The 56,840-nt window shown below is 70.8% G+C and carries 54 protein-coding genes (2 of these 54 running past the window's edge); 37 read left to right on the forward strand and 17 right to left on the reverse strand.

Features of this window, described 5'->3' with window-relative positions:
- The 4 genes from MTQ01_RS15725 to ligD form a co-directional block, all read left to right on the forward strand.
- Positions 1 to 342: the end of an aromatic acid exporter family protein gene (locus tag MTQ01_RS15725; protein ID WP_247490885.1), read on the forward strand. Its footprint begins 1,032 nt before the window's first position; 342 of the gene's 1,374 nt are visible here — the last part of the coding sequence; its start codon lies beyond the left edge, outside the window; it ends in the stop codon at positions 340 to 342.
- A 178-nt stretch (positions 343 to 520) separates the two neighbouring features.
- A complete protein-coding gene (locus tag MTQ01_RS15730; protein WP_247490887.1) occupies positions 521 to 1,537 on the forward strand; it encodes a Ku protein in 1,017 nt (338 codons plus the stop codon).
- A 136-nt stretch (positions 1,538 to 1,673) separates the two neighbouring features.
- Complete coding sequence (locus MTQ01_RS15735) at positions 1,674 to 2,357, forward strand: DNA polymerase ligase N-terminal domain-containing protein (protein ID WP_247490889.1); 684 nt, start codon at positions 1,674 to 1,676, stop codon at positions 2,355 to 2,357.
- Entirely contained in the window at positions 2,350 to 3,477 is a 1,128-nt protein-coding gene (ligD, locus tag MTQ01_RS15740) for a non-homologous end-joining DNA ligase (RefSeq protein WP_374207759.1), read from the forward strand. The genes MTQ01_RS15735 and ligD overlap by 8 nt, the downstream gene beginning before the upstream one ends.
- A 101-nt stretch (positions 3,478 to 3,578) precedes the next feature.
- On the opposite strand, the gene MTQ01_RS15745 is transcribed toward ligD, so the two are convergent.
- Positions 3,579 to 4,274 carry an endonuclease gene (locus MTQ01_RS15745; protein WP_247490891.1) on the reverse strand — a complete coding sequence of 232 codons (696 nt, stop codon included), beginning with the start codon at positions 4,272 to 4,274 and terminating at the stop codon, positions 3,579 to 3,581.
- A 239-nt stretch (positions 4,275 to 4,513) separates the two neighbouring features.
- Here MTQ01_RS15745 and MTQ01_RS15750 point away from each other — a divergent pair, with 239 nt between their 5' ends.
- The 4 genes from MTQ01_RS15750 (at position 4,514) to MTQ01_RS15765 (ending at position 6,821) form a co-directional block, all read left to right on the forward strand.
- Complete coding sequence (locus MTQ01_RS15750) at positions 4,514 to 4,861, forward strand: hypothetical protein (protein ID WP_247490893.1); 348 nt, start codon at positions 4,514 to 4,516, stop codon at positions 4,859 to 4,861.
- A gap of 160 nt (positions 4,862 to 5,021) precedes the next feature.
- Positions 5,022 to 5,348, forward strand: coding sequence for a plasmid stabilization protein (locus MTQ01_RS15755; protein ID WP_247490895.1), 327 nt, complete (start codon positions 5,022 to 5,024; stop codon positions 5,346 to 5,348).
- Positions 5,349 to 5,369: 21 nt separating this feature from the next.
- Positions 5,370 to 5,600 carry a DUF6480 family protein gene (locus MTQ01_RS15760; protein ID WP_247490897.1) on the forward strand — a complete coding sequence of 77 codons (231 nt, stop codon included), beginning with the start codon at positions 5,370 to 5,372 and terminating at the stop codon, positions 5,598 to 5,600.
- A 333-nt stretch (positions 5,601 to 5,933) separates the two neighbouring features.
- Complete coding sequence (locus tag MTQ01_RS15765; RefSeq protein ID WP_247490899.1) at positions 5,934 to 6,821, forward strand: glutamate ABC transporter substrate-binding protein; 888 nt, start codon at positions 5,934 to 5,936, stop codon at positions 6,819 to 6,821.
- Positions 6,822 to 7,026: 205 nt separating this feature from the next.
- On the opposite strand, the gene MTQ01_RS15770 is transcribed toward MTQ01_RS15765, so the two are convergent.
- The 5 genes from MTQ01_RS15770 to MTQ01_RS15790 form a co-directional block, all read right to left on the reverse strand.
- A complete protein-coding gene (locus MTQ01_RS15770; protein ID WP_247490900.1) occupies positions 7,027 to 8,109 on the reverse strand; it encodes an ABC transporter permease in 1,083 nt (360 codons plus the stop codon).
- Positions 8,106 to 9,101: an ABC transporter permease gene (locus tag MTQ01_RS15775; RefSeq protein WP_374207761.1), complete on the reverse strand. Its 996-nt coding sequence runs from the start codon at positions 9,099 to 9,101 to the stop codon at positions 8,106 to 8,108. Before MTQ01_RS15775 ends, MTQ01_RS15770 begins: the two co-directional genes overlap by 4 nt.
- On the reverse strand, positions 9,098 to 10,852 hold the full coding sequence (locus MTQ01_RS15780) for a sugar ABC transporter ATP-binding protein (RefSeq protein ID WP_374207772.1): 1,755 nt from the start codon (positions 10,850 to 10,852) through the stop codon (positions 9,098 to 9,100). The genes MTQ01_RS15775 and MTQ01_RS15780 overlap by 4 nt, the downstream gene beginning before the upstream one ends.
- Before the next feature lie 349 nt (positions 10,853 to 11,201).
- Positions 11,202 to 12,356, reverse strand: a complete 1,155-nt coding sequence (locus tag MTQ01_RS15785; protein ID WP_247490902.1) for an ABC transporter substrate-binding protein — start codon at positions 12,354 to 12,356, stop codon at positions 11,202 to 11,204.
- Between the two features lie 305 nt (positions 12,357 to 12,661).
- Complete coding sequence (locus MTQ01_RS15790; protein WP_247490904.1) at positions 12,662 to 13,759, reverse strand: LacI family DNA-binding transcriptional regulator; 1,098 nt, start codon at positions 13,757 to 13,759, stop codon at positions 12,662 to 12,664.
- Positions 13,760 to 13,933: 174 nt separating this feature from the next.
- Here MTQ01_RS15790 and MTQ01_RS15795 point away from each other — a divergent pair, with 174 nt between their 5' ends.
- Positions 13,934 to 16,585 (forward strand): PA14 domain-containing protein, encoded by a 2,652-nt coding sequence (locus tag MTQ01_RS15795; RefSeq protein ID WP_247490905.1) that lies wholly within the window; start codon positions 13,934 to 13,936, stop codon positions 16,583 to 16,585.
- Between the two features lie 235 nt (positions 16,586 to 16,820).
- Here the strand turns inward: MTQ01_RS15795 and MTQ01_RS15800 are convergent, their stop codons facing one another.
- A complete protein-coding gene (locus MTQ01_RS15800; RefSeq protein ID WP_247490907.1) occupies positions 16,821 to 18,455 on the reverse strand; it encodes a PTS ascorbate transporter subunit IIC in 1,635 nt (544 codons plus the stop codon).
- A 260-nt stretch (positions 18,456 to 18,715) separates the two neighbouring features.
- Complete coding sequence (locus MTQ01_RS15805; RefSeq protein WP_247490909.1) at positions 18,716 to 19,645, reverse strand: PTS sugar transporter subunit IIA; 930 nt, start codon at positions 19,643 to 19,645, stop codon at positions 18,716 to 18,718.
- A 343-nt stretch (positions 19,646 to 19,988) separates the two neighbouring features.
- Between MTQ01_RS15805 and MTQ01_RS15810 the strand changes: the two genes are divergently transcribed.
- Both MTQ01_RS15810 and MTQ01_RS15815 read left to right on the forward strand, forming a co-directional pair.
- Positions 19,989 to 20,807 (forward strand): trypsin-like serine protease, encoded by an 819-nt coding sequence (locus tag MTQ01_RS15810; RefSeq protein ID WP_374207762.1) that lies wholly within the window; start codon positions 19,989 to 19,991, stop codon positions 20,805 to 20,807.
- Positions 20,808 to 20,970: 163 nt separating this feature from the next.
- A complete protein-coding gene (locus MTQ01_RS15815) occupies positions 20,971 to 21,582 on the forward strand; it encodes a DUF4274 domain-containing protein (protein WP_247490913.1) in 612 nt (203 codons plus the stop codon).
- 208 nt (positions 21,583 to 21,790) lie between these two features.
- On the opposite strand, the gene MTQ01_RS15820 is transcribed toward MTQ01_RS15815, so the two are convergent.
- From MTQ01_RS15820 to MTQ01_RS15840, 5 genes are all read right to left on the reverse strand, one after another.
- Positions 21,791 to 22,177, reverse strand: a complete 387-nt coding sequence (locus tag MTQ01_RS15820) for a hypothetical protein (protein WP_247490914.1) — start codon at positions 22,175 to 22,177, stop codon at positions 21,791 to 21,793.
- 49 nt (positions 22,178 to 22,226) lie between these two features.
- Positions 22,227 to 22,655 (reverse strand): hypothetical protein, encoded by a 429-nt coding sequence (locus tag MTQ01_RS15825; RefSeq protein ID WP_247490916.1) that lies wholly within the window; start codon positions 22,653 to 22,655, stop codon positions 22,227 to 22,229.
- 190 nt (positions 22,656 to 22,845) lie between these two features.
- Positions 22,846 to 23,829, reverse strand: coding sequence for a serine hydrolase (locus MTQ01_RS15830; RefSeq protein WP_247490918.1), 984 nt, complete (start codon positions 23,827 to 23,829; stop codon positions 22,846 to 22,848).
- A 317-nt stretch (positions 23,830 to 24,146) separates the two neighbouring features.
- A complete protein-coding gene (locus MTQ01_RS15835; RefSeq protein WP_247491320.1) occupies positions 24,147 to 24,521 on the reverse strand; it encodes a hypothetical protein in 375 nt (124 codons plus the stop codon).
- The gene (locus MTQ01_RS15840; protein WP_247490920.1) at positions 24,518 to 24,808 is read right to left on the reverse strand and encodes a hypothetical protein; all 291 of its coding nucleotides are present in this window, start codon (positions 24,806 to 24,808) and stop codon (positions 24,518 to 24,520) included. The genes MTQ01_RS15835 and MTQ01_RS15840 overlap by 4 nt, the downstream gene beginning before the upstream one ends.
- Positions 24,809 to 25,022: 214 nt before the next feature.
- On the opposite strand from MTQ01_RS15840, the gene MTQ01_RS15845 reads away from it, so the two are divergent.
- From MTQ01_RS15845 to MTQ01_RS15855, 3 genes are all read left to right on the forward strand, one after another.
- Complete coding sequence (locus MTQ01_RS15845; RefSeq protein WP_247490922.1) at positions 25,023 to 25,865, forward strand: helix-turn-helix transcriptional regulator; 843 nt, start codon at positions 25,023 to 25,025, stop codon at positions 25,863 to 25,865.
- Positions 25,847 to 26,044: a DUF397 domain-containing protein gene (locus MTQ01_RS15850; protein WP_247490924.1), complete on the forward strand. Its 198-nt coding sequence runs from the start codon at positions 25,847 to 25,849 to the stop codon at positions 26,042 to 26,044. Before MTQ01_RS15845 ends, MTQ01_RS15850 begins: the two co-directional genes overlap by 19 nt.
- A gap of 110 nt (positions 26,045 to 26,154) precedes the next feature.
- Entirely contained in the window at positions 26,155 to 26,352 is a 198-nt protein-coding gene (locus MTQ01_RS15855; protein WP_247490926.1) for a DUF397 domain-containing protein, read from the forward strand.
- Positions 26,353 to 26,546: 194 nt separating this feature from the next.
- On the opposite strand, the gene MTQ01_RS15860 is transcribed toward MTQ01_RS15855, so the two are convergent.
- The 3 genes from MTQ01_RS15860 to MTQ01_RS15870 form a co-directional block, all read right to left on the reverse strand.
- Complete coding sequence (locus MTQ01_RS15860) at positions 26,547 to 26,804, reverse strand: hypothetical protein (protein ID WP_247490929.1); 258 nt, start codon at positions 26,802 to 26,804, stop codon at positions 26,547 to 26,549.
- A gap of 96 nt (positions 26,805 to 26,900) precedes the next feature.
- Positions 26,901 to 28,916 (reverse strand): ABC transporter ATP-binding protein, encoded by a 2,016-nt coding sequence (locus MTQ01_RS15865; RefSeq protein ID WP_247490931.1) that lies wholly within the window; start codon positions 28,914 to 28,916, stop codon positions 26,901 to 26,903.
- Between the two features lie 293 nt (positions 28,917 to 29,209).
- On the reverse strand, positions 29,210 to 30,154 hold the full coding sequence (locus MTQ01_RS15870; RefSeq protein WP_247490933.1) for a D-alanyl-D-alanine carboxypeptidase family protein: 945 nt from the start codon (positions 30,152 to 30,154) through the stop codon (positions 29,210 to 29,212).
- A gap of 289 nt (positions 30,155 to 30,443) precedes the next feature.
- Between MTQ01_RS15870 and MTQ01_RS15875 the strand changes: the two genes are divergently transcribed.
- A complete protein-coding gene (locus MTQ01_RS15875; protein ID WP_247490935.1) occupies positions 30,444 to 30,842 on the forward strand; it encodes a hypothetical protein in 399 nt (132 codons plus the stop codon).
- Between the two features lie 121 nt (positions 30,843 to 30,963).
- On the opposite strand, the gene MTQ01_RS15880 is transcribed toward MTQ01_RS15875, so the two are convergent.
- Entirely contained in the window at positions 30,964 to 32,961 is a 1,998-nt protein-coding gene (locus MTQ01_RS15880; protein WP_247490936.1) for a neutral/alkaline ceramidase, read from the reverse strand.
- Between the two features lie 373 nt (positions 32,962 to 33,334).
- On the opposite strand from MTQ01_RS15880, the gene MTQ01_RS15885 reads away from it, so the two are divergent.
- From MTQ01_RS15885 to atpA, 22 genes are all read left to right on the forward strand, one after another.
- The gene (locus MTQ01_RS15885) at positions 33,335 to 34,147 is read left to right on the forward strand and encodes a M23 family metallopeptidase (protein ID WP_247490938.1); all 813 of its coding nucleotides are present in this window, start codon (positions 33,335 to 33,337) and stop codon (positions 34,145 to 34,147) included.
- A gap of 434 nt (positions 34,148 to 34,581) precedes the next feature.
- Positions 34,582 to 35,367: a sialidase family protein gene (locus tag MTQ01_RS15890; RefSeq protein ID WP_247490940.1), complete on the forward strand. Its 786-nt coding sequence runs from the start codon at positions 34,582 to 34,584 to the stop codon at positions 35,365 to 35,367.
- Positions 35,368 to 36,138: 771 nt separating this feature from the next.
- Complete coding sequence (locus MTQ01_RS15895; protein WP_247490942.1) at positions 36,139 to 37,353, forward strand: cation:proton antiporter; 1,215 nt, start codon at positions 36,139 to 36,141, stop codon at positions 37,351 to 37,353.
- 281 nt (positions 37,354 to 37,634) lie between these two features.
- Positions 37,635 to 38,060, forward strand: coding sequence for a response regulator (locus tag MTQ01_RS15900; protein ID WP_247490944.1), 426 nt, complete (start codon positions 37,635 to 37,637; stop codon positions 38,058 to 38,060).
- A gap of 49 nt (positions 38,061 to 38,109) precedes the next feature.
- The gene (locus tag MTQ01_RS15905; RefSeq protein WP_247490946.1) at positions 38,110 to 39,114 is read left to right on the forward strand and encodes a DALR anticodon-binding domain-containing protein; all 1,005 of its coding nucleotides are present in this window, start codon (positions 38,110 to 38,112) and stop codon (positions 39,112 to 39,114) included.
- 22 nt (positions 39,115 to 39,136) lie between these two features.
- Positions 39,137 to 40,528 (forward strand): diaminopimelate decarboxylase, encoded by a 1,392-nt coding sequence (gene lysA / locus MTQ01_RS15910; protein WP_247490948.1) that lies wholly within the window; start codon positions 39,137 to 39,139, stop codon positions 40,526 to 40,528.
- Between the two features lie 177 nt (positions 40,529 to 40,705).
- Entirely contained in the window at positions 40,706 to 42,028 is a 1,323-nt protein-coding gene (locus MTQ01_RS15915; RefSeq protein WP_247491290.1) for a homoserine dehydrogenase, read from the forward strand.
- Positions 42,029 to 42,033: 5 nt separating this feature from the next.
- Entirely contained in the window at positions 42,034 to 43,125 is a 1,092-nt protein-coding gene (gene thrC, locus MTQ01_RS15920) for a threonine synthase (protein ID WP_374207763.1), read from the forward strand.
- A gap of 386 nt (positions 43,126 to 43,511) precedes the next feature.
- Positions 43,512 to 44,444, forward strand: a complete 933-nt coding sequence (gene thrB, locus MTQ01_RS15925; RefSeq protein WP_247490950.1) for a homoserine kinase — start codon at positions 43,512 to 43,514, stop codon at positions 44,442 to 44,444.
- 367 nt (positions 44,445 to 44,811) lie between these two features.
- Positions 44,812 to 46,815, forward strand: coding sequence for a transcription termination factor Rho (gene rho, locus MTQ01_RS15930; RefSeq protein ID WP_247490951.1), 2,004 nt, complete (start codon positions 44,812 to 44,814; stop codon positions 46,813 to 46,815).
- Positions 46,816 to 47,075: 260 nt separating this feature from the next.
- Complete coding sequence (gene rpmE, locus MTQ01_RS15935; protein ID WP_247490952.1) at positions 47,076 to 47,294, forward strand: 50S ribosomal protein L31; 219 nt, start codon at positions 47,076 to 47,078, stop codon at positions 47,292 to 47,294.
- A gap of 136 nt (positions 47,295 to 47,430) precedes the next feature.
- Positions 47,431 to 48,504: a peptide chain release factor 1 gene (gene prfA / locus MTQ01_RS15940; protein WP_247490953.1), complete on the forward strand. Its 1,074-nt coding sequence runs from the start codon at positions 47,431 to 47,433 to the stop codon at positions 48,502 to 48,504.
- A gap of 41 nt (positions 48,505 to 48,545) precedes the next feature.
- Entirely contained in the window at positions 48,546 to 49,391 is an 846-nt protein-coding gene (gene prmC / locus MTQ01_RS15945) for a peptide chain release factor N(5)-glutamine methyltransferase (RefSeq protein WP_247490955.1), read from the forward strand.
- Entirely contained in the window at positions 49,391 to 50,038 is a 648-nt protein-coding gene (locus tag MTQ01_RS15950; RefSeq protein ID WP_211039850.1) for an L-threonylcarbamoyladenylate synthase, read from the forward strand. Before prmC ends, MTQ01_RS15950 begins: the two co-directional genes overlap by 1 nt.
- Positions 50,035 to 50,685, forward strand: coding sequence for a protein-tyrosine-phosphatase (locus tag MTQ01_RS15955; protein WP_247490958.1), 651 nt, complete (start codon positions 50,035 to 50,037; stop codon positions 50,683 to 50,685). The genes MTQ01_RS15950 and MTQ01_RS15955 overlap by 4 nt, the downstream gene beginning before the upstream one ends.
- Positions 50,686 to 50,762: 77 nt before the next feature.
- Positions 50,763 to 52,223: an MraY family glycosyltransferase gene (locus tag MTQ01_RS15960; RefSeq protein WP_247490960.1), complete on the forward strand. Its 1,461-nt coding sequence runs from the start codon at positions 50,763 to 50,765 to the stop codon at positions 52,221 to 52,223.
- A gap of 275 nt (positions 52,224 to 52,498) precedes the next feature.
- Complete coding sequence (locus MTQ01_RS15965; protein WP_247490961.1) at positions 52,499 to 52,927, forward strand: hypothetical protein; 429 nt, start codon at positions 52,499 to 52,501, stop codon at positions 52,925 to 52,927.
- Positions 52,928 to 53,216: 289 nt separating this feature from the next.
- Entirely contained in the window at positions 53,217 to 54,017 is an 801-nt protein-coding gene (gene atpB, locus MTQ01_RS15970) for a F0F1 ATP synthase subunit A (RefSeq protein ID WP_247491292.1), read from the forward strand.
- Positions 54,018 to 54,104: 87 nt separating this feature from the next.
- Positions 54,105 to 54,335: an ATP synthase F0 subunit C gene (atpE, locus tag MTQ01_RS15975; protein WP_247490963.1), complete on the forward strand. Its 231-nt coding sequence runs from the start codon at positions 54,105 to 54,107 to the stop codon at positions 54,333 to 54,335.
- A gap of 41 nt (positions 54,336 to 54,376) precedes the next feature.
- The gene (locus MTQ01_RS15980) at positions 54,377 to 54,955 is read left to right on the forward strand and encodes a F0F1 ATP synthase subunit B (protein ID WP_247490966.1); all 579 of its coding nucleotides are present in this window, start codon (positions 54,377 to 54,379) and stop codon (positions 54,953 to 54,955) included.
- The gene (locus tag MTQ01_RS15985) at positions 54,955 to 55,779 is read left to right on the forward strand and encodes a F0F1 ATP synthase subunit delta (protein ID WP_247490968.1); all 825 of its coding nucleotides are present in this window, start codon (positions 54,955 to 54,957) and stop codon (positions 55,777 to 55,779) included. The genes MTQ01_RS15980 and MTQ01_RS15985 overlap by 1 nt, the downstream gene beginning before the upstream one ends.
- 93 nt (positions 55,780 to 55,872) lie before the next feature.
- Positions 55,873 to 56,840 carry the 5' portion of a F0F1 ATP synthase subunit alpha gene (atpA, locus tag MTQ01_RS15990; RefSeq protein WP_247490969.1) on the forward strand. 604 nt of this gene lie beyond the right edge of the window, so 968 of the gene's 1,572 nt are visible here — the first part of the coding sequence; its start codon is at positions 55,873 to 55,875; its stop codon lies off the right edge, out of view.

The following is a 56,840-nucleotide window of genomic DNA, read 5'->3' on the forward strand; positions in this document are numbered from 1 at the left end:
GACCAACTCGCCGACACCACACGCGGGTTGACGCGGATCGTGGAGGCGAGCGCCGAGCGCTCCGTCGGCGAACCCGCGATCCCCGACTGGCTCGCCCACGACTGCGCCCTCTGCCTGCGGGAGGCCGCCGGGGCCATCGAGACGTACGGGCACTACGTGACCGGAGCCGAGAGCGAGGTGCAGCACGAGCTGGCGGACGGGGTATACCGCGCGCGCACCGGGCTGGACCGGCTCGCCACCCGGATCGACCTCACGGCGGTACCGGACGTCGGTGCGATGGAGATCCTCGGCCCGCTCCTCGCCGACACCCGCCGACTGGTGCGCGCACTGGACACCGAATAGACACACCGCCCGGCCCCATCGCCCGGACGCGGGCCCCACCTCCGGGACGCCGTGTCCCGCGGCAGCCCGGAGGCAGCGGTCGCAGCGCCCGTCGCACGCGCGTACGGTTCCCGCAGAGAGGCGGTACGCGTCCCCGCGACGCCGCCGCCCGACGCTCTTCCGAGGAACGGGGTGTGCCATGGCCCGCCCGATCTGGACGGGAGCGCTGTCCTTCGGCCTGGTCAGCCTCCCGGTCAAGCTCTACACGGCGACCCGGAGCCACACGATCCGCTTCCACCAGCTGGAGCGCGGCACCGGCGACCGCGTCCGCAACCGCCGGGTGAACGAGCGCACCGGCGAGGAGGTCCGGCCCGACGACATCGTCAAGGGGCTGGACGTCGGCGACGACCAGTACGTCGTCGTCGAGCCCGAGGAACTGGACGACATCGCCCCCGGCCGCTCCAGGGCACTGGAGATCAGCGGTTTCGTGGACCTCGACCAGGTCGAGCCGATCTACTTCGACCGCACCTACTACCTCGGACCGCAGGGCGAGGAGCACCAGAAGGTGTACGCCCTGCTCCGCGACGCACTCGCCGAGTCGCACCGGGCCGGTATCGCCACCTTCGTGATGCGCGGCAAGGAGTACCTGGTCGCGGTGAAGGCGGAGGACGGCATCCTCGTCCTGCACACCCTCCACTGGGCCGACGAGGTCCGCGACCCCGGCCGCGAGGTGCCGGAGCTGCCCGGCCGCACCGAGCCCGGCAAGGGCGAACTGCGCACCGCGCTCCAGCTGGTGGAGACGCTCACCGTCGACTGGGACCCGGAGGAGTACGAGGACACCTTCCAGGAGTCCGTACGACGGTTGGTCGAGGCCAAACAGCGCGGTGAGACGGTGACGAAGGCCGAGAAGGCGCCCGAGTCGACCAACGTCGTCGACCTGATGGACGCGCTGCGGGCCAGCGTGGACGACGCCGAGGGCCGCGGCGGCAAGAAGGGTGCGCGTCGCGGACGACGCACCGCGAAGCGGGCCGGGTCCGATGCGAAACAGCAGACCGGCGGCGACACTGCTGCCGGCCCGCTCGAAGGACTCACCAAGGACCAGCTCTACGAACGTGCCACCGAAGCCGGCGTGCGGGGCCGCTCGCGGATGACCCGCGACCAGCTGCTCGCCGCGCTCACCGAGGACGACGGCCGGCCCCGCGCGAAAGCCTCCTGACCCACTCTCCCGGACGCCGTCACCCGCACCCGCCCGCAACCCCGCCCCGACACGCACTCCGCAACCCGCCCGCTCGTACTTCCCGCGTCCCGCTCGTAATCCCCGCGTTCCCGGCCACGACAGAAAGGCGGCAGAGGTGGACGACGACCGGCTCTCGACGTACCGCGCCAAGCGCCGCTTCGGCCGTACCCGCGAACCGCGCGGAGAGGCGTCCGACGGCGGCGACCGGCCCGTCTTCGTGGTGCAGATCCACGACGCCCGCCGGATGCACTTCGACTTCCGACTGGAGGTCGAGGGCGTGCTGCGGTCGTGGGCGGTGCCGCGAGGGCCCTCCGCCGACGTGCGGGAGAAGCGGCTGGCGATGCCGACCGAGGACCACCCCATGGAGTACCGGCACTTCGAGGGCGTGATCGCCGCGGGCGAGTACGGTGCCGGGCCGGTCATCGTCTGGGACGAGGGCACCTACGAACCGCTGCCGGGCAGCACCGGCGACCGGGGCCGTACGTTCCCCGAGGCGCTCGACCGCGGCCACGCCACGTTCGTTCTGCACGGCGCCAAGCTCCACGGCGCGTACGCGCTCACCCGCTTCCGCGGCGGCCACGACTCCGCCGAACGCGATGCGTGGCTGCTGGTGAAGAAGAAGGACGCCCGCGCCGACGGCGGCGACGCCCCCGACCCCCGCCGCGCCCGCTCGGTGCGCACCGGACGCACCCTCCGCCAGGTGTCCCGCGACGACAACGGCGACGAGGCGCACGACGGCGCCGGGGCGCGGGACGGCGCCGGGGCGCGAGACGGCGACGGGGAGCGCGGCGATGGCTGAGAACGCGTCCCGTCGCCCGGGCGCCGCGCGCCGTGGACCAGGCGGCGGCAGCGCGGACCGCCGAGCGGCCCAACTCCCGCCCTCCGGAGGGGAGAAGGCGCCTCGCGGCAGCCTGCTGGCCACGCTCGCGCCCGAGGAGGCGGCGCTGCTGGTGCCCGCCTCCGGGCCGTCGGCCTCCGCCTCCCGGCCGATGCTCGCCACCCCCAGCGAGCGGCGCACCTTCGGGCCCGAGTGGCTCTTCGAGCGGAAGCTGGACGGCGTACGCACCCTGGCCACGCGTGACGACGGCGAGGTGCGGCTGTTCTCCCGCACCGCCCGTCCGGTGGACCGCAGCTACCCGGAGGTCGCCGAGGCGCTCGCCGGGCAGCACGCCGACGCGTTCACCGTGGACGGGGAGATCGTCGCCTTCGACGACGCCGGCCGCACGGACTTCGCGCTGCTCCAGCGGCGGATGCAGATCACCGACGCCCGCAGGGCCCGGGCCACCGGCGTGGAGATCACCTACCACGTCTTCGATCTGCTGCGCCTGGACGGGATGGACCTCACCCGCCTCCCGCTGCGGACCCGCAAATCGCTGCTGCGCAGAGCGCTGGACTTCGGCGCTCCGATCCGCTTCACCCCGCACCGCAACGAGGGCGGCCAACCACTGCTCGACGAGGCGTGTGCCCGAGGCTGGGAGGGACTGGTCGCCAAACGTGCCGACTCCCGCTACCAGCACCGCCGTTCACCGGCGTGGCTGAAGCTCAAGTGCTCGGTCGGCCAGGAGCTGGTGGTGGGCGGGTTCACCGAGCCCGCCGGCTCCCGCACGGGCTTCGGCGCACTGCTGCTCGGCTACTACGAGCAGGGCGAACTGCGTTACGCGGGCCGGGTCGGCACCGGCTTCGACCACACCACCCTGCGGCTGCTCCGCGAGGGACTCGACCGCATCGCACGGCCCACCTCGCCCTTCGCGACACCGCTGCGCGAACGCGGCGCGCACTGGGTGGAGCCCGTGCTCGTCGCCGAGATCGGCTTCACCGAGTGGACCCGCGACGGCCTGCTCCGCCACCCCCGGTTCCTGGGCCTGCGGCAGGACAAGAAGGCGCGGGACGTCGTACGGGAGCGCCCGGCCCACGCCTGACGGCCGCCGGTCCGTCCACGTCTGCCCGCGACCGTCCGCCCGCGACCGGGACCGGCGCCCAACCGCCGACCAGCCCGCAGGTCGGCTTCGCGGACGGGCGCTCAGCCGCCGCCGTGCCCGCTGCCCGAGGCGGTCGGGGCGGTCCGGGCGGCCTCGACGGAGTCGGCCACGGACCTGTCCAGCGCGGCCCGCACCAGCGCGGCGGCGAACCGCGCCAGGTCCTCGCCGTCGACCAGCTTCGCCAGGTGGGCGGGATCGCTCGGCAGGCCGAGCCGTTCGGCGCCCTGTGTCGCCTTGGTGTCCAGATGCGGTCTGAACTCCGGCCAGACGCCCTGGACTTCGCGCAGGAAGATGTCGGCGCCGGTGGGTCCCAGGCCGGGTGCCTCCCGGAGCAGACGGCGCATCCGGTCGCGGTCGCCGTCGGCCTCCTCGCGCAGCCGGCGCAGATCGCCGCCGCAGCGTTCCCCGACGAACTCGGCACCGGTGCCGAGAGTGGTGGCGGTGCTCTCGTCGTAGCGGCGGTAGTGGCCCCGGCCCAACGCGTCGACCCGCTGCTGCCAGGTCGCCTCCCGCATCCGGTGCGGGGTGCTCATGCCGGCGTCGTACAGCGCACGGGCCGCGTCGACCGCGACCCCGGCCCTGATCGGGGCGCTGAGCAGACTTGTGAGGACCAGCAGCTGGTAGAGGGGTTTGGGGGTGTCGCGCATCCGGATCCCGGCCTCGGACGCGTACGTCCGCCCGTGCGTCCGCAGCAGTGCGTGTGCGGTCTCCTCGCGGGTGGTGGTGGCGCTGCTCATCTCTCTCACTCCTTCGCGCGCGGGGATCGCGGGTCCGGCTCGCGGGCGGCACGGGCCCGGTGCGGGAGCGCGCGGGTACCCGGGCGGCCGGGTGCCACACCCGGCGGGTGCCGCGGCTTCCTTCCCGGCGTGCCCGCGCACGGCCGAGCGCGGGAGTGGGAAACCTCCTCCGTTAGACCTCACCGGACCGGGGCACTCGGCTTCCCTCGGGCCCAAACCGGACCAAACCGGAGAGGAAAGTGGCTTCGATGATGAATCTGCACACCGACCCGACAGTTCTCGCCGTCCTCGCGGACGACGACGGCGGCTGGTCGGCGGGGAACTGGGCGTGGCTGATCGCCGGCCTGGTCGTGCTGGCGCTCGTGATCGGCCTGCTGTCGTGGCTGATGCGTCGCGGGCGGCAGTCCCGTCATGACGACTACACGACGCGCCGTTCGGGAGCGACCCCGCAGACCGACACCCGCCACACCCAGGACCCCCGCAGGGGCGACGACCTCGGTGGCGAGGTCCGGGGGTACGGCAAGAGCGCCGGCAAGCGCGGCATGGGCGGACCCCGTCACGGCAGGGGACGACCCCACACCCCGTGACGCGGGGGCGTGACAGGCGGAAGGCGGAAGGCGGACGCATGGCCGTGGCCCGGGGGTCACGGCCGCCGCCCCGCGCCCACGGGCCGCACCGCCGCACCGAACCGCCGTCGCGAGACGGTCGGGACCACCGCGAGTGAACGAGCCGCGACAGGAGGACACCATGCCCGCAGGCTCCAACAGGAAGCGTGAACGGCAGTACGAGCACATCAAGGAGGGCGCCGAGAAGCGGGGGACCTCCGAGGGGCGCGCCAAGGAGATCGCCGCTCGTACCGTCAACAAGCAGCGCGCCCGTTCCGGCGAGTCCGAACGGGCCTCCCGCACCTCCCTGCGGGACCCCAAGTCCGCCTACGAGCGCGGCGGCGAGCACTCGCACAGCGGCCCGCAGGGCCCGACCAAGAACCAGCTGTACGCGGACGCCCAGCGGCAGAACGTCAAGGGCCGGTCCTCCATGAGCAAGGAAGAGCTCCGCAGGGCGACGGGGCACTGAGTCCGGGAGCAGGTGGTGGGGATGCCGGTGCAGAACCCAGACCCCGACCCCCGCCGCTCCACGGGTCTGGAGCCGGGCGGTGGCGTGCCGCCCGGCGAGACCCCGCCCGCGGAGGCCAGCACCTCCTCGGGCGCGGGCCCGTGGGAGCGGCGCCGCGACGGCTGGGCGAAGGGGCCGCTGTTCGCGATCGTCCTGATCACGCTGATGTTCGCCGGCTTCTTCCTCGGCTACGCGTTCTTCCTCGCCCGTTGACCGGGCGGACGCCGCCGAGCGCCCGGCAACCGTTCGCCGCCACCACCGTTCCCGCGGTGGTGGCGGCGACGGTTGTGCCCGCGGCGGGGCGCGAGCGGTTCCCGCCGGCGAGGCATGATCCAACTCCGCACAGGGGAGGGACCGGTGGGCAGATCCGGATGACGGGCAGGACACTCCTCGGGGACGGGGAGATCACGACGCGCTCACGAATGAGTGCCGAGACGTGTGTACCGCACCACGAGGGGTGGACGAGCGGCGGAGGTATCCGGATAAAGTTCGGCGACCCGGGTGATGGCTGGGCCGCACCCCTGAGTGGATCACCTGGAGCTGGCAATGGCAGTGCGTACCCGGATAGCCGTGGTCGGGGCTCTTCTCGCCCTGCTGGCGGCGGGCTGTGGTGACGACTCGGAGTCCAAGGACAAGTCGATCCAGGTCGACACCGACGCCAGTTTCCCCGCAGGTTCGACCATGGCCGACCTCAAGGACAAGGGCACGGTCCGCATCGGGGTCAAGTACGACCAGCCGAACGTGGGCTTCCGCGAGTCCGAGGACAAGGCGCCCGAGGGCTTCGACGTGGAGATCGCCAAGATCCTCGCGGGCCGGCTGGGGATCGCACCGAGCGAGATCACCTGGGTCGAGGCGCAGTCCAAGGACCGCGAGTCGATGCTGAAGGAGGGCCGGGTCGACCTGATCGTCGCCTCGTACTCGATCACCGAGGACCGGTTGAAGCAGGTCGGCATGGCGGGGCCCTACTACGCGACCGGACAGCAGCTGCTGGTGCGCAAGGGCGAGGGCGACATCGACGGCCCCGAGGACATCGAGGGCAAGAGCATCTGCGCCGCCAGCGGCAGCACCTCCCTCGCGATGCTGGAGAAGAAGTACGGTGCGGAGTCGAGCCCGGCGAGCACGTACGGACAGTGTGTGAACCAGCTGCTGGAGAAGGAGGTCGACGCGGTCACCACCGACGGCGCGATCCTGCTCGGCTACGCCGCCGACCGGCCGGAGGAGCTGGAGGTCGTGGGCGAACCGTTCTCCGAGGAGAACTACGGCGTCGGCTACAAGCGCGGCGACTCCGCCATGTGCGAGTTCCTCACGCACGCCATCAAGCGCACGCACCGGGACGGCAGTTGGGCCCAGGCGCTCTCGCGGACGCTGTGGAAGTCCACCGGCGGCACCCCGGAGCCCGAGGTCGAACCCTGCCCCGAGGCAGCCGGCCGGTAGCCCCCGGCCGCGTACGGACACCCGCGCCCCGTGCCCCGTGCCCCGAGCCGGAGGCGCGGGCCGTGCCGCTCCTGCCGGACCGTGCCGCTTCCGCGCCGCTCCCGTGCCGTGCCGCTTCCGCGCCGCTCCCGTGCCGTGCCGCTTCCGCGCCGCTCCCGTGCCGTGCCGCTTCCGTGCCGCCCGGCCGTTTCCCGCCCGGACGGCGCTACATGACGCGTCTGCGCCGGGCGAGCCAGGTCTGCACGACCACCACCACGATCAGGAACGCACCGCTGACGACCTGTTGGTAGGCGGCTTCCAGCGAGCCGATCTGGTTGATGATGTTCTGGATGACCTTCAGCAGCAGCACGCCCACCAACGAGCCGCTGACGAAGCCGAGTCCGCCGGTCAGCAGGGTGCCCCCGATGACCACGGCGGAGATCGCCTCCAGCTCCATGCCCTGGCCGAGGATGGTGATGCCGGAGGTCAGCCAGCCCGCGTTGAGCGCACCGGCCAGCCCGGCGAGGAGCCCGGAGAGCACATAGACGGTGATCTTGGTGCGGACGACGGGGGCACCCATCAGGGACGCCGCGTCCTCGTTGCCGCCGACCGCGTAGACGTGCTGGCCGAACCGGCTGCGGCGCAGCGCCAGTCCGCCGACGGCGAAGAGCGCGACGGTGATCCAGATTGGGAGCGCGATGCCCAGCAGCGAGCCGCGGCCCAGTTCGCCGAGGAAGGAGCCCTCGGCGACGAGGTAGGTCTCGTTGCCCTCGTCGGTGATGTTCAGCATCAGCCCGCGGGCGCCGAGCATCGAGGCGAGGGTGACGATGAACGGCGCGAGCCTGGTGCGGGCGATCAGCAGCCCGTTGACCAGACCGAAACCGCCGCACACCAGCAGCGGCAGCAACAGCGCGACGAGGAAGCCGTGTTGGGAGCCCCAGGCCGCGAGCACCCCGCCCAGCGCGAAGACCGAGCCGACCGACAGATCGATGCCGCCGCTGATGATCACGAACGTCATGCCCAGCGCCACGATCGCCAGGAACGCCGAGGAGAGCGCCACGTTCTCCAGGTTGGCGCCGGTCGCGAAGGTCTCGAAGGTCAGCGAGGCGACCGCCACCGTCAGCACCAGCGCGACCAGGGCGCCGTGCCGCTGGGCGAAGGCGCTCAGCTGCTCGTTGCGTCGCGCCTTCGGCCGGGCGGAGCCCGGCGACCGGTCGCGGCCAGGCCCCTGTCCGCTGCGACCGGGTGCCGGTTCGGCCACCGTGGTGCCCGAACCTCCGCGCGAGAAGAGCGAGTTGCCCGTGTTCACCGCTTTCCCCTCTCCCGCGCCGCGTAGACCGCGAGCACGATGACGGCGGCCTGAGCCATCTGTGTCCAGGACGGCGGCAGATCGTGTTTGATCAGCGTCGCGGTCAGCAGCTGGATCAGTACGGCGCCGGCGACCGTCCCGGCGATCCGCACCCGCCCACCGGCCAGCGACGTACCGCCGACGACCACGGCGGTGATGGCGGACAGCTCCATCAGATTGCCGAGAGCGGTCGGATCGGAGGCTCCCAGTCGCGCGGTGGCGAGGAAACCGGCGATCGCGGCCAGCACGCCGGAGCAGACGTAGACGCAGATCAGTACCCGCCGCACCGGAAGTCCGGCCAGCTCGGCGGCGGGACGGCTGTCGCCGATCGCCAGCAGCTGCCGCCCGAAGGTGGTGCGCCGCACCGTGAAGCCGACCACCAGCACCAGAGCCAGCGCGATCAGCGCCGGATAGGGGATGCCCAGCAGGTCTCCGGAGCCCAGCGAGAGCATGCCCTCGTCCCGCACGTCCCGCAGCTGCGGCAGCAGGACGAGTGCCAGGCCCTTGGCGCCGACCATCAACGCCAGCGTGGCGACGATGGGTTGGACCCCGATGAAGGCGACGAGCGAGCCGTTCAGCACACCGACCGCCACGCCGCCGACGATCGCCACCAGCAGCGCCAGCCACGGCCCGTAGCCGAGGTAGAGCGCGATCAGCGAGGTGGAGAGAGCCATCACCGAGCCCACCGAGAGGTCGATGCCCTCGGTGCCGATCGCCAGCGCCATGCCCAGCGCCACAATGAGGATGGGCGCGACCTGCACGGCCTGGGTGCGGAAGTTCTCCGCGGACAGGAAGTGGTCAGTGAAGGCGATGTTGAAGATCAGCAGCACCGCGACGCCCGCGTAGACCCCGTACGTCTGGAGCCAGGCGGTGACGGCGGCGCGCTGCGGGAGAGAGGGCCGAGGTCCGGCGCCCCGCCCCGGGGGCGCCTGCTCTGCCGTACTGGTCGTCAAGACTGACCACCCTCTCGTGCGGTCTTCCGGCCCGGGTCATCGGTCGGTGCCGGGCCCGATTTCCGTGTGTCGGCGGCGGGTTCGCCGTGCTCGGCGGGTGCGGTGGACCCGGCTGGTCCGCCGGACGTCACGGGCCCGTCGGACGTCACGGGTCCGTCCGTCGGGCCGGGGTCCGCCCCGGCTGCCGTCTCCCGCCGGTCGGCTTCCTCGGCTTCCTCGGCTTCCTCGGCTTCGTCGGCCTGCTCGGCTTCCTCGGCGGCGGAGGCGATGGCCCGCATCAGCCGGTCCTCGGAGACGTCGTCGCCGGCCAGTTCCTCCACGACCGCGCCGTCGCGCAGTACCACCACGCGGTCCGAACCCTCGATCAGCTCCTCCAGATCGGAGGAGATCAGCACCACACCGAGGCCGTCCTCGGCGAGTTCGTCGATCAGCTTCTGCACCTCGGCCTTGGCGCCGACGTCGATTCCGCGGGTGGGCTCGTCGAGCAGCAGCACCCTGGGCTCCGCGGCGAGCCAGCGGGCGAGCAGCACCTTCTGCTGGTTGCCGCCGGAGAGTTCGCCGACCGGCTGACGCGGCGAGGACGCCTTGATGCGCAGCCGCCGGGTGAAGGTGTCGACGATGGCGTCGATGCGCGATTCGGAGACCAGCCCCGCGCGGGAGAGCCGGGGGAGGATCGCCAGTGCGATGTTCTCGCGCACCGACAGGCCGGGCCAGATCCCCTCGGACTTGCGGTCCTCCGGCAGCAGCGAGATGCCCGCGCCGATCGCGGCGGCGGTCGAGCCGGTGCGCAGCGGCCGGCCGGCGACGGTGACGCGTCCGGAGGCGAGGGGGAGCGCGCCCGCGACGGCCTTGACCGTTTCGGTGCGGCCCGAGCCCAGCAGTCCGCCGAGGCCGACGACCTCGCCGGGCCGCACCGAGAGGGAGACCCCGTGCAGCTTGTGCGGCACCGTCAACTCCGCCGCGTCCAGCACCGGTTCGAGCTCCGTGCTGTGGTCGCCGCCGAACTTGGTGGCGCCCTCGGCGCGCACCTCGCCGAGTTCACGGCCGAGCATCAGCGAGACGAGTTCCAGCCGCTCCAGTTCGGCGATCGGCCCGGTGTGCACCCGGCGGCCGTCGCGCAGGACGGTGGCCCGGTCGCAGACCGCGTACAGCTCGTCCAGCCGGTGGCTGACGTACAGCACGGCCACCCCGGCGGCGCGCAGCCGGCGGATGACGCCGAAGAGCGTCTCCACCTCGCGCGGTTCCAGCGAGGAGGTCGGCTCGTCCATCACCACGACGCGGGCGTCGACCGAGACCGCGCGTGCCAGCGCCACCATCTGCTGGGCGCCGACGCCCAGTTCGCGCAGCGGGCGCCGCACGTCGGCGTGCACGCCGTACTCGCGGAGGGTCTCGGCGGCCTCGCGGTGCATCCGGGTGAAGTCGATCAGGCGGAAGCGGTTGAGCGGTTCCCGGCCGAGGTGGAGGTTGCGGGCCACGCTCATCAGCGGGACGAGGTTGACCTCCTGGTAGATCGTGGAGATGCCCGCGCCCTGCGCCGCCAGCGGGGTGGCGAAGGCGGCCGGCTCCCCGTGGTGCAGCAGCTCGCCCTCGTCGGGGCGGTACACACCGGTGAGCACCTTGATCAGGGTGGACTTGCCGGCGCCGTTCTCCCCGATGAGCGCGTGCACCTCGCCGGGCCGGAGGGTGAAGTCCACGTCGTCCAGGGCGAGTACACCGGGAAAGCGCTTGGTGAGTCCGCGCACCGCGAGCACGCCGGTGTCCGACTCGGGCAGCACCGAGCCCGGCCCGGGGGACGCCCGGCCCGGCTCGGTGGATCGGGGGTGCGGCTCGGGGGTTCGCGGGCCCGGGCTCGGAGCCTCGGACGGCGGCGCGGGCTTCCGCGGTTCCGCGTCGGGGGCGGGATCGGTCACGGCACGCCTTCCGTACGTCTCGTCTGCGGCCGGTCCGGCTCAACCGGCCGTCTCCCACTGCGCGTTCGGTTCCTGGGCGCGCGCCGGTGCGGTGGCGCACGCCCAGGAAGTTCGCGGTGTGCCGCCGGGGCGGCCGACCGCCCTCGGGTTTCGGGGGTCGCGCCGGCCCGCGGCAGCGGCGGGGTGCGGGTCAGTACGCCCTGGACAGTCCGTCCTCGGCGTTCTCCCGGGTGTAGATGGTGTCCTCGATGAGGATGCTCTGGCCGACCTCGTCGCCCTTGGTGAAGGTCTCCAGCGTCTGGAAGGCGAGCGGACCGAAGCGCGGGTTGGACTCCACGACGCCGTAGATCCACTTGTCGACGATGCCCTGGACCGCGTTCTTGGTCCCGTCGACGGTGACGATCTTGATGTCGCCGGCCTTCTTTCCCGCGCCCTTGAGCGCGTTGACCGCGCCGAGCCCCATCTCGTCGTTCTCCGCGTAGACGCCGTCGACGCCCGGCCTGGACTGGATCAGCTGCTCGGTGACCTGCTGGCCCTTCTCGCGGGCGAACTCGCCGGTCTGCTCGAAGACCACCTTCAGCTCGGGCGCCTTCTCCTTGATCCGGTCCTTGAAGCCCTTGGTGCGCTCGGTGGTGACGTTGTTGCCGGGGCTGCCGAGCAGGATCGCCACCTCGCCCTTGCCGCCCGTCGCCTTGATCATCTGGTCGGCGGCGTGCCCGCCCTGGGCGACGAAGTCCGAGCCGATGAAGGAGACGTAGTCCTTGCACGCCTCGGCGTTGATCTGGCGGTCCACGGTGACGATCGGGATCTTGCGCGCCGCCGCGGACTTGAGCACCGGGCCCCAGCCGTCGCTGTTGAGCGGGGCGATGACCAGCAGGTCCACGCCCTTGGCGATCAGATCCTGCACATCGCTGATCTGCTTGGAGAACTGCGACTGCGCGTTGGCGGTGAGCAGTTTGACGCCGCGCTTCTTCGCCTCGGCCTTGATCGAGGCGGTCTCGGCGATCCGGAAGGGGTTGGCCTCCTTCTCGGACTGGGAGAAGCCGACGGTGGCGTTCTCCAGGTCGATCTTCTTGCCGCCGTAGCTGTCGACGGTGCAGCCCTTGGCGCCCGGGGAGGGCTCCACCGCCACCTGTCCGCCCTGGTCGGCGGAGTCGGAGGCCGAGTCGGAACCGGCGGCGTCGTTCTCGGACTTGGCGCAGCCGGCCGCCAGCACCAGGCTCGCGCTGAGGCCCAGCGCGAGGAGCACCCGGGAGCGCCGGGGCGCGCCGCCGGGACGGGACCCGGGCGTCGCGGAGGCGGCTGCTGCGGTGCGGACGGTGTGGCGACGAGCGTGCGGCTTCATGGCTACCCCACTGTGGAAGGTCTGCTGAGGACGACTTCTGTGAGGGTTTTTACATCGTTGGAAGACGCGTGTAAACACTTCGCGCACGATCTCCCGTACCCCGGGCGGGGGTTGAGCACACCGCCGCACCCCGCCCCGCGTGCCCCGAGGGCCCCGTACGTGCGCCCGCCTTCGGCCCGGCGGCAGGCGCACGTACGGTGCGGACCCCGACGCGGGTCTCCGGCGTGCAGCCCCCGCCGTACGGCCCCAGGCGCCCGGCTGCCGGTGTACGGCCGGCTGCCGCGCGCGTCGGCGGGTCGGCGGCGTCAGTCGGAGGCGGTCGCCCGGCCCAGCGTGCTCTCCCGCTCCACCAGCCGGAACCCGGGATCGATCTCCCGGCCGGGCCGGCCCCTGCCCGTCGCCCCCGTGGACCCGGCGCCCCCGTCCGCCCCGTCCGCCGCCCCGGAGGTCGCCGACTCGGCCTTTCCGTCGGCCAGTTGGTGCACCACCGACTCGACCGCCAGACGTGCGATGGCCTGCTTGTCCGGCGAGATCGTCGTCAGCGAGACCGTTCCGAAACGGCCCTCGCTGAGGTCGTCGAAGCCGACCACCGCGATGTCCTCCGGCACCCGCAGCCCGCGCTCGGCCATCACCCGCATGGCGCCGATCGCCACCAGGTCGTTGTAGGCGAACACCGCGTCCGGTCGCCGGCCCGCGTCCAGCAGTGCCGCCATGGCCGCGGCCCCGTCGGCCCGGCTCCATCCCTCGACCGAGCCGATCAGTGCCTGGTCGGCGGTCACCCCGGCCGCGGCCAACTCCGCCTGCCAGCCCAGCAGTCGCAGGTGGGAGGGTTGGCTCGGCCGGTCGCCGCGCGAGCCGAGGAAGGCGATCCGGCGCCTGCCCAGGTCCAGCAGATGCCGTACGACGGCGCGGGCGGCGGAGATGTTGTCGATCGCGATGTGGTCGTAGGGCAGGTCGTAGCTGCGTTCGCCGATCAGCACCAGCGGGGTGTCGTCGGCGCGGGCGGCCAGGTCCTCGGCCTCCAGTTCCAGCGGGTTGAGGATCAGCCCGTCGATCACCCGGGCGCGAAAGCCCTGGGTGACGAGGAGTTCGCGCTCCCTGCTGCCCTGGGTGTGGTCGAGCAGCACGGTGTAGTCGTGGCCGGCGGCGGCGTCGATCACCGCTCCGGCCAGCTCGGCGAAGTAGGGGTTCTCCAGCTCTGGGACAGCGAGCGCGATGATGCCGGTACGCCCTTTCCGCAGGTGGCGGGCGGTGAGGTTGGGCTGGTAGCCGAGCTCGTCGATGGCCTTCTGCACCTTCTCCCGGGTCGCCGGGGTGACGTGCTTGTAGTTGTTCACCACGTTCGAGACGGTCTTGATCGAGACCTCGGCACGCACCGCTACGTCCTTGAGACTGACCCTCACCTGGACTCCTCCGTTGTGGCCCGCCGTGGTCCGGCTTGAGGCTGTCGTGCACCTGGACAGGGCGCAGGAGGCGTGCTGTCATGCCAACTGCCCTTGTTTCTAACGTTATACAAGAGGGATCCGAGCAAGGGCAGAGTTCGTCACCGCCTCTCCCACACTCCTCCCGGAGGTACCGTGAGACGTGCACGTACCTGGTTGACGGCCCTGACGGCCGTCCTCGCCCTCCTCGCTCTCGCCCTCGGCGCCGGCCCCAGCGCGACCGCCGCCGACGAGGACCAGAGCACCGCGAAGAACCAGAGCAAACCCGACCGGAGCTCCGTGACCAACGGGCTCAAGGGCGAGTACTGGACCCAGTCCGCCCCCGGCGCCTACGACTTCGACAAGCTCCAGGCCACCGCGTACGACCCGGCGCTGGCCTTCAACGACCTCGCGCCCCGCCTCCAGGAGCGCGCCACCCGCACCGACCACACCACCGCCCGCTGGACCGGCAAGCTCACCCCCGAGGCCGACGGCGAGCACGTGTTCCACCTGGTCGGCGACAACGGCTTCCGCCTCTGGGTCGACGACGAGCTCCTCATCGACCACTGGGTCGGCGACTGGGACAACGAACAGTCCTCCGAGCCCGTCGAGTTGACCGGCGGCGCCACCCACGACCTGAAGGTCGAGTACTTCAACGAGACCGGCGGCTCCCACCTCACCCTCTCCTGGACGCCGCCCGGCGCCGAGAAGGCCAAGGTCCCGGCCTCCGCGCTCAGCCTGCCCGACGACTTCGAGTACGACGGCCCGACCACCGCCGACGTCGGCACCACCGGCCGCACCCTGGAGCTGGACTTCGGGCGTCCGATGGCGGCCCCGCCCGCCGATCTGACCGAGCACCTGAACGCGGTCATCGGTGGCGCGAAGTGGCCGCTCGCGGGCGTGACGCAGGACCCGGAGAACTCCGGACGGCTGCTGGTCACCCTGGAGCAACCCGTCGTCGGCCAGGGCGGATTCGCCGATCTGCGCTACGACGGCGAGGGCGGCCTCGCCGACGCCGAGGGCGAGGAGATCGGCGACTTCTGGACGTCCGGCGACAACAACTCCACGTACCAGCTGCGCACGAAGTGGGCCGACGAGGTCGGTCCCGACAACGCACTGCCCGAGTACCCGCGCCCGCAGCTCAAGCGCGAGCAGTGGCAGAACCTCAACGGCACCTGGCAGTTCTCCGGCGCCGAGGAGGGCGAGGCCCCGCCGATCGGCAAGAAGCGGAAGCTCGACGAGGAGATCCTCGTCCCGTACCCGGTCGAGTCCGAGCTGTCCGGCATCGAGCGGCACGAGGAGCGCATGTGGTACAAGCGCTCGTTCGAGGTGCCCGAGGGCTGGGAGGTCGGCTCCGGCAAGCGGTTGAAGCTGCACTTCGACGCCGTCGACTGGCAGGCCACGGTGCATGTCAACGGCGAGGAGGTCGCCACCCACAAGGGCGGGTACGACCGCTTCAGCGTCGATGTCACCGACGCGCTCAGCGGTGACGGCCCGCAGGAGCTGGTCGTCGGCGTCTACGACCCGACCGACTCCGCCGACGGGGAGAACCCGCCGGTCGGCAAGCAGCGGCTGAAGCCCGAGGGCATCTGGTACACCCCCTCCTCCGGCATCTGGGGAACGGTCTGGATGGAGCCGGTCGCCGAGAACCACACCACCCATGTGAAGACGACGCCCGACATCGACGCCGAGCGGGTCGCCGTACAGGCAAGGGGAGTTGCCGAGGGCACGACCGTGACCGCCGTCGCCCTCGACGGCGACAAGGAGGTCGGCCGCGCCACCGGCACCGGTGACGAGTCCTTCGACGTGGCGGTGCCCGAGCCCCGCCTCTGGTCGCCGGACGACCCGCACCTCTACACCCTGAAGGTGACCGTCGGCGAGGGCGATTCGGCGGACACCGCGGAGAGCTACTTCGGCATGCGCAAGATCACCGTCGAGACGGTCGACGGCGAGAAGCGCACCGTGCTCAACGGCAAGCCCGTGTTCTCCATGGCCACCCTCGACCAGGGCTTCTGGCCCGAGGGCCTGCACACCCCGCCCACCGACGAGGCGCTCGCCTACGACCTCGAGGTGCACAAGCAGCTCGGCTTCAACTCGGTGCGCAAGCACATCAAGGTCGAGTCCGACCGCTGGTTCCACCACGCCGACCGGCTCGGCCTGCTCGTCTGGCAGGACATGCCGTCGATGCGTTCGGACCGGGAGCCCGACGAGGCCGCCCGCGCCCAGTACGAGACCGAGCTCAAGCGCATGATCCAGCAGCACGACAGCTCGCCGTCGGTGATCATGTGGGTCACCTTCAACGAGGGCTGGGGCCAGTACGACCAGGCACGAATCGCCGACTACGCAAAGGAGTTGGACCCCAGCCGCCTCGTCAACAACATGAGCGGCCACAACTGCTGCGGCGCGGTCGACGGCGGCAACGGAGACATCTCCGACGCCCACGGCTATCCGAGCCCACTGCTGCCCGACTCCGACGGCACCAGAGCGCTGGTCACCGGTGAGTACGGCGGTCTCGGCCTGGCCATCCCCGGCCACGCCTGGCCCGTCCGCCACACCTACGTCGGCGTGGAGAAGGACATCTTCACCGAGGAGTACCTGACCAAGCTCGGCGAGGTCGAGCAACTGGCCGCCTGCCGGGCCAGCAGCGGCGCCGTCTACACCCAGATCTCCGATCTGGAGGGCGAGTTGAACGGTCTCCTGACCTACGACCGAAAGGTGCTGAAGGGCGACACGGAGAAGTTGAAGGCGGCGCACGAGGCCCTCATCAAGGGCGCCTCCGAGGGCACCCTCGACTGCACCGACTCCTGATCGACTCCTGATCGCCGGCCGGCCGGCTGCTGATCGCCCGCTGACCGGCTCCCGGCCGGTCACGGGGGAACGCTCCGCGGTGCGGGACCGGACCGAGTGTCCGGGCCCGCACCGCCGCGCCGGGCGGCCGACGCACAGGGACGGCTCGTACCCCGCCCGGGTACGAGCCGTCCGTCGTCGCGCGGGAAGCCGGCGCCGCGCGGGGGCGCCGCCCCGCCGCCTCGTCGGTGCGCGGCTACTCCGCGGGCGGCGGGGGCGGGACGGGAGCGCCGGCCGGCGGCGCGATCCGTACGGCCGTCCCCGTGGCGCTCCGCCCGGCCGACGATCCGGCTCCCGGCACGCCGCCCGACCCGTCGACACGGTCTCCTCCGCCGTCCGGGTCGACGTTCCCGCCCGCGCCGCCGCCCGCGCCCCGTGCTGGGGCGAGCGCGTCGCGGTGCGCGCCGGGGTCCCAGCCGGTGTCGACCACCCTGCGCTGCATCCAGATCGCCGCGCCCAGGATCACCGCTCCCAGCAGCAGCATCAGCACGACGCCACCGACCGTGCCGGCCTTGGCGGCGTACCCGGTGAGCGCGCCGAACCAGCCGAAGTCGGCGTCGCCGAACGTGGTGTTCTCCTTGCCGAAGGCGCCCAGCACCTTCAGCAGCAGGGCGGGCAGCATGGTGATCAGCACACCGTTGAGGAAGGCGCCGAGCACCGCGCCCCGCCGGCCGCCGGTGGCGTTCCCGTAGACGCCGGCGGCGCCGCCGGTGAAGAAGTGCGGCACGAGGCCCGGCAGCACCAGCGCCAGCCCGAACGCCGGCTCGAAGACCCAGGTCAGCAGCGCCAGCGTGAAGAGCCCGCCGGTGAAGCTGGAGAGGAAGCCGACCAACACCGCGTTCTGCGCGTACGGGAAGACGATCGGCGCGTCCAGCGAGGGCACCGCGCCCGGCACCAGCTTGGCCGCGATGCCCTGGAAGGCGGGCACCAGTTCGCCCAGGATCGTCCGGACGCCGAAGAGGATCACCGCGACCGCGATGCCGAACTGGAGGCCCTGCATCACCGACATCATCAGGTAGTTGCCGATGTCGGTCGCCTGCGCGCCGCCCGCCTCGGCGAAGACCGCCAGCGCCTCGGACTCGCCGACCCTGACCAGGTAGACGATCGCCACGGTGAGATAGATGACCAGCATCGAGAGCGCCGTGGCCACCATGGAGTCGCGCAGGAAGCGCAGCCCCTCGGGGAGGTTCATCTCCTCGGTGCTGCGGCTGCGCCTGCCGACCAACTGCCCGGTGGCGCCCGCCAGTACGTACCCCGCGGTGCCGAAGTGGCCGATCGCCACGGTGTTGTTGCCGGTCACGCGCTTGGTCCACGGATGCGCGAAGGCGGGCATCGCGACCAGCATGATCCCCATCAGCACACCGCCGACCACGACCACGATCCACGACTCGTGGCCGGCCGCGGCCAGCACCACCGTGAGCAGCGTCGCCATGAACAGCATGTGGTGCCCGGTGAGGAAGACGTACCGCAGTGGGGTGAAGCGGGCGAGCAGCAGACTGATGCCGAAACCGAGGATCATCAGCCAGGCGACCCGGGCCCCGAACTCGGCCTGGGCGATGCCGACAATCGCCTCGTTGGTCGGGATCACGCCCTGGGCGCCGGTCGCGCCGAGGATCATCTCGCCGAGCGGGGCGAGCGCGTCCACCACGAGTGTGGCGCCCGCGCCGATGAGCAGAAAGCCGAGCGTCGCCTTGATCGCGCCGCCCAGCACCTGCCCGGTGGACTTGCGCAGCGCGATCAGACCGGCTGCGGTGATGAGGCCGATGAGGTAGGCGGGTTCGCTCAGTACCTCGTTGACGATGAATTGTGCGGGTGTGACCAGCCAGTTCAAGAGTGGGGTTCCGTTCTGCTCCGTGGTGTGTGCCCGCCCGTCGCGGTGCGTGGTGCCGACGGGCCGGGAGAGGCGGTGCGGGGGAGAGGCGGTGCGGGGGCCGCACCCGGGAGGCTTCGGCCGCCCGGGGCGAGGTCCGCGTACGACGGCGTACGACGGCGTACGACGGCGTACGCGCGAGCCGGCGGAGCCGGTCCCGTGACCGGCCCCGTTGCCGTCGCCTGGTTCGGTGCCGGTGCCGGGCGCGCTGCCGGTGTGCGCTACACGTCGTAGGTGTCGCGGAGCACGGCGTCGACCTCGCGGGTGCTGGTGAAGTCCTCCACGACCTTCACCGGTACGCCGAGGTCGCCGAGCGCACGGGCGATCTCGCCCGAGGTGTAGAGGGCGACCGCTTCCGACGCCTTGCCGCGCGCCGAAATGGTGTCCGTGGCCTCGACGTTGACGTACGGGCTCCAGCCCCAACGGTCGAGGACCTGCTCCAGGGTGTTCTTCAGGAAGAGGCTGGTGCCGACGCCGTTGCCGCAGACCGTGAGGATCTTGTGCACCCCGGCGGGCGCCTGCTGCGCGGAGGGCCGCGCCCCGCCCCCGTCCGCCGGACGGGCGCCGCCGTCGGCCGAACCCCCGTACCCGGCGGGGCCCTCGGCGACCGGGCCGGTCGGCACCGCACCACGATCCGCACCGGACGCCGTGCGGTCCGCGGCCGGTCCCGAGTGCGCCGCGCTCCCGGGGCGGTCCGCCCCCTCCTGTCCGCTCAGCAGCGCGTGCAGTTCCCGGGGCGTACGGGCCGCGCGCAGCTGTGCGGCGCGCCCCTCGTCGGCGAGCAGACGGGCCAGACTGCCCATCGCGGCGGTGTGTTCGGACGCGTCCCGGGCCGCCAGTGCGACGACCAGTTCCACCGGATCATTCGATTCGTGGCCGAACTCCACCGGCTCGTCCAGCCGTACCCACGACATCCCCGTCCGGAGCACGGCGGGGGAGGGGCGGGCGTGTGCGAAGGCGAATCCGGGTGCGATGACGATGTACGGGCCGTTCTCCTCGACGTTGCGGATCATCTCCGCGGTGTACTCGTCGGTGCTCGTACCCGTCAGCGTCAGCAGCTCGCCCGCCGACTGAACGGCATCGCGCCAGTCCCGGGACGAAACCCCGAGGCGTACGGCCTCGACCGGAAGAATCTCACTGAGTGTCACCATCCCCCGATGGTGGCACGCGCCGGTCGCCCGGGCCCAGAGGTGCCACCGGGTGCAACGGGGTGCGGGGAGTGGCCCCGAGGTGTTCCCGGCCGCTAAGAAGCGACGATCCCTCGGCGGTGCGTCGGGCGGCCGTGTCCCATCCACAATGGGCGACACAAGCGCCAACTCGGCCATTTCGTACCCGCGTTGAAACTCTGTCCTGCCCTTGTCAGCTGCTTGTCGCAGTCCACATAATCCAAGGGCGCGTCGGAGACCCGCCCCATCGGGTTTCCGGTCACGTCGTGTCCTTTTCTTTCCGGATTGGCATGAGCGTGACATTTGCGTGCAACCCCCCACGAGAGGAATGCAAGTGGCCAAGACCCGGAAGTACCTCAAGAGAACTGTCGCCGTCAGCGCTGCCGCCCTGGCGGCTTTCGCGCTTCAGCCCGCCGCCTCCGCGGGTGCGGCCGAGGCCCCGGCCGACAAGGGTGGAGTCGACACCAAGATCGTCGGCGGCACCCCCGCCGAAGAGGGCGAATACCCCTTCATGGTGCGCCTGTCCATGGGCTGCGGCGGCTCCATCTACGCCCCGGACCTGATCCTGACCGCCGCGCACTGCGTCGACGGCAGCGGCCCGGACGACTCCATCACCGTCACCGCCGGTGTCAACGACCTGAACGACTCGAACGCCATCACGGCGAAGTCGACCGAGGTCACCGTCGCCCCCGGCTACAACGGCCAGGGCAAGGACTGGGCCCTCATCAAGATCGACAAGGAGCTCGACCTTCCGACGCTGAACATCGCGCAGGACGACAGCTTCAACGAGGGTGACTTCGAGATCGCCGGTTGGGGCGCCGACAGCGAGGGCGGCAGCCAGCAGCAGAAGCTGCTGAAGGCTACCGTTCCGTTCGTCGACGACGCCACCTGCGGCTCGGCCTACGGCAGCAGCTTCATCCCCGAGGAAGAGATCTGCGCCGGCCTGGTCGGCGAGGGCGGCGTGGACGCCTGCCAGGGCGACTCCGGTGGCCCGATGTTCCGCAAGGACGACAATGACGCCTGGGTCCAGGTCGGCATCGTCAGCTGGGGCCAGGGCTGCGCCCGCCCGGACTACCCCGGTGTCTACACCGAGGTGGGAGCCTTCGCCGGTGACATCGAGGAAGCCGCCGCCGGTCTCAGCTCCTGAACCGTGGTGACCCGCTGACCCCGTCAGCACCGCACCGAGAGGGTCCCGTGTCCGCCTACCCGGCCGACACGGGACCCTTCGCGTTCCCGCCGCCCGGAGCCGCGCCTCCGCCGGTGCGCAACTGCCGGTAGCCTCGGCGGGATCACGACCCGAGGACGGGCACATGCACCCCGATGTCGAGCGCATCCTGCACCACGAGTGCGACACACCGAACGCGGACGAACGCCGTCGCATCCACGCCGAACTCCCCGAACGCGTACGGGCGCTCGCCGACGAGACCATGCTGTGGGAGCTGATGAGCGCCTACAACTGGGACGACGGTTTCGCCGTGCCACTGGCCGTGGTGCGACATCCCCGCTGCGACCGCGCACTGGCGCTGCGGATGTTCTGGGAGCTCGACGACGCCGCCCGCATTCACCATGCCGACGAACAGCACGCCCTCCGCGAGCAGTACGCCACCGAAGCCGCCCACAGTCCGCAGGAGTTCGAGCACCTCCTCGCCTACTGCACCACCCTGGTGGAGCGCCTGCGCGACGGCTCCTTCCCGCTCGGTGCCAACTCCTGTGACACCGGCTTCTTCGGCCTGGACGACCCGGCACTCGGCCCGCACGCGGACGAGGGTTCCGGCGCGAGCCCCGGACCCGACCTCGGTCTCGAACTCACCCCGAGTGCCCGCCGGTTGCGAGTCGCCCGCACCAGGGCCGCCCGCCGCGAGTACGAGGACGCGTTCCTCCTCCCGGTCGTCGGCACGGCAGAAACGCCGACCGCCAACTGAACCGGGCCGGCGCCGGCCGCCTTCGGACCAGGACCACGGGCCCGGGACTACCGGCCGCGACCACGGGCCGGCCGAAGACCAACCGAGGCCGCACGCACGGACGTTGACCACGCACCGAGGTCAACCACCCACGCAGGTTCAGCGCACAGGGACGTGTCTGCCGCGCGCTCGCTCAGCCGCGCGACCCCCGCCCGTGTCGGCGAGGCGGCTACGACGGGTCCGCCTCGCTCCGCGGTGTGACGGGGCAGTCGGGCGGCGCATCCGCCGCGATGCTCGCGAGGACGTTCCGCAGCACCTGCCCGTCGATCCGGTTGGCCGGCCCGGGTCTCTCACCGGCCGCGCACTCGTGGACGGAGTGGTCCAGCCCCTCGACCAGATCGAGCGTCCTCCGAAGGCTTTCGGCGACCGAGGCGCCGTCGTTGCCGAACAGCTCCAGCTCGACCAGCGGCTCCTCGGCACCGACGCGCTCGCGAACCTCCGCGATCCCCAGCCCGAGCAGCCGGTGCAGGGCGAACAGCCCCCGCAGGTCGGGTACTTGGCGCAGCACGATGCACGCCCGTACCGCACCCGCGTCCACGCCCGGCCGGTGCTCCATCCGTGCTCTCCTCGTCCTCAGAGTGCCGCCGAGCCTCTGGTGCCTCGACTCAGTCCCAGACCAGCGACAGTACGCGGTGCCCCGCAGGCACCTCCGGCATCCCGCAGAAGTCCTCGAGCGGGTAGACCAGGCCCTCGAACACGCCCTCCGACATGAGGAGTTCGACGTCGAGGCGCGCGTCGACCTGCTCCTCGGCGAGGGCGGTGCATATCGCCACCCCCTCGGCCGAGAGCTCGCCGCCTCCGCTCCAGAACATTTCCTCGTGCGGCTGCACCCGTATCCAGGCGACCGCCGGGTCCTCGGAGAGCGACCGCAGCCGGCTCCCGATCTCCGCCAACTCCGGTCTCCCGAAGCCGTACTGGTTCGGCGCGATGGACTCCTCGGCGTCGTTTCCCCGGAAGAACTCCTCGACGGTCAGCAGCGGGTACCGCTCGCCGCCCGCCGTGAAACGCGCCCGCACCTCGTCAACTCCGATCACGCCCCGAACGCTAGCGCGACCCACTGACAACCGTCCCCGGTGCGTTCCTCGGGCCGACCCACGACCCCGGACGGCCCGTCGCTCGTCTACCGGCGGCCCCGGAGCGATCCGGCGGCCGGGTCGGGACGTTCCCGAGGCGGGCACATCCCGACCCGGCGGTGACGCGGCCGGGTCGGGTGGCGGTACGGGATCAGTCGCGCTGCACGCCGCGCGGCAGCAGCCGCAGCTCGAGCGGCGAGGCGGTCTTCTGCTTGAACGCCCAGTCGAGCATCCGCGTCGCGTCCCGGTAGCGGTCCTTGCCGTTGAGCACCACGCCCACCACGGTCCGCTGCCCGCGGGTCGCCGCGAACACCAGGCACGGGCCCGCCTTGCTGCCGGTGCCGGTCTTCACGCCGACGACCCCGTCGTACGCGCCGAGCAGCTGGTTGGTGTTGTACCAGGTGTACGTGCGCCCGTTGGTCGCCTTCTGGCTCGTACGGGTCGCGCCGGTGACCTTCCGCAGGTTCTTGCTGCCGAGCGCGTAACGCGTCAGCTTCGCCAGGTCCTGCGGCGTGGAGTAATTGTTGCCGGACTTCGAGATCCCGTCGAAGGAGTCGAACTTGGTGTCGCGCATGCCCAGTTCGGTGGCCTTGCGGTTCATCTGCGCGATGAAGGACTTGGTGCGCGCACCCCGGCTGCTGCCCTTGCCGAAGGTGTCCGCCAACGCGTACGCCGCGTCGCAGCCCGAGGGGAGCATCAGCCCGTACAGCAGCTGGCGCGCGGTGAGCTTGTCGCCCGTCCGCAGATCCGCCGTGCTGGCGCCCCATTTGGCGACATAGTCCCGGTGCTCCTTGCGAATGGTGATCCGGCGGCCCAGATCCACGCCCTTGGTGGTCACCACGACCACCGCCGTCATGATCTTGGTGGTGCTCGCCATCTCCCGCTTGGCGCCCGCGCCCTTGCCCCACAGTGCGCGGTTCGCCGTCCCGTCCAGCAGGAACGCCCCGCTCGCGGTGACCCCCGAGGGCCCGCTCTGCTGCGCCGCGCGCTCAAGTCCGTTCGCGCGCAGGGGAGTTGCCTCCTGCGCCTGCGCCGGCCCCTGCGCGTACGCCGGCAGCGCTCCGGACGCGACGACGGAGCCGGCTGTCAGCGCCACCGCCCCCACACGGCGCGAACCGGTACCAAGAAGTCTCACGAATCCTCCGTCGTCCCACGTCAACGCCCTTGCGGCGCCGACCCGTCCGAAGCAACGCGGCCGGCGCCGGGCCGACGGCACGACATCCCGTCGCGGCCCGGCTCGACCACCCGCACGGACCAACGGCCCGCCCGCTGCGCCCAGTACGACGTCCCCGGACCGGTGATGGATGTACCGGTTCACCCGCACGAGCGACCCCGTTCGCACAGCTCTCCGGTGCCGGCCCCATCGCTGCTCGCCGCCGAATCGCTCGGGCCCCGCCGCTCACGAACCCGTCCGATGCCCCGAGCGCCCGCCTCACCGGCCGAGCAGTTGCCTCAAATACCGCGTCTGCTCTGCCTGTTGAGTTCCGCGACCAGCGCGCTCAGCACTTCGGTCCGGCTCATCGGCCGCAGCTCGCGAGGCTCCGCGTCCCACTCACGACCACCGCCGAGCGGGCGCAGCTGGACGTACGGGCCCTCGCGACCCATGACCCGCCCCACACGTTCGCGGGCGAGGTCGCGCACGACCTCGCCGACGACGGCCACGTCACTGCAGAGCGGGCAGATGACGACGCCCCGGTGGTCGTCGCGGGCGGTGCTCTCGCGGTCCGGTGAGGGCCGGTCGGTACGGGACGTGCGGGCGGTACCGGATACGGGGTCGTTGCGGGATGTGCCGGACGGCCCGCCGACGGGTGAGACGTGGTCGGTCATCGGGCGGCGCCCCGGGTGATCACCTCTGCGAGTGCGCGGGCCACGGGCGCGGCGCAGACGCCGAGCTGTACGAGCGCGTACGGGGGCTCGCCCGAGCGCCCGTCCAGCCACGGCGCGCGGACGTCCATCGCGGGCAGTTGGATGCCCGCCGCGGTGAGGGCGGCGGCGAGGGCGTCCCGCGCGTTCATGGCTTCGTGGACCTTGGCGGACGGTCGTGTCGGGTGGGGTACAGGGCTCGGGTCGCTGCCTGCCGGTGGCCGGTGGGGGAGGCCGGGAGTGGTGGTCATGAGAATCCTTTGCCAATGGGTTCCGCTGTTCTCCTGCGCCGCGCTGCGCAGGTCGAACTACGCTGCGTAGTGCGGGCGTTACGAGAATGCGTCCCGGGTGACCGGCCTGTGGTGTGGGACGGGGCGTGCTGCCGCGCCGCACCGTGCCGGTTCCACGAATTCCACATCGACAGCTGTGCCATTGACCGTGCGACCAGCTCAGAGGGGAAGCGGTATGTCGCAACGACGCGTCATCACCGGCCGCAGCCAGGAACCGCGACAGCGGTTCGCGGAGGAACTGCGCAGACTCCGTACCGCCCACGGAGTCAGCCTGCGCAGACTCGGCGAACGCCTGGGCTGGGACTGGTCACTCTTCGGAAAGATGGAGAAGGGCGAGACGCTGGGCAGCCCGGAGGTCGTCCAGGCACTCGACACCTACTACGAGACGCCCGGACTCCTGCTCGCGCTCTGGGAGTTGGCGGCGGGCGACCACACGCAGTTCCGCGAGCGCTACCGGCGCTACATGTCCCTCGAAGCCGAGGCGACGAGTCTGTGGCACTTCGCGGTCAGCGTGCTGCCGGGCCTGTTGCAGACGCCCGGCTACGCGCGCGAAGTGCTGGCGGCGGGCGGCCTGAAGGGCAAGGAACTGGACCAGCAGGTCGAAGCGCGCATGGGGCGCCGCGAGCTGCTGGAGGCCGAGAACGCGCCCCCGTTCCGCACGATCCTCGCGGAGGCGGTACTCCGCACACCACTGCGGGACGCGGCGGAGTGGCGCGAACAACTGGAACACCTGTCGAAGATCGCCCAGCGCCCTGGTGTGACGATGCAGGTGCTCCCGCAAAGCGCAGGGATGCATGGGCTGGACAGCACCGCGCTGATGTTTCTACGGCTTTCTGGCGGACGCACGGTCGCTCACACGGAGAACGCGCACCGTGGCGAACTGATTGAGGCAGACACTCCGGTCGAACGACTCCAGCGCGCGTACGATTCGATGCGCGACTTGGCGCTGTCTCCGGTCGAGTCTCTGAGGTTCGTCCTGGCTGTTTTGGAGGAAGCATCGTGCGACGCGTCGATCTGAAGGCCGTTTCCTGGCGCAAGAGTTCCTACAGCAATTCGGACGGTGGTGAGTGTGTCGAGGTCTCCGACGATTTCGCCGCTGTCGTTCCTGTCCGTGACAGCAAGGTGTCGGACGGTCCGGTGCTGGTGTTCCCGGCCAGCGGCTGGGCCTGCTTCGTCACGTCCCTCAAGAGCGAGTAGCCGCCGACCTGCTCAGACATGCATCGCTGTACTTGTCCCGCACTACGCGATTCGGCGCTGAACAGAGCCGAATCGCTGAAGCTCATTCCGAGAGTCTTGGAGGAAGCATCGTGCGACGCGTCGATCTGAAGGCCGTTTCCTGGCGCAAGAGTTCCTACAGCAACCCCGACGGTGGTGAGTGTGTCGAGGTCTCCGACGACTTCGCCGCTGTCGTTCCTGTCCGTGACAGCAAGGTGCCGCATGGTCCGGTGCTGGTGTTCCCGGCGAGCGACTGGGAGTGCTTCGTCACGTCCCTCAAGGGCGAGTAGTCGCCGACCTGCTCCGCACGTTGGCCCCCGTCGATGCATCCATCGACGGGGGCCGACGCGTCCTCCGGCCGCCCCGCACCACCGCCTCGCCGATCCTCGGCTCCCGTCCCGAACCGCCGCTCGGCTCAATCGGGTTCGGACGCACCGCAGGGCTGCCGGGCGTCGGCTGTGGTGCGTGACAACTGGACTGAGCCTCAGGTGAGTTGGCGCAGCAGTCGAACGAACTGGCGCAGTTCCTCCGCGTACTGTGCGGGCAGCGGATCGGGGTCGAAGTGGGCGATCCGGTTGCGGATGTCGCGCACACGGTCCAGCTGGTGGACGAACTGGTTGCGGCTCACCGCCCAGCCCAGAGTCGCCCAGTTCTCGGCTGCCTTTGTGCAGAGCGCAGGGTCTTGCTGCGCCGTGTGCAACAGCTTCACGTAGCTGTTGCGCATCGAGAGTCGAATGGTCAACTGAGCATTGAAGCAACGGATCTGACAAGGCGTCTGCTGTTCGCGGCAAGTGCTCTGCTGTGCGCGCGAGTTGTCGAGAGCGTGCGGGCGCACGCGTCAGGACACGGACGGTGGCGAGGGCTTCCGACTCGTCGGCCGGGACTGCCTGGGGAGCTTGGCTTCCTGGGTGTGGCCCTCCGCGTAGGCGCGGGCCTGGAGGGCGTAGAGCTGGGCGAAGTGCCCGTCAGGAGTGGCGAGCAGTTCGTCGGGAGTGCCGGTCTCGATCAGACGGCCCTTGTCCAGGACGTGGACGAGGTCGGCGCTGCGTACGGAGGCGAGCCGGTGGGTGATCAGGATGACCGTCTGTCCGGCGTCGGCGAGAGCGCGGACCTGCTCGAAGACGCGCTGTTCCGCGCGGGCGTCCAGGGCGGCGGTGGGCTCGTCGACGATCAGGATCTCGGCGCCGCGGTGGTAGGCGCGGGTGATGCCGAGGCGTTGCCACTGGCCGCCGGAGAGCTGGTGTCCGCCGGAGAATCCGCGGGCCAACAGGGTGTCCCATCCCCGTGGGAGCCCGTCCACGATCTCGGTGGCGTCCGCCCGCTGTGCGGCGTGCGCGAGAGCCTCGTCCGTGCTCGGCCTGTCCGGCCGACCCACCGCCACGTTGGCGCGCGCGGTGAACGGCCACCGCTCGAAGTCCTGCGCGACGATGCCGACCCGGTCGAAGAGTTCGGCGCGATCGGCCTGTGCGGCATCGACCTCGTCCCAGCTGATCCGCCCGCTCTGCGGTGTGTAGAGACCGGCGAGGAGCTTGACGAGGGTGGTCTTCCCCGATCCGTTCTCGCCGACCAGCGCGACGATGCCGCCCATCGGCACGCTGAGGGTCACTCCGTCCAGCGCCGGGTCAGCCTCCCCGCCGGGGTAGGCGAAGACGACCTCCCGGAAGTGGATGGCGCGCGGCCGGACCGGCAGAGCCGAACCGCCCACCGGAATGGCCCTCTTGGTCGCCTCCCTGCCCAGTTCGTCGAGGTCCGCGACGAACAGGGACTCCTCCTGCAACGTGTTGACCTGCGAGACAAGCGTGTCCAGGCTGGAGGAGCCGGTACGGATGGCGATCACCGCGGTGCCGGCGACCGAGAGCGCCATCACGCCCGTCCACAGCAGCCACCCCAGCGCGAGATAGGTGAGTACGGTCGCCAGCCCGGTGAGCCCGGCGGCGACCAGACCGGTGAACGCCGCGCCCTTCGCCAACCGCGTCTGCTCGCGTTCGGCGTCCTGCGACATGGCGCGGAAGTGGTTCAGGAGGAACGGACCGATCCCGTGCACCCGTACCTCCGCCGCTGCACCGGGTGAGGTGAGGAGCTGGGAGAGCACGCGAGAGGCCCGCAGATGCTGCACCCACCGGTGGAACGATGCGTAGCGACGCCGTGCGATGACCAGGGCGCTCCACGCTCCCGGCACCGTCATCAGCAACAGAAGCGGCAGCAGCACCGGGTGGAGCACGGTCAGCACGCCCGCGACTGCCAGCAGCGACAGCAGCGCGCCGATGACCTGGGTCGAGGTTGCCACCATTCGCCGGGCCGAACCCGCCCCGTACTGGGCGGAGTCCAGCAGTCGGTGGAAGTCGTCGCTCTCGATGGCCGTCAGCTCCACGCGTGCCGCGTGGCCGAGGAAGCGTTCCGACGCCACCCGTTCGACCTTCGGCTGCAACCGCCCTGTCGCGGCTGTGGAGACCGCCCGCAGTACGGCCCCGACCAGCCCGGCCCCCGCCAACAGCAGCAGTACGGGCAGCGTTTGGCGCAACCGTTCGGTGAGCTCGCCCGAGGCGAGCAGCGTCGCCAGCACGCTGTTGGTGGCCACCAGCGCGACTGCCTGCGCGGCACCGCGTCCCAACTCGGCCCCCAGCACCTGCCGGGCCGCCGAGCGGTCCGCGGCCCAGGCCAGCCGGGCGGTGCTCGCGAGCAGTCCCGGCAGGCGCAGCACGATCTGCCACAGGCTCAGCCGGTAGGCCCCGGTCTCGTGTCGCGCGAATCCGCCGGCGTAGACCAACTCGCTGCCCCACAGGAAGCGTTGGGACTCCGAGAGCGGCGCGCCCTCCTCGGCGCCGCCACCGCTCCACTTCCGCCATCGGCCCATCGCCAACCGCCCCCTGTCCGAGTCGCCGTTTCCAGACCTCGTTCAGAACAGTCAACTGTCGACCCGCGCCCCCGGTGACGCCCGAAACAGGCCACGCCGGAGCGCGCCGCCCGCCTGGTCAGGGCGGGCGCGCCCCCGGCGTACGGCGGGCGCGGTGCGTGCCTGGGACGGCTTGATCCGGCGCCCGCACGGCGAGGGCGGCGGCCCGCCCTGTGGGGGTGGGCCGCCGCCCGGTGCGGTGTGTGCGGGAGCTGGGCCGGCTGCTCAACTCGCGGCTTTCACACGGCTGTTGCTCAGTCGCGCTGTGCGCCCTCGGGGAGCTTGCGCAGCTTGAGCTTGGTGGCGCTCTTCGTGTCGAAGGCCCAGTCGAGCATCTTGGCCGCGTCGGTGTAGCGCTCCTGGCCGTTCAGGATGGCACCGGCCACGGTGCGGCCGTCACGGGTGGCGGCGAACAGCAGGCAGGGGCCCGCACGAGTGCCGGTGCCGGTCTTGATGCCGATGGCACCGTCGTAGGAGCCGAGCAGCTGGTTGGTGTTGTACCAGGTGTACGTACGGCCGTTGGTGGCCTTCTGCACGGTGTCGGTCGCCTTGACGGTCTCCGCCACCGCGTCCTGGGTCAGTGCGTGTGCGGCGAGCTTCGCCATGTCGGCGGCCGTGGAGTAGTTGTTCGTACCCGTCGGGATGCCGTCGAAGGAGTCGAACTTGGTCCCCTTCAGGCCCAGTTCGGCGGCACGCTCGTTCATCTGCGTGATGAAGTCGGCGGTCCGCTCCTTGACGGTGTCGCCCTCGCCGAAGTGGTCCGCGAGCGCGAACGCCGCGTCGCAGCCGGAGGGGAGCATCAGCCCGTACAGCACCTGGCGGGCGGTGAGTTCGTCACCCACCTGGAGGTCGGCGGTGCTCGCGCCCTCCTCCGCCACGTAGTCGCGGTACTCCTGCTTGACGGTGATCTTGCGGTCGAGGTCGTCCTTCTCGTTGACCAGGATCGCCGTCATGATCTTCGTCGTGCTGGCCATCTCGCGCTGGGTGTCGGCATCCTTGCCCCACAGCTCGGCCTCCTCGCCCTCCTTGTCGGCGTCGAGGAGGTACGCGGACGCGGCGGTGACGCCCTCGGGGCCGTCGGCCTTCGGGCTGTCGGCCGCGTACGCGGGTGCGACCAGCGGGCCGGCGCCGAGCACCGCTCCCGCCGTCAGGGCCACAGCGCCTATTCGCCGCGTCCCGCTGTTCAGAACTCTCAACATGTATCTCCCGGTCCCGGTCGTCCTGTTTGGCGCGGGGTGAAGCCAACTGCCGCGCACAGCAAGCCTGTTGGTCGCCGCGGCCAAGGGCCCGGCGCGGCCGACAGGTACGACGCGACGTTACGTGACCGTTGAAGCCGCCCGGCCGACGGGTCGCCGACAGCGGACGACGGTTCTCGGGCCGGCGGGCGCTGTCGTGAGGAGCGAGGCGTGGCAGTGCGTACTTGCGTGGCGCTGTGCGCCCGCGTGCGCCCTGCCGCCGAGCCCGGGGGAGTACGTAGCTTTCCCTGCCATGATCTGGCGAAGCTTTTTCCCGTACTGGGGTCTCATCACACTGATCGTAGGCGTCGCCGGCTGGGCCACTGCGAGTGTCGGTCCTCCGGGGCTCGCGGTTCTCTTTGCGCTGAGCCTGCTGTGGTTTCTGTTCAGGGCACCAGTGCCGTGCGGGGCACCCACCCGGCGACGGGACGAGCTGTGCCGCAACAACGCACGGGGGATCCTGCGCGGATGCCGTATCGAGCAGCACAAGTGGCAGCGTCTGCGCAGCATCGTGGTGCGGCCGAGGATCTCGCGTGCGGTGCGTGAGCTGTTTCCGAACGCCATCACAGGTCTGGCCTCGTTGGGAGCGCTGGTGAGCCTGGTGTCGACGGTGACGGCGACGGTGCTGTCCCTGGTGCGCGGGCCCGGGTGAGGTGTCTGGGGGAGGGGCTGGTTGGAGGCGCCCGGGTCGGGGTTCTGCGGGCAACGCGGCGGCGGGGCGGGCCTGTTGGCCCGCCCCGCCGGTTTCGTCGCGGGACGCTTCCCGCGTGGGGCTAACTCCCGTTGACCGTGAAGGGGTTGCTGATGCCTTCGATGGGGGTGATGGTCCCGGTCAGGCTCTTGGCGTGGCCGTTGTAGCGGATGCGGTACTCGCCGGCTTCGGTGTCGGCGGGGATGTCCCAGCTGAGCGTGGTGTGCGAGGCGGCGACGCCTTCGCGCTTCCACTGGAACTTCGTCGACCAGTCGCCGTCGTCCGCGACGCGGGTCCAGCTGTCGCCGTCCTTGCGCTCGACGGTGAGGTAGGTGCCGCCGTGCTGGAGGTTGTTGTTGGGGTGGGCGCCGGCGAAGACGGCGGAGGCCTGCTGCCCGGTGCCGTACGAGGCTTCGGGCTGGGTCAGCACGTCACCGAACTCCTTGCCGATGGGCGGGCTGTCCAGGACGACGCCCGGAGGCCGGATGACCTGCTTGTCGGAGTGGTCCGGCGGCTTGGGGCCTTCTGGTGAGGGCTTGCCGTCGCGCATCCTGGTGGCGAGGTCGGCCGCGGTCTGCTCGATGGCCGGCAGCTGCCAGCGTCCGAACATGGTGCTGCCGCCCTCGTACTGCTGCTTGTCGTACTCCTCGGGCGTGGTGAGGTAGTGCCCGTAGGCGTTGGAGTGACCGGCGACCAGTACGTCCTTGACGTCGCTGCCGGTGATCTCCGCGACGGTCTGCCGCAGCCGCAGGCCGGAGACGATGCTGACCTCGTTGGCGACGCCGATCAGATGCAGATCGCCGATCCGCAGCAGCTGGACGGGGAGTTCCTCCTGCATCCACGGCATGATCTTGTTCATCTCGCCGAGCGGGAGCAGTGCGCCCTTGGGGGACTGGCACTCCTTCAGCTCGGGCGAGGCGTTGTAGAGGATGCTGTGCGAGATCCAGTCGAAGAACGGGTTCTCGCCCTCCTGGAAGACCGGCAGCGCGGGCCCGTCCTCGGTGCTGCCGGCCGCGGCGGCCGTGCCGTACATGGCGCCGCAGGTGCGGTGGGTCTGTCCGTCGCCGGTGAACTCGGGGGAGACCTCGACGTCGGAGAAGTCGACGTGGGTCAGGCGCGAGTCGACGCCGCCGGAGAGCGCGCGGCCCGGATCGTCCAACTGCTTGGCGGCGGCCTGGTACTGACGCTCGCCGACCTTCTTGGTGTTCTCGAACTCCTTGGCCGGCAGCTCCTCCGGGGGTGCGAGGTCGAGGTTGGGCGAGAGGTCCCCGGTGTTGGTCTGGGCGAAGGCGGCGACGAACTTCGGCGGGCCGTCGGCGAGGTAGTCGACCTTCTCCACCTCGCGCTCCCAGTGGAGCGCGGCGTACCCCTTGTTGTCGCCGCTGATCAGGGTGTTGGTGTTGGTCATCGAGGTGTTGTGGGTGGGGAACCAGTTGATGACGCCGACCGGTCGGCCCTCGCGTTCGATCCGCAGCAGCGAGGTCTGCGGGTCGATGCCTTCGGGGAAGAACTCGCGCTCCTCGGCGGGGTTGCTGTCGAACGCCTCCTTGGAGCGGTTGACGCTCGCGTTGTGCAGTTCGCCGTGGGTGAGCTTCAGGGCGGAGGGGGCGAGGTCCTCGTGCGCCTGGGCGACCGACTTGAGCATTCCCTCGGTGGTCGCCCGGAAGGTCTCCTCGCGGAATCCCATGGTGGTGACGTTGTAGAGCGCGTGGTGCGAACCGCCGCCGGGTCCGGCGTGGCTGTGGGTGGCGGTGATCATGACGTTCTCTTCGTCGTACAGATCGCCGTAGCGCTCCTTGAGGCCCTTCAGCACGGCCTGGCGCTCGCTGTCGAAGATCATCGCGGAGTCCATCACGATGAGCAGCACGCGGTCGTCGGTCTCCCGGTCCTGGATGACGAACGAGCGTGCGCGCTGCCGGGTGTGGATTCCGGAGGTGCGCTGATCGGGCTTGGCGTAGCCCATCATTCCGGCTTCGGCGACGCCTCCGGTGGCGTCGGCGATGCCTCGGCCCACCAGATAGGGCGCATCGGAGTCCCGGCTCTGCGCGTCGGCGTTCGACCCGCTGCCGTGGGCGGTCATGGGGGTGAGGAGGAGAGCGCCGGCGAGGGCAGTCGCGAGCGCTGTCCGTCTGTATGTGAGGGGCACACCGAATGTGGTACCAGTGGCAGCGCCCGATGGGTATGCATGTACGTGACAAGACCGTGGCGTACGGTGAAGTCCGAGACGTTTGGTCGGGCTGGCGCGGGGTGGTCGTCAACTCACCCCGAGCTGCGCGGCGTTGGGTGTGCGGTGCAGCTTCCGGTGGGCGCCGGTGGTTCGACCAATGCTCGTTACTCGTTCGTATTGTCGTGGACTTGGCAAGCCTTTTACTCTGGCCCCACCGCCCGTCCGGTGCGCGTCCCGGAGCAGTGGGGCCGCTCCGGCCTTCGCTTCCTCCACCTCAAGGAATCCGATGAGACGCAGACGCACCCTCACCGCTGTTGTCGCCGCCCTCGGCATCGCCCTCGCGGGCCTGACCTCCGGCACCGCGCAGGCCCGCGTGGCCGCACCCGACGACGCCACCGCCCTCGCCCCGAACTTCAAGGCCCCCTTCGCCTGCGGCGAGAAGTGGACCTACAGCCACCACTCCGCCGAGGTCCGCCGCGCGCTGGACTTCGTACGCTCCGACGGAGGCACCACCGCCGGCAGCGCCGTCACCGCCTCCGCGGCCGGTACGGCGACCCGCCACTCCCAGCCCAGCGGCGCCGGCAACTACATCGTCATCGACCACGGCGGCGGCTGGCAGACCTACTACTTCCACCTCCAGGCGTTCTCCGTGCCCAGCGGCGCACAGGTCGCCCAGGGCCAGCAGATCGGAACCACCGGCAGCACCGGCAACTCCTCCGGCGCGCACCAGCATTACGAGCAGCTGCTGAACGGCGTCGGCCAGAACATCCACATCAACGGTGCCGCGCTCCCGTACCCGCCCGTCTACGGTCAGCAGCACCTGACCAGCGACAACTGCGGTGGCGGCGGCGACACCAACTTCAGCACCTGGGGCAGTGGCGTCAACGTCCGCGCGGACGCCTTCCTCAACTCCCCGGTCGTCACCACGATCGGCGGCCCGACGCGAGTCTTCGTGGAGTGCCAGAAGGAGGGCGACACGGTCAACGCCGAGGGCTACACCAACCACTGGTGGAGCAAGCTGCGCGACCAGGGCGGCTTCATCTCCAACATCTACATCAACGATCCGGCCGCCAAGTTGCCCGGTGTGCCGATCTGTTGAGCGTCCCGGGCCTGCCGAGGCCGTGATGCGCCGAGGCCGTGATGCGCCGAGCGTGACGCGTGTCGAGCTGCGACGCGTGTCGAGCGTGACGCGTGTGAGTCGCTGTGTGTGCCGAGCGCGCCGAGTGCGAGTCGCGGCGTGTGCTGAGGCGCGGCGGCAGGTGTCGGGTCGCTGAACCGCGGTGGCCGGCACGCCTGTTGGGGCCGTGGAGCAGGTGACGACCGCCGGGGGCGGGTCCGTTGAAGGCGTTCGGCAGTGGCGAACGCACAACGGGCCCGCCCCCGGAGTCGGTTGAACGGCCGCCGGCCCGGGCCGGGAGCGGCGTCCGGCCCGTGCGCTCAGTGGTCCGTACCCGGCGGCCCGTACGCGGGACCGCCGCGTCCGCCGCGGCTCAGCCGTCGCCCGGCTCCGGCAGCGCCCGGGCGAACCAGCGGGTGAGCGTCGTCGGCATCGGCTTCTGGTCCGACGGCAGCGGCCTCAACACCCCCGACGACAAGGGGAGTCTGCACGTCCGGTACATCAAGAGCACCGACGACGGGCAGAGCTGGGGAGAGCCCGTCGAGCTCAACCCGCAGGTGAAGAAGCCGGAGTGGCAGCAGCTCTTCGTCTCCTCCGGGCACGGCATCCAGGCGAGCGACGGCCGGCTGATCCAGCCGATCGCCTACCGCGACGAGGAGGGCGTCAGCCACGCCGCGAACATCCACAGCGACGACGGCGGCGCCACCTGGACGCACGGCGAGTCCGCGGGCTCAACCATTAACGAGTCCAAGGCCGTTGAGCGCAGCAACGGCGACATCGTCCAGAACATGCGGCACGACACCGAGCCCCGCCGCCACTACGCCACCTCCCGCGACGGCGGCGCCACCTTCGACGAGGCCACTCCCACCGCGATCACCGACGCCCGGTGCAACGCCGACGAGATCAGCCATCTGCGTCCCACCGACGTCGGCGCGAACGGCGCACCGCAGCGCACCGCGACCGCCCTCTACAGCGGCAACCCGGGCGAGAAGCGGGAGGACCTCACCGTCCGGCTCTCCCGCGACGACGGCGCGACCTGGAACTCCGACGGCGCCCTGCTCGCCCCCGGCGAGGCCGGCTACTCCACGATGGCCGTGCTGAACGACGGTTCGGTGGCGAATCTGTACGAGGTGGGAGCCGACGGCGGCATCTTCTTCAGCCGCTTCACCACCGACTGGGTCGCCTCCGCCCACCGGCACTGACCGTCGGAGCCGACCACCGGCACTGACAACCGACAGCGGCCACCGGCGCTGACAACCGGCGCTGACAACCGGCACTGGCACCCGGCTCCGGTGCCGTTCCGCGGCTCGGCCGGTCCGGGGCGCTGCGGTCGTCGATGCGCACGGTGGCGTCGCGCCGGTGGTGGTGCGGGTGCCCGCCGCGACGGACTCGGCCCCGGTGCCGCTCGTGACTCACGCGAGCGGCACCGGGGCCTTCGCGTGAACTCCGCGGTGAGTGTCGGCGCGTGGGCGCGGGCGGCCGACGCGACGGGAGCACCGTGGGCGGCGCAGGGGTGCGGGGCGGCGGTGGTGGCGGGGAAAGTCGCTGGTGCGCGCGGGAATGCGAGCGGGGCCCCGGCTGTTGACGAAGCGGGTGCGAGGACGCCCATGTCCAGAATGTCGGCCGCGCGCGGTCGAACCGGTGCGGTGTTTCCCGTGTCGCACCCTTCTGTTCTCGCGGATTTCGTTCGCCCCCGAAGAATGTGCGGCAGATCACTCTCTTCCCCAACTGGCGGGAGGGTAAAGGGTGTTGGCGCAACTTCGGCGTGTGAAAGGACGCACACTCCGCGCCCCTGGGTGACGGAAAGTCCTTTGGTAGGCTAACTATTAACGTATCCTTGACGGGTCGTCCCCAACCCATGCTCCGGAGGAGATCTTCAGCTCGTGTGTGTCCCATGACTAACCGCTCCCAGCCGCATACGGAACGTCGTCCTCGAGAGGTTGTAGATGGGTCACGCTGAGACACTGATCGCCATGGGTGGTGCCTTTGTCGCCGCCGCCGTTCTTGCCCGCCTGGGCGGCCGAATCGGCCTTCCCACCATTCCGCTCTTCATCCTCGCGGGCATTCTGCTGGGTCCGAACACACCGGGCTTCGTGCTGATCGAGGACGCCCACGACCTGGAGATGCTCTCGGCGCTCGGGCTCGTGCTGCTGCTGTTCTACCTCGGCCTCGAGTTCCACATGGACGACCTCAAGACCGGCGGCAAGAAGATGGCCATTGCCGGCGCCATGTACCTCCTGTTGAACGTCGGTGTCGGCTTCGCCTTCGGGCTCGCTCTGGGCTGGGGGCTCTCCGAGGCGTTGGTGCTCGCCGGTGTGCTGGGAATTTCCTCCTCGGCGATCGTCACCAAGGTCCTTGTCGATCTTGGTCGAATCGGAAACCCGGAGACGAAGCCGATTCTCGGCATCATCGTCGTCGAGGACATCTTCCTCGCCCTCTATCTCGCCGCGCTTCAGCCCGTCATCTCCGGATCCGACGGTCTGGGCGGCACCATGATCCAGATCGGCAAGGCGTTCGCCTTCCTTCTGCTGCTCGCCGTCGCGGCGCGCTGGGGCACCAAGTACATCGGCCGGCTCTTCCGCATCAAGGACGACGAACTGCTGGTCATCTCCTTCCTGGGAGCGGCGGTCCTGGTCGCCGGTATCGGTGAGCAATTCGGCGTCGCGGACGCGATCGGCGCGTTCATGGTCGGCCTGATCCTGGGCAACACGACTTCCGGCGAGCGCATTCGGGAGATGGTGCACCCGCTGCGGGACGCCTTCGCGGCGATCTTCTTCTTCGCCTTCGGCCTCTCGATCGACCCCGGAGTGCTGCCCACGGTGCTCTGGCCCGTGCTCGCCGCGGTGGCCATCACCATCACGATGAACATCATCGCCGGACTGGTCACCTCGCGGATCTACGGCTTCGGCCCCGGCCAGACGGCGAACGTGGCGACCACCCTGCTCGCCCGGGGCGAGTTCGCGCTGATCCTCGCCACGATGGCCGCCGCGGCCGGTCTGGACGACCGGCTCTCGCCGTTCATCGCCGGCTATGTGCTGATCCTCGCCGTGGTGGCCCCGCTCGTCGCGGGACGTTCGTACTGGCTCGCCAAGGTGCTGCCCGGCAGTCGGCCGACCAAGAAGGCCGACGCCGCGGTGGCGGGCGAGACCGACGCCGACGAGGAGGAGCCGGTCAGCGCCAACCGCTGATCCGCGCGGCCCCCGCGCCCGGCGTCCCGTACGCCCGTACCTCCCCGCTCACGTCCGGCGCGCCCCGACGGCGGCAGGACCGGTTTCCGGCCTGCCGCCGTCGGGGCGTTCGGCGTCCGCGCCCGTACGGCTCCGAATGCACCGCGCGCCCCTCTGTGCGCCCCCTGGGCCGGGAACCGGTTCCGGGAGTCTCCGCAGATGGCGAGCGCGCGCCAGGCTGGAAATAGCCAAAACCCGGACGCGCCCCCTGAGCCCCGCCTAACCTTTGCCATGTGGCGGGAATGTCCAGCCGAGTCCTTGTCGTCGACGACAGCAAGGTCATCCGGCAGCTGATCAGGGTCAATCTGGAGCTCGACGGCTTCGAGGTCCAGGTTGCGGCCGACGGTGCCCAGTGTCTGGAAATCGTCCATCAGCTCTGTCCCGACGTCATCACGCTCGACGTCGCGATGCCGCGCATGGACGGTCCGCGCACCGCTGAGCTGTTGCGCCAGGACCCCCGTACGTGCCACATCCCGCTGCTGCTCGTCAGCGGCAGCGTGGCGGGGTGCGACCGATCGCGCTTCGACGCGGTGCTGCCCAAGCCGTTCGACCCGCTGGAGCTCGTGCGCACGGTGCGCAGGCTCGCCCACGGGGACCCGGCGCGTTCGGGATGTCCGGCCTCACGTTCGGTCACCGGTGATGCGGACAGCGTGCTGGGTCATTCCTGAGTGCGATACGGATTCGCCTCGTCCCGCCTCCGCTCCCTAGGCTTCCCCCGTGACCCCGAACCAGCTCCAGTGCGTTCTGCTCCAGACGCTGAGGCACGCGATCGCGAGCGGGGAGCTGCCGCCCTCCGCAACGGCGGAGCCCGAGCGGGTCACACTGCGTAAACCACCGCACGGCGACGCGGACTTCGCCTCCCCTCTCGCTCTGCGGCTGGCGCCGGTCACCGGCCACCCCGCCCGTGAGATCGCCGAGATCCTGCGCAACAGGCTGGCGCAGGAGCAGGGGATCGACAGCGTCGAGGTGGCCGGTCCCGGCTTTCTGAACATCACCCTGCGCCGGTCCGCCCACACCGAGCTGGTGCGCGCCCTCCTCGCCCGGGACGCAGACCGAGCCCCCGATACCCGTACGGCACACGGCACTTCACCGCCCGACCCGGCCGCGCCCGGCTCCGCGGCACCCGAGCTGCCGGAGGACCCGAGGGCGGACGCGACCCGCTGGGCGGCGCTCACCGGCCGCCCGATCAGCTACGAACGCCGCGACAGCCAGCCGCTGTTCCGCATCCAGTACGCACGCTCGCGCAGCCGGTCGCTGGCCGAGGGAGCCCGGGCGCTCGGCTTCGACGCCGAGCCCGGCGACTACCGGCGCAGGTCCGAACTCACCCTGCTCACCCTCCTCGCCGACACCGCGCAGCTGACGGACCGGGCCCGCGCCGACACCCGTCCCGGCCCCGGCCCCGAAACCCGCGCCGCCTCCGAAACCCGCGCAGACACCCGCGCCGAAACCGGCGCCGAATCCCGCGCCGAGACCCGGGTCGCAGCGCCCGCCGCCGCGCGGCCGGTCGGTGGGTCCGCGCTCGCGCTGGCCCACCACCTCACGGCCGTCGCCGACGCCTTCCTCGCCTTCACCTCCGCGCCCGACGCCCTGCCGGTGCTGCCCCGCGGAGACGAGAAACCCGAGGCCGCCCACCGCTCCCGGCTGGCCCTCGCCGAGGCCACCGGGACGGTGCTGGCCGGCGGCCTGACCCAGCTCGGCATCAGCGCACCGCACCACCTCTGACCTCCAAGGGGAATCTCCACCCATGAGCCGTTCCGCCCACCCCGCCGGGCCCCGCCACGCCGACGTGCTGCCCGAGGGCCACTACAGCCCGCCTCCCGCCGACCTGAACGCGCTCGACCCGCGCGTCTGGGCCGACTCCGTACGCCGCGACGAGCGCGGTGTGGTCACCGTCGGGGGCCGCGACGTCCTCTCCCTCGCCGAGGAGTTCGGCACCCCCGCCTACTTCCTGGACGAGGACGACTTCCGCGCCCGCTGCCGCGCCTGGCGCGACGCCTTCGGCGAGGAGGCGGACGTCTTCTACGCGGGCAAGGCGTTCCTCTCGCGCGCCGTGGTGCGCTGGCTGACCGAGGAGGGGCTGAACCTGGACGTCTGCTCCGGCGGCGAGCTGGCCACCGCGCTCTCGGCCGGGATGCCCGCCGAGCGCATCGCCCTGCACGGCAACAACAAGTCCACCCACGAACTGGAACGTGCCATCGAGGCCGGGGTGGGACGCATCGTGCTGGACTCCTTCCAGGAGATCGCCCGCGCCGCGCACATCGCCCGCCGCCTCGGCCGCCGGCAGCCCGTACAGCTGCGTGTGACGGTCGGCGTCGAGGCGCACACCCACGAGTTCATCGCCACCGCGCACGAGGACCAGAAGTTCGGCCTGCCGCTCGCCGAGGGCCAGGCCGCGGAGGGCGTACGGCGCGTACTGGGCCTGGACTCGCTGGAGTTGACCGGGATCCACTCCCACATCGGTTCGCAGATCTTCGACACCTCCGGCTTCGAGGTCGCCGCCCACCGGGTCGTCGGGCTGCTCGCGCAGACCCGCGACGAACACGGGGTGGAACTGCCCGAGATCGACCTCGGCGGCGGCCTCGGCATCGCCTACACCTCCGCCGACGACCCCGCCGAGCCGAGCGCGATCGCCCGTTCGCTGGCGCAGATCGTGGACCGCGAGTGCGCGTCCGCGGGACTGGCGGTGCCGCGGCTGTCGGTGGAGCCCGGGCGCGCGATCGTCGGGCCCACAGCCTTCACGCTGTACGAGGTCGGCACGCTCAAGCCGCTGGAGGGGCTGCGCACCTACGTCAGCGTGGACGGCGGCATGTCCGACAACATCCGCACCGCGCTCTACGACGCCGAGTACTCCGTCGCGCTCGCCTCCCGCACCTCACAGGCGCCGCCGATGCTCAGCCGCGTCGTCGGCAAGCACTGCGAGAGCGGCGACATCGTCGTGCGCGACGCCTTCCTCCCCGCCGACCTGGCCCCCGGCGACCTGCTCGCGGTGCCCGCGACCGGTGCGTACTGCCGGTCGATGGCGAGCAACTACAACCATGTGCCCCGACCCCCGGTGGTCGCGGTGCGCGACGGCGAGGCGCGGACGATCGTGCGGCGGGAGACCGAGGAGGACCTGCTGCGCCTCGACGTCGGCTGAGACCCGGCCCGGTGCGCACCGGGGTGCGCCGGCGCGGTCGGCGCGCCCGGCCGTCGCCGTCGCCAAACCCTGGTCGTAGCCTGGGATATCTGTCTCACGCACCGGACCGGCGCCGGTTTTCGCTGCCCGGTGCGTGAGACTTGGTTGACACAGAATGACGAGAATCGAGGTCGGATGATGCGTACGCGTCCGCTGAAGGTGGCGCTGCTGGGCTGTGGAGTGGTCGGCTCAGAGGTGGCACGCATCATGACGACGCAGGCGGACGACCTCGCCGCACGCATCGGCGCCCCGGTGGAGCTCGCCGGTGTCGCCGTGCGCAGGCCCGGCCGGGTCCGCGACGGCATCGATCCCGCCCTGGTCACCACCGACGCCACCGCGCTCGTCAAACGCGGCGACATCGACGTGGTCGTCGAGGTCATCGGCGGCATCGAGCCCGCCCGTGCGCTGATCACCACCGCCTTCGAGTACGGCGCCAGCGTCGTCTCGGCCAACAAGGCGCTGCTCGCCGAGGACGGTCCGACGCTGCACCGGGCAGCCGAGGAGCAGGGCGCCGACCTCTACTACGAGGCCGCCGTCGCCGGAGCGATCCCGCTGGTGCGCCCGCTGCGCGAGTCCCTGGCCGGCGACAAGGTCAACCGCGTCCTCGGAATCGTCAACGGCACCACCAACTTCATCCTCGATCGGATGGACTCCAGCGGCGCCGGCTATGTCGAGGCGCTCGACGAGGCCACCGCGCTCGGTTACGCGGAGGCCGATCCCACCGCCGACGTGGAGGGCTTCGACGCGGCCGCCAAGGCCGCGATCCTGGCCGGAATCGCCTTCCACACCCGGGTCGGCCTGGACCAGGTGCACCGCGAGGGGCTCACCGAGGTCACCGCGGCCGACATCGCCTCCGCCCGGCGGATGGGCTGCACCGTCAAGCTGCTCGCCATCTGCGAGCGCGCCGCCGACGGCCGTTCGGTCACCGCGCGGGTGCACCCGGCGATGATCCCGCTGACGCACCCGCTGGCCTCGGTCCGAGAGGCGTACAACGCGGTCTTCGTCGAGGCGGAGGCCGCCGGGCAGCTGATGTTCTACGGGCCGGGGGCGGGCGGTTCGCCCACCGCCTCGGCCGTCCTCGGGGATCTGGTGGCCGCCTGCCGGAACAAGGTCCGCGGCGCCCGCGGCCCGGGCGAGTCCGCCTACGCGCAGCTGCCGGTCAGCCCCATGGGCGGCGCCGTCACCCGCTACCACATCAGCCTCGACGTCTCCGACAAGCCGGGCGTGCTCGCCCAGGTCGCGATGATCTTCGCGGAGCACGGCGTCTCCATCGACACCGTGCGCCAGCAGGGCAAGAGCACACCCGAGGGCGGAACGCCGCCTGCGGGCGGGGGCGAGGCGTCGCTCGTCGTCGTCACCCACCGGGCCACCGACGCCGCCCTCAGCGCGACCGTCGAGGCCCTGCGCAAACTGGACACCGTACGCGGTGTCGCCAGCACCATGCGGGTCGAAGGGGAATGAACGCCATGCCGGGAACCAGCCACACCAGCGCCCAGTGGCGCGGCATCATCGAGGAGTACCGGGACCGGCTCCCGGTGAGCCCGGAGACCGAGGCGGTGACCCTCCGCGAGGGCGGAACGCCGCTGGTCCCCGCCCAGGTCCTCTCCGAGATGACGCGCTGCGAGGTCCACCTCAAGGTCGAGGGCGCCAACCCCACCGGTTCCTTCAAGGACCGCGGGATGACGATGGCGATCACCCGGGCCAAGGAGGAGGGCGCCAAGGCCGTCATCTGCGCGTCCACCGGCAACACCTCGGCCTCCGCCGCGGCGTACGCGGTGCGCGCGGGGATGGTCTGCGCGGTGCTCGTGCCGCAGGGGAAGATCGCGCTGGGCAAGATGGGCCAGGCGCTGGTGCACGGCGCCAAGATCCTCCAGGTCGACGGCAACTTCGACGACTGCCTCGATCTCGCCCGCGGGCTCTCCGACAACTACCCCGTGGCGCTGGTGAATTCGGTCAACCCGGTCCGCATCGAGGGCCAGAAGACCGCTGCCTTCGAGATCGTCGACATGCTCGGCGACGCCCCCGACATCCACGTCCTTCCCGTGGGCAACGCCGGCAACATCACCGCCTACTGGAAGGGGTACGGCGAGTACGCCGCCGACTCCGACGCCGGCCCCGCCCGGGCCGGCCGCACCCCGCGGATGTGGGGCTTCCAGGCGTCCGGTTCCGCGCCCATCGTGCGCGGCGAGCCGGTCAAGGACCCGCACACCATCGCCACCGCGATTCGCATCGGCAACCCCGCCTCCTGGCAGCAGGCCGAGCGGGCGCGCGACGAGTCGGGCGGCTTCATCGACGAGGTGACGGATCGTCAGATCCTTGCCGCCTACCGGCTGTTGTCGGCGCAGGAGGGTGTCTTCGTCGAGCCCGCCTCGGCGGCCTCGGTGGCCGGACTGCTCAAGGCGGCGCAGGAGGGCAAGGTCGATCCGGGCCAGCGCATCGTCTGCACCGTCACCGGCAACGGTCTGAAGGACCCGGACTGGGCGGTCGCCGGAGCCCCGCAGCCGGTGACCGTGCCGGTCGACTCCGCCGCGGCGGCCGAACGCCTCGGCCTGGCCTGACCCGCGCGTACGGCCCGCTCCGGCGTGGACCGGGCCGTACGCAGCCGCAACCGCGCCCGCAGCCGTGCGCCGGCCGGGAGAGCGGGTCGCGGCGAGTGGAAGCACAGAGCGCGCACGACACGCCTCGTGCGCCCGTCGTGCGCCCTGTGTCGCCGTTCACCCATCCACCGATAGGCTGGTCCCAGCCCCCACCCAGTGCGCACGACATGTGTCGTGGCCTGCCCGTCGGCGTTCGCCGCCGCGGCAGCCGCCCGGGGACGCCTCGTGCGACCCCACCCGCCCCGGCCCGGCGCCGGTCCGCCCCCGGAGGCGGGGCAGGTGCCGGTTCCGCGCAGCCGGTCGCCCGTCATGTCTGTGCAACTCCGAGCAAGGAGAGTCATCGAGCGATGGCCGGTCCAGCATTCCGAGCCGCCGCGGTACGGGTACGCGTCCCCGCGACCAGCGCCAACATCGGCCCCGGCTTCGACGCCTTCGGCCTCTCCCTCGGCCTGTACGACGACGTCGTGGTCCGGGTCGCGGAGTCCGGACTGCACGTCGACATCGCGGGTGAGGGCGCGGACAACCTCCCCCGCGACGAGAGCCACCTGCTGGTGCGCGCGCTGCGCACCGCCTTCGACGTACTGGGCGGTCAGCCGCGCGGGCTGGAGGTCGTCTGCGCCAACCGCATTCCGCACGGCCGCGGCCTGGGCTCCTCCTCCGCCGCCATCTGCGCGGGCATCGTGGCCGCCCGTGCGGTGACGACCGGCGGCGCCGAGCGGCTCGACGACACCGCGCTGCTGGAGCTGGCCACCGAGATCGAGGGGCATCCGGACAACGTCGCGGCCTGTCTGCTCGGCGGTTTCACGCTCGCCTGGACGGACTCCGGGGCGGCCCGGGCGATCCGTATGGACCCCGCGGACTCGGTGGTCCCGGTGGTTTTCGTGCCCGCGCGGCCGGTGCTCACCGAGACCGCGCGCGGGCTGCTGCCGAAGAGCGTTCCGCACGTCGACGCCGCGGCCAACGCCGGTCGTGCGGCGCTGCTGCTGGAGGCCCTGACCAGGCGCCCCGAGCTGCTGCTGCCCGCGACCGAGGACCGGCTCCACCAGGACTACCGCGCGCCGGCGATGCCGGAGAGCGTCGAGCTCGTCAACAGGCTGCGCGCGGACGGGGTTCCGGCGGTCATCTCCGGTGCGGGACCGACGGTGTTGGCGCTCACCGAGGACGGTTCGGCGGAGAAGGTCGCACACGCAGCGGGCGCGGAATGGACCGCCAACAGACTCGCGCTCGATCTGCGGGGCGCCGGAGTGCTGCCGCTGAAGGGCCCGGGAGCGGGCAGTTGATGTTGTCGCCGGTGGTGGATTGCCGGTGATGGAGAGGGGGAATGTTTGTTACGTCCGGTAGTGTTAACCTCAAGCCAGCACTCGCAGCCCTTTGCGGTGTGGTGCTTGGAGTCCCCAATCGGGGCAACTCATTCTTCCGGGAGCTTCCCACGCTGTCTGAGCTGCATGCCGAGCAGTGTTGACCACATCCCGGAGCGGCGTGAATGACGCACACCTCTCACGCCATTTTTGAACCGACCTCTCCGCCGTACGCACCGGCGGGACTTACCGCCACGGCGCGGTCTCAGCGAATCACGGACCGCAGCCGGACAGCACAACCGGTCGCCGAGCCAGACAGGCCGACGCCCGCTCCAGGGAAGGACCCTTCGTGAGCGACACCACCGATCTGATGGGCGTGAACGCCGACGCGCCTGCCAAGGACGCCTCTGCCGCGCCTGCCTCCGGTGCTGCCACCGGCACCACCGGGCGGCGCCGCCGCACCGGTACCGGTCTTGAGAGCATGGTCCTGGCAGAGCTTCAGCAGATCGCTTCCGGCCTCGGCATCAAGAGCACGGGCCGGATGCGCAAGAGCCAGCTGATCGAGGTCATCAAGGAAAAGCAGACCGCCTCGGGCGGTGGCGACGCGGGCGGCGCCAAGGAGAGCGAGCCCGCCGCCGACACCAAGAAGACCGCCAGGTCGGCCGGGCGCAAGAGCGCCGACGCCGAGGGCGGCGACGAGGCCGAGGCCAAGCCGAAGCGACGCAGCACCTCGCGGGCCCGTACGGGCGACGCGGAGGGTGCCGGCGACGCCGGGCAGGTCGAGATCCCGGGCCAGCCCGCCGGCGCTGCCCAGCCGGAGCAGAACGGCGAGGGCGACAAGCGCGGCCGTTCCGCGCGCGAGGGTCGCGCAGACTCCGCCAACTCCGGTGCGGGCAGGGGCGATTCGGCCTCCGAGAGCGCCGACCCGCGCCAGGACGGCAAGGACGGCAAGCACGACGGCGGTCGCGGTGACGGCCGTCAGCAGGACCGTCAGAGCAAGCGCCAGCGCGGTCGCCGGGGCGAGAACCAGGGCGGCCAGCAGAACGACCAGCAGGGCGGTCGCCACAACCGCGGCGACAACCGCGGTGACCGGGACAACCGCGGTGACCGGGACGACGACTTCGACGGCGGTCGCCGCGGTCGCCGCGGGCGCTACCGCGACCGTCGGGGCCGCCGCGGCCGTGACGACTTCGAGCCGCAGGTCAACGAGGACGATGTGCTGATCCCGGTCGCGGGCATCCTCGACATCCTCGACAACTACGCGTTCGTGCGCACCACCGGCTACCTGCCCGGGCCGAACGACGTGTACGTCTCCCTCGCCCAGGTCCGCAAGAACGGCCTGCGCAAGGGCGACCACGTCACCGGCGCGGTCCGTCAGCCGAAGGAGGGCGAGCGCCGCGAGAAGTTCAACGCGCTCGTCCGGCTGGACTCGGTCAACGGCATGGCGCCCGAAGAGGGCCGTGCCCGCGCCGACTTCAGCAAGCTGACGCCGCTCTACCCGCAGGAGCGTCTGCGGCTGGAGAGCGACCCGGGCGCGCTGACGACGCGGATCATCGATCTCGTCTCGCCGATCGGCAAGGGTCAGCGCGGTCTGATCGTGGCACCGCCGAAGACCGGCAAGACCATGATCATGCAGGCGGTGGCCAACGCCATCACCACCAACAACCCCGAGTGCCATCTGATGGTCGTCCTCGTCGACGAGCGTCCGGAAGAGGTCACCGACATGCAGCGGTCGGTCAAGGGCGAGGTCATCTCCTCGACCTTCGACCGCCCGGCCGAGGACCACACCACGGTCGCGGAGCTGGCGATCGAGCGGGCCAAGCGGCTCGTCGAGCTCGGCCACGACGTGGTCGTCCTGCTGGACTCGATCACGCGACTGGGCCGTGCGTACAACCTCGCGGCGCCGGCCTCCGGCCGAATCCTCTCCGGCGGTGTCGACTCGACCGCGCTCTACCCGCCGAAGAAGTTCTTCGGTGCCGCGCGGAACATCGAGGACGGCGGCTCGCTGACCATCCTGGCCACCGCGCTGGTCGAGACCGGTTCGCGGATGGACGAGGTGATCTTCGAGGAGTTCAAGGGCACCGGCAACATGGAGCTCAAGCTCGACCGGAAGCTCGCCGACAAGCGCATCTTCCCCGCGGTCGACGTGGACGCCTCCGGCACCCGCAAGGAGGAGATCCTGATGGGCAGCGAGGAGCTGGCCATCGTCTGGAAGCTCCGCCGGGTGCTGCACGCCCTCGACCAGCAGCAGGCGATCGAGCTGCTGCTGGACAAGATGAAGAAGACCGGCTCCAACGCCGAGTTCCTCATGCAGATCCAGAAGAACACCCCGGCGCCCGGCAACGGCGACTGAGGTCCTGGGCGGCCGGTGACCCCGGCCGCCCGGCCCCGCGCCCGCAAGGGCGTCAGGACGTGTGCGCACCTCCCGTCGGAGGTGCGCACATCTCTGTCGTGGGGCAGCCCGGAAGCTCTCCTCCCGGGCGCGGAATAATCACGGCCGTCCCCCGGTTTTGGGAGGTACGGCCAGTAATGGCAGACTGGTGCGTCGGTTCCGGTTCACGCCCCGCAAACCCGCGCGGGCGACCCGGCGCCCTCCCGAACCTAGGAGACACCTTGAAGCGCGACATCCACCCGGAGTACGTAGAGACCCAGGTCAGCTGCACCTGTGGCGCCTCGTTCACCACCCGTAGCACCGTCGGAGAGGGCGCGATCCGCGCCGACGTCTGCTCCGAGTGCCACCCCTTCTACACCGGCAAGCAGAAGATCCTCGACACCGGTGGCCGCGTGGCCCGCTTCGAGGCTCGGTTCGGCAAGAAGGCCGGGGCCAAGTAGCGACCCGACAGCGCCGGTTTCCGGCCGCCCTGCCCGGCGGTGCGGGACCGGCGCTTTGTCGTCCACGCCGTTCCAACCCGGTCCCGCCGGTGCCCGTGCCCCGTGCGGCCTCCGGCCCACTCCCTAAGGACAACCGATGTTCGAGGCGGTCGAGGAACTCATCGGCGAACACGTCGACCTCGAGAAGCAGCTCGCAGACCCGGCGATCCACGCCGACCAGGGCACGGCCCGCAGGCTCAACAAGCGCTACGCCGAGCTGACGCCGATCATCGCCGCCTACCGGGACTGGAAGCAGAACGAGGACGACATCGCCACCGCGCGCGAACTCGCCGCCGACGACCCGGACTTCTTCGCCGAGATCAAGGAACTGGAGTCCGGCCGCGAGGAGTTGACCGAGCGGCTGCGCCTGCTGCTGGTCCCGCGCGACCCGAGCGACGACAAGGACGTCATCCTGGAGGTCAAGGCGGGCGAGGGCGGGGACGAGTCCGCGCTGTTCGCCGGCGATCTGCTGCGGATGTACCTGCGCTACGCCGAGCGGCAGAACTGGAAGACCGAGCTGATCGAGTCCACCGAGTCCGACCTCGGCGGCTACAAGGACGTGCAGATCGCGGTGAAGGCCAAGGGCGGCCGGACCGAGCCGGGCCAGGGCGTGTGGGCGCGGCTGAAGTACGAGGGCGGCGTGCACCGGGTGCAGCGCGTACCGGCGACCGAGTCGCAGGGGCGCATCCACACCTCCGCGGCCGGTGTCCTGGTGCTGCCCGAGGCCGAGGACGTCGACGTGGAGATCAGCGCCAACGATCTGCGGATCGACGTGTACCGCTCCTCGGGCCCGGGCGGCCAGTCGGTCAACACCACCGACTCCGCGGTGCGCATCACCCACCTCCCCACCGGAGTGGTGGCCTCCTGCCAGAACGAGAAGAGCCAGCTCCAGAACAAGGAGCAGGCCATGCGCATCCTGCGCGCGCGGCTGCTGGCCGCCGCCCAGGAGGAGGCCGAGCGGGAGGCGTCGGACGCGCGCCGCAGCCAGGTCCGCACCGTCGACCGCTCCGAGCGGGTGCGCACGTACAACTTCCCGGAGAACCGCATCTCCGACCACCGGGTCGGCTTCAAGGCGTACAACCTCGACCAGGTGCTCGACGGTGAGCTCGACCCGGTCATCCAGGCGTGTGTGGACGCCGACGCCGCGGCGAAGCTGGCTGCGGCACAGTAATCCGGGGGAGCGAGTCCGATGGGGTGGGCAGGTAGTCGATCATGAACCTTCTGCTGGCAGAGGTGGCACAGGCCACCAGGCGCCTGGCGGACGCCGGTGTGCCGTCGCCGCGTTTCGACGCCGAGGAGCTCGCCGCCTTCGTGCACCGGGTCAAGCGCAGTGAGCTGCACCGCGTCGGCGACAGCGACTTCGACGCCTTCTACTGGGAGGTCGTCGCCCGGCGCGAGGCCCGGGAGCCGTTGCAGCACATCACCGGCCGCGCCTTCTTCCGCTACCTCGAACTCCACGTCGGCAGGGGCGTGTTCGTGCCCCGCCCGGAGACCGAGTCCGTCGTGGGCTGGGCGATAGACGCGGTGCGCGCCATGGACGTCGCCGAGCCGCTGATCGTCGATCTGTGCACCGGCTCCGCGGCCATCGCCCTCGCGCTCGCCCAGGAGGTGCCGAGGTCGCGGGTGCACGCGGTCGAGCTGGACGATTCGGCGATCGTCTGGGCCCGCAAGAACGTCGAGGGCTCCCGGGTGCGGCTGCACCACGGTGACGCGCTCGCCGCGCTGCCCGAGCTGGACGGCCAGGTCGACCTCGTCATCTCCAACCCGCCGTACATCCCGCTCACCGAGTGGGAGTACGTCGCCCCCGAAGCCCGCGACCACGACCCGCAGTTGGCGCTCTTCTCCGGCGAGGACGGGCTGGACCTGATCCGCGGGCTGGAGCGCACCGCGCACCGCCTGCTGCGGCCCGGGGGTGTGGTCGTCGTCGAGCACGCCGACACCCAGGGCGGCCAGGTGCCGTGGATCTTCGCCGAGGACCGGGGCTGGGCGGACGCGGCCGACCACCCCGACCTCAACAACCGACCCCGATTCGCCACAGCACGCAGGGAGGTGCCGTAATGGCACGGCGGTACGACTGCACAGAGGCCACCGACCGCAAGACCGGCCTGCGCGAGGCGGCTTCGGCCGTACGACGCGGCGAGCTCGTCGTCCTCCCGACCGACACGGTCTACGGAGTCGGCGCCGACGCCTTCAGCGGCGAGGCCGTCGGCGACCTGCTGGAGGCCAAGGGCCGCGGGCGCGGCATGCCCTCGCCGGTGCTGATCGGTTCGCCCAACACCCTGCACGGGCTGGTCACCGGGTTCTCCGAGGCGGCCTGGGACCTGGTCGACGCCTTCTGGCCCGGCGCGCTCACGCTCGTCGCCAGGCACCAGCCCTCGCTCACCTGGGACCTCGGCGAGACCGGCGGCACCGTCGCCGTGCGGATGCCGCTCCACCCGGTGGCGATCGAACTCCTCACCGAAGTCGGCCCGATGGCCGTATCCTCGGCGAACCTCACCGGGCACCCCGCGCCCCAGGACTGCGACAGCGCGCAGGACATGCTGGGCGACTCGATCGCCGTCTACCTCGACGGCGGTCCGACCCCCGACATCGTGCCGTCCTCCATCGTGGACGTGACCGGGGAGGTACCCACCCTGCTGCGGGCCGGGGCGATCAGCGCGGAGGAACTGCGCAAGGTCGTACCCGAGTTGAAGGAGGCCAGTTGACCGCGCCGCCGAGGCGCGAAGGAGGGGGCGACGCCCCCGCCGACACCTTCCGTATCCTCCATGTCTCCACCGGCAACGTCTGCCGCTCGCCGATCACCGAGCGGCTGACGCGGCATGCCCTGGCCGCGAGGCTGGAGGACGGGCTGAGCAACGGCCTGCTCGTGGAGAGCGCGGGGACCTGGGGCCACGAGGGCGCCCCGATGGAGGAGCACGCGGCCACCGTGCTCGGCGAGTACGGCGCCGACGCCTCCGGGTTCCTCGGCCGCGAGCTGCTGGACGAGCACGTCATCCGTGCCGACCTGGTGCTGACGGCCACCCGCGACCACCGCGCACAGGTGATCTCCATGGGCCACTCCGCGGGCCTGCGGACCTTCACGCTCAAGGAGTTCACCAGACTGGTGCGCGCCATAGACTCCGCGACCCTGCCCGCCGCGCACAGCGCCGACTCCGTCGCCGAGCGGGCCCGTGCGCTCGTACAGGCCGCGGCGGCGCTGCGCGGCTGGTTGCAGGCGCCCACCGCGGACGCCGACGAGGTCTACGACCCGTACGGCGCCCCGGTCTCGTACTTCAGGCTGGTCGGTGCCGAGATCAGCACGGCGCTCGATCCCGTGGTCACCGCGCTGACCGGGGTGCCGGCCCCTGCCTGACACCGTGGAACCGTTCCACCACCGGCCCGTGTCCTAAGGTGTGGGCCAAGGATGCTCGAATTACCTCTGGGGAGCCCGTGCGGGAGTATCTGCTGACGCTGTGCGTCACGGCCGCCGTCACTTATCTGCTGACCGGCCCGGTACGGAAGTTCGCGATCGCCGCCGGAGCGGTGCCGCAGATCCGCGCCCGCGACGTGCACCGTGAGCCGACGCCTCGGCTCGGCGGCATCGCGATGTTCGGCGGACTGTGCGCGGGTCTGCTCGTCGCCTCCCAACTGGAGAACATCAGCGACGTTTTCACGCTCTCCGACGAGCCGCGGGCCCTGCTGGCCGGCGCCGGCATCATCTGGCTGCTCGGCGTGCTGGACGACAAGTGGGGCGTGGACGCGCTGGTCAAGCTCGGCGGCCAGATGATCGCCGCGGGCGTGATGGTCTGGCAGGGCCTGACCATCCTGTGGCTGCCGATCCCCACCGTGGGAATGGTCGCCATCACCCCGCTCCAGGGCACCCTGCTCACGGTGGCGCTGGTGGTCATCACCATCAACGCGGTCAACTTCGTCGACGGCCTCGACGGCCTCGCCTCCGGCATGGTGTGCATCGCCGCGATGGCGTTCTTCATGTACGCCTACCGCATCTGGTACAGCTACGGCATCGAGGCTGCGGCGCCCGCGACGCTCTTCGCCGCCGTGCTCATGGGCATGTGTCTGGGCTTCCTGCCACACAACATGCATCCAGCACGAATCTTCATGGGCGACTCGGGGTCGATGCTCATCGGCCTGGTGCTCGCCGCCGGCGCGGTCTCGGTCACCGGCCAGGTCGACCCCGACGCGCTCAAGCTCTTCAGCGGATCGGAGCGGGCCGCGGTCCAGGCGACCGTGCCCGTCTACATGCCGCTGATCCTGCCGCTGACCATCCTCGCGGTGCCCACGGCCGACCTGATCCTCGCCGTCGTCCGCCGTACCTGGAACGGGCGTTCGCCGTTCGCCGCCGACCGCGGGCACCTCCACCACCGGCTGCTGGAGATCGGCCACAGCCACAGCCGCGCGGTGCTGATCATGTACTTCTGGTCGGCGCTGATCGCCTTCGGCGCGGTGGCCTTCTCGGTGCAGTCCTCCAGCCTGGTGATCGTTCTCACGATCATGCTGCTGAGCGTGGTGGGGCTGGTCGTCCTGCTGCTGCCGCGCTTCAACCCCCGGGTGCCGACGTGGGCCCAGCGCTTCACCCCGCCCCGCTACCGCATCCCCGCCGCGGCGGCCCGCAGGAACGCCGCGAAGTCCTCGGACGGGGCCGCGGAGTCGGCGGCCGGGGGAAGCGACGCCGCCGGGTCGGGCGCCGCGCAGAAGTCCGGCGGGGAAACCGGGCAGTCCGGTGAGCGCGCCACCGGCGGGACGGGTTCTGGCACGGGTTCGGGCGGGGGCTCCGCGAAGACCGAGAGCGGGCCGGAGGCTGCCCGGGCCGCTGGGCTGAACGGCGCAACGGCGGTGGGGGAGCGGCACCGCTTCCCCGGACGCGACCGGATCGAGAGCAACTCGTCCTGACAGGCCCCAACAGGGGCTCGGGGCGCGGCAGTTGGGGTGAGAGTGGCACCATGGGCGACGTCAACGCTCAGTTGATGAGGTTCGCTCTCAGGTGTGATTGTTGGCACTCGATGTAGGTAAAGACCTCATCAAAAAGTTTGTGATAGCGTTCACGAGAACCGGCGAGGGAGTCGGAGAGTCGTGGTGCGACGGCTCTCGCCCGCGTGGTCACGTAGCCGGTTGTGTTCACTTCGTGAGCCCCCTGACCTTCCGTTTCCTGTGCTGGAGCAGCCTTCATGCAGTCGAACGACGCCCGGATTCTCCGCGGCGCCGCGATTCCCGCCGCCGCGGTCGGCTTGGTGGCCGTCGTGGTCGCCGGATTCGTCGCGGGCGGCAAGGGTGCGCTCGGTGCCGCTCTCGGCGTCGCGGTGGCCATCGGCTTCTTCGCCGCCGGTCAGCACGGCCTGCGGATCGTCGGTGAGCGCTGGCCCGAACTCCTCATGGGGGCCGGGCTGTTGCTGTACATGACGCAGATCGCCGTACTCCTCGTACTGCTTCTTGTCCTGCGGGACGCGTCGTTCATGAACGGACGTGCCTTCGGTCTGGCTGCCCTCGCCTGCGGAATCGCCTGGCCGGTCGGTCAGGCGTGGATGCAGACCCGGGTCAAGACCCTCTACGTACAGCCGAATTCGGACGAAAAGCCCTCCGACGAGGGGCCTCGGTGATGAAAGCTACTCACGAGTGCTCCGAAGGTAGGGGCGACATAAAACCCCCGCGGACGGACTGCTATGGTCCGACGCCGAGAGTGCAACGGGACAAGCAGCGCGCGCTGAGCGGGACGGCGCGGTGCTCTCGTCACTCCTCTGCGGGCCGCCGCGCCGACCACGTCGGACAGCCCGGTCCCTCCCGCAATACCCAGTCCAGTGCCGCTAGGTGGCCCTGCGCCACTCCGACACCTCGAGGTAGCCGTACCTATGCGCCAGACCGAAGGAGCTCGCGGTGAGTAGTGACCAGATGCTCGCCCTTGAGGTCGACTGTCACCTTTTCCAGGGCTGCGGCTTCGAGGAGTCGGCCCCGGGCGTGCACTCGTTCTTCTTCAAGCCGATCGCGACAGTGGGAGGCATCGAGTTCACGAAGCCGATGCTGCTCGCGGTGCTCGGCACCGCGCTCATCATCGCTTTCTTCTGGGCCGCGTTCAGTAAGCCGAAGATCGTCCCCGGCAAGATGCAGATGGTTGCCGAGGTCCTCTACGACTTCGTGCGCAAGGGCATCGCCCGCGAGATCATGGGCAAGAAGGGCGAGCCGTGGGTACCGCTGCTGGTCTCACTGTTCTTCTTCGTCTGGATGATGAACCTGTGGGCGCTCATTCCGCTCGCACAATTCCCGGTCAGCTCCGTCATCGCCTATCCGGCAGCGCTCGCAGTGCTGGTCTGGGCCATCTACATGACGGTGACGTTCAAGACCAACGGCTTCGTCGGCGGTATCCGCAACCTCTGTGTGCCCAGCGGGCTGCCGAAGCCGATCTACTTCATCCTCACCCCCATCGAGTTCTTCTCGAGCATCTTCGTGCGGCCCTTCACGCTGGCCGTCCGACTCTTCGCCAACATGTTCGCCGGTCACATGCTGATCCTGATCTTCACGATCGCGACCTGGTACATGCTCGGCACTGTCCTCGGCACCGTCTACGCCTCGGCGTCCTTCGTGCTGACTCTGGTCATCACCGTCTTCGAGATGTTCATCCAGGCCCTGCAGGCCTACGTGTTCACGGTGCTGACCGCCACCTACCTCTCTCAGGCGCTCGAAGAGGCGCACTGAGAATCCCGAGCCGGTCCCGCACCGCTCACTCCCGAAACGTCCGGTGGACCAACCACCCACCGGCCCACCAAGAGAAGGAACCAAGGAATGTCTGCTCTCGAGACCCTCGCGGCTGTTGAAGGCAACGTTGGCGCCATCGGTTACGGTCTGGCCGCGATCGGCCCCGGCATCGGCGTTGGTTACATCTTCGGTAACGGTGTTCAGGCCATGGCCCGCCAGCCCGAGGCCGCCGGTCTGATCCGTCAGAACATGCTGATCGGTTTCGCGGTCGTCGAGGCCCTGGCCCTCATCGGCTTCGTCGTTCCGTTCATCCTCTAATTGACGGTCCGATCACACGCCTTACCCAGGAAAGGTCAACCATGTCCGACCTGCTGGCAGCAGAGAAGATGGACCCTCTGGCGCCTTACTGGCCCGAGATCCTCATCGGTACCATCTGCTTCGGCATCATCTTCTTCGTCTTCTACAAGAAGCTGCTGCCGTCGATCAACGCGGCACTGGAGAAGCGCCACGACGAGATCGTCGGCGGTATGGAGCGTGCCGAGCAGGCGCAGGACGAGGCCCAGCAGACGCTCGAGGAGTACCGCGAGCAGCTGAAGGACGCCCGTCACGAAGCCGCGCGTCTGCGCCAGGAGGCGCAGGAGCAGGGCGCCGTGCTCATCGCCGAGATGCGTGCGGAAGGCCAGCGGCAGCGCGAGGAGATCGTCGCCACCGGTCACGCGCAGATCGAGGCCGACCAGAAGCAGGCGTCGCTGGCTCTGCGCCAGGACGTCGGCAAGCTGGCCACCGAGCTCGCGAGCCGGATCGTCGGCGAGTCCCTCGAGGACCACGCCCGGCAGAGCCGTGTCATCGACCGCTTCCTCGACGAGCTCGAGGTCAGCGCGAACGACTCGGCCTCCGACGCGCAGTCCCACGGCTCGACGAACGCCGAGGCACGCTGATGAACGGGGCGAGCCGTACGGCACTGGCCGCAGCGAAGGAGCGTCTGGACGCACTGACGGACAACACCTCCGTCGACGCCGTCAAGATCGCCGACGAGCTGGCCGCCGTCACCGCCCTGCTCGACCGCGAGGTGTCGTTGCGTCGGGTCTTCACCGACCCGGCGCAGTCCGGCGAGGCCAAGGCCGAGCTGGTGGCCCGTCTGCTGGGCGACAAGGTCGGCGGCGAGACCGTCGACCTGGTGTCCGGCATGGTCAGGTCCCGCTGGTCGCGTCCGCGCGATCTGACGGACGCGGTCGAGGAGCTGGCGGACGTCGCCGACCTCACCGCGGCCGAGCGCGACGGCAGTCTGGACGACGTGGAGGACGAGATCTTCCGCTTCGGTCGGATCGTCGGCACCTCGCCCGACCTGCGGGCGGCGCTCAGCGGCAAGGGCGACCAGCCCTCGTTCAAGAGCGCGCAGACCGAGCTGCTTCGCCGGCTCCTCGGCGGTCGGGCCCGGCCCACCACCGAGCGTCTGGTGATCAGGCTGGTCGGTCAGCCGCGGGGACGTAGCCTGGAGGGTGGCCTCGACGCCCTCTCCAAGCTGGCAGCGGAGCGCAGGAACCGGTCGGTGGCCGTCGTCACCTCGGCGGTGCCGCTCAGCGACGAGCAGAAGCGGCGTCTCGGTGCGGCCCTCACCCGGCTGTACGGCCGTGAGGTTCATCTGAACCTCGACGTGGACCCCGAGGTCCGCGGCGGAATCCTGGTGAAGATCGGCGACGAGGTCATGAACGGCACCGTCGGCGACCGTATCCAGGACGTCGAGCGGCGGATGGCCGGCTGAGCCGGCCACACCAACTCAACAAGCAGTACTTAGCGGCCCGAGTTGGGCCGTAGCAGATATATACGGGCCCAACAAGGAGAGCAGGGAACCCAGATGGCGGAGCTCACGATCCGGCCGGATGAGATCCGGGGTGCGCTGGAGGACTTTGTCCAGTCGTACTCGCCGGACGCGGCCTCGCGCGAAGAGGTCGGCACGGTCAGCTATGCCGGTGACGGCATCGCCAAGGTCGAGGGTCTTCCCTCGGTCATGGCGAACGAGCTGCTGAAGTTCGAGGACGGCACCCTCGGTCTCGCCCTCAACCTCGAGGAGCGCGAGGTAGGTGCGGTCGTCCTCGGTGAGTTCAGCGGCATCGAGGAGGGCCAGCCGGTGCACCGCACCGGCGAGGTGCTCTCGGTTCCGGTCGGCGACGGCTACCTCGGCCGCGTCGTGGACCCGCTGGGCGCCCCGGTCGACGGCCTCGGCGAGATCGAGACCACCGGTCGTCGCGCGCTGGAGCTGCAGGCCCCCACGGTCATGCAGCGCAAGTCGGTGCACGAGCCGATGGAGACCGGCTACAAGGCCGTCGACACCATGACCCCGATCGGCCGCGGTCAGCGTCAGCTGATCATCGGCGACCGGCAGACCGGCAAGACGGCGCTGGCGGTCGACACGATCATCAACCAGCGCGCCAACTGGCGCAGCGGCGACCCGAAGAAGCAGGTCCGCTGCATCTACGTCGCCATCGGCCAGAAGGGCTCCACCATCGCGTCCGTGCGCGGTGCCCTGGAGGAGGCCGGCGCGCTGGAGTACACGACGATCGTCTCCGCGCCCGCGTCCGACCCGGCCGGCTTCAAGTACCTGGCGCCGTACACCGGTTCGGCCATCGGCCAGGAGTGGATGTACCAGGGCAAGCACGTCCTGATCGTCTTCGACGACCTGTCCAAGCAGGCCGACGCCTACCGCGCCGTCTCGCTGCTGCTGCGTCGTCCGCCGGGCCGTGAGGCGTACCCGGGCGACGTCTTCTACCTGCACTCCCGGCTGCTGGAGCGCTGCGCCAAGCTCTCCGACGAGATGGGCGCCGG

The organism is Streptomyces sp. XM4193 (assembly GCF_023072595.1).
Classification (GTDB): domain Bacteria; phylum Actinomycetota; class Actinomycetes; order Streptomycetales; family Streptomycetaceae; genus Streptomyces.

Coding starts and splice junctions, on each gene's coding strand:
- MTQ01_RS15730 (WP_247490887.1), top strand. CDS start 521: ATGGCCCGCCCGATCTGGACGGGAGCGCTGTCCTTCGGCCTGGTCAGC.
- ligD (WP_374207759.1), top strand. CDS start 2,350: ATGGCTGAGAACGCGTCCCGTCGCCCGGGCGCCGCGCGCCGTGGACCA.
- MTQ01_RS15745 (WP_247490891.1), bottom strand. CDS start 4,274: ATGAGCAGCGCCACCACCACCCGCGAGGAGACCGCACACGCACTGCTG.
- MTQ01_RS15755 (WP_247490895.1), top strand. CDS start 5,022: ATGCCCGCAGGCTCCAACAGGAAGCGTGAACGGCAGTACGAGCACATC.
- MTQ01_RS15760 (WP_247490897.1), top strand. CDS start 5,370: ATGCCGGTGCAGAACCCAGACCCCGACCCCCGCCGCTCCACGGGTCTG.
- MTQ01_RS15765 (WP_247490899.1), top strand. CDS start 5,934: ATGGCAGTGCGTACCCGGATAGCCGTGGTCGGGGCTCTTCTCGCCCTG.
- MTQ01_RS15785 (WP_247490902.1), bottom strand. CDS start 12,356: ATGAAGCCGCACGCTCGTCGCCACACCGTCCGCACCGCAGCAGCCGCC.
- MTQ01_RS15805 (WP_247490909.1), bottom strand. CDS start 19,645: ATGGTGACACTCAGTGAGATTCTTCCGGTCGAGGCCGTACGCCTCGGG.
- MTQ01_RS15810 (WP_374207762.1), top strand. CDS start 19,989: ATGCAAGTGGCCAAGACCCGGAAGTACCTCAAGAGAACTGTCGCCGTC.
- MTQ01_RS15815 (WP_247490913.1), top strand. CDS start 20,971: ATGCACCCCGATGTCGAGCGCATCCTGCACCACGAGTGCGACACACCG.
- MTQ01_RS15820 (WP_247490914.1), bottom strand. CDS start 22,177: ATGGAGCACCGGCCGGGCGTGGACGCGGGTGCGGTACGGGCGTGCATC.
- MTQ01_RS15835 (WP_247491320.1), bottom strand. CDS start 24,521: ATGACCGACCACGTCTCACCCGTCGGCGGGCCGTCCGGCACATCCCGC.
- MTQ01_RS15840 (WP_247490920.1), bottom strand. CDS start 24,808: ATGACCACCACTCCCGGCCTCCCCCACCGGCCACCGGCAGGCAGCGAC.
- MTQ01_RS15845 (WP_247490922.1), top strand. CDS start 25,023: ATGTCGCAACGACGCGTCATCACCGGCCGCAGCCAGGAACCGCGACAG.
- MTQ01_RS15865 (WP_247490931.1), bottom strand. CDS start 28,916: ATGGGCCGATGGCGGAAGTGGAGCGGTGGCGGCGCCGAGGAGGGCGCG.
- MTQ01_RS15870 (WP_247490933.1), bottom strand. CDS start 30,154: ATGTTGAGAGTTCTGAACAGCGGGACGCGGCGAATAGGCGCTGTGGCC.
- MTQ01_RS15875 (WP_247490935.1), top strand. CDS start 30,444: ATGATCTGGCGAAGCTTTTTCCCGTACTGGGGTCTCATCACACTGATC.
- MTQ01_RS15880 (WP_247490936.1), bottom strand. CDS start 32,961: ATGACCGCCCACGGCAGCGGGTCGAACGCCGACGCGCAGAGCCGGGAC.
- MTQ01_RS15885 (WP_247490938.1), top strand. CDS start 33,335: ATGAGACGCAGACGCACCCTCACCGCTGTTGTCGCCGCCCTCGGCATC.
- MTQ01_RS15895 (WP_247490942.1), top strand. CDS start 36,139: ATGGGTGGTGCCTTTGTCGCCGCCGCCGTTCTTGCCCGCCTGGGCGGC.
- MTQ01_RS15900 (WP_247490944.1), top strand. CDS start 37,635: ATGTCCAGCCGAGTCCTTGTCGTCGACGACAGCAAGGTCATCCGGCAG.
- lysA (WP_247490948.1), top strand. CDS start 39,137: ATGAGCCGTTCCGCCCACCCCGCCGGGCCCCGCCACGCCGACGTGCTG.
- MTQ01_RS15915 (WP_247491290.1), top strand. CDS start 40,706: ATGCGTACGCGTCCGCTGAAGGTGGCGCTGCTGGGCTGTGGAGTGGTC.
- thrC (WP_374207763.1), top strand. CDS start 42,034: ATGCCGGGAACCAGCCACACCAGCGCCCAGTGGCGCGGCATCATCGAG.
- thrB (WP_247490950.1), top strand. CDS start 43,512: ATGGCCGGTCCAGCATTCCGAGCCGCCGCGGTACGGGTACGCGTCCCC.
- prfA (WP_247490953.1), top strand. CDS start 47,431: ATGTTCGAGGCGGTCGAGGAACTCATCGGCGAACACGTCGACCTCGAG.
- prmC (WP_247490955.1), top strand. CDS start 48,546: ATGAACCTTCTGCTGGCAGAGGTGGCACAGGCCACCAGGCGCCTGGCG.
- MTQ01_RS15950 (WP_211039850.1), top strand. CDS start 49,391: ATGGCACGGCGGTACGACTGCACAGAGGCCACCGACCGCAAGACCGGC.
- MTQ01_RS15965 (WP_247490961.1), top strand. CDS start 52,499: ATGCAGTCGAACGACGCCCGGATTCTCCGCGGCGCCGCGATTCCCGCC.
- atpB (WP_247491292.1), top strand. CDS start 53,217: ATGCTCGCCCTTGAGGTCGACTGTCACCTTTTCCAGGGCTGCGGCTTC.
- atpE (WP_247490963.1), top strand. CDS start 54,105: ATGTCTGCTCTCGAGACCCTCGCGGCTGTTGAAGGCAACGTTGGCGCC.
- MTQ01_RS15980 (WP_247490966.1), top strand. CDS start 54,377: ATGTCCGACCTGCTGGCAGCAGAGAAGATGGACCCTCTGGCGCCTTAC.
- MTQ01_RS15985 (WP_247490968.1), top strand. CDS start 54,955: ATGAACGGGGCGAGCCGTACGGCACTGGCCGCAGCGAAGGAGCGTCTG.